Below are 54,877 nucleotides of genomic sequence, written 5' to 3'. Positions count from 1 at the left end.
GCTGATCAATAGACATCAGCCGATGTTTGGCCAAAATCGCTAATGTTTGACGGTCCTTGTCCGTCAGACTGATTTGGCTTCTCAGCCAGTCTAAACTCAAATCTCTTTTAGCTACACTCTTACGTCGATAGTAGTTTCGGCGAGTCGTTTTCGTTGCGGTTGACATACAATTTCTCCTTTCTGATGATGAATTCGATATATCTCAGACAACATTTTCTTCCTCTCTTGTTGGACCCACCGACGGGGTCGACCAAACTTATTTTTTGCTTTTCGAAAGTCATTCAGCGTGACTTCTTGATATACCGGAAACCGATATTCCGGTGGTTCCATCAACTTGGCAATAAAGATCCGGTCTTTTTGCCCTGCCGAAACTTTGAACAGAGCACAATACCGAAGTTTGGCCAGTTGGTGATAATCACTGAGATCGTATGGTGAAAACATTCGGCCCAGCTTTTTAAAAATATCGTCTCCACCTTTAAACAAGACGAGATTCGGTGCATTGTCCTCCAGTGAAGATTCGATCGCATGGTTCTGAATTGATGAAAAACCATGCATGGTGATCAAGTATCGGTATCGATACTTCCGCGGTTCCTTGAACAAGGGAACTAGGATATTCACCACACTCCGGTGATTCATGATCTGGTGGATCTCATCGACTACTACCAGAACCGGATTTCGTTTCTCTTCCTCAATCGAATCCCGGAGTTTCATAAGCTTCCAGAGTTTTACAAAGTAATGCGCAAACAGATAGTTATATGTGAGCTCCGGCATCGAACTCGGAATGTGAACCAATACCAGATAAGGACCCTCTTTATCCCCATTGGTCCACTTCCAAAAGTCTATCTCGGGATGCTTTTTTTGTCCGATGCAATCTAAAAGAGCTGTTTGCAATTTGATTTTTGCGAATCGATTTTCAATTGTCCGCAGAGTGGCTCCGCTTTTTTCTTGTAAGTCGTTTTCAAACTCAATCAACTCCGTTTTGACTTCGATATGATCGTCATCAATCATATTGAAGATCTTTTTTCGATAAGACGGATCTCTCAGGATCCGAACGGCATCCAAGATATTCCCCTCTCCGGCCAGGAGCGAGGCATGAAACGCATTGATGAGGTATCTTTCGATTGAGTTTGTGCTGGATGTATCCTTGATTGAGTCTAACAGGATCTGTGTTTCAATCTCGGCAATCTCGCTCTCATAACCCGAAATGTTTAACGTGCGTTTATTCAGTTCCAGCAAATCGTGAAAATTCACTGGAATTGGATGATCAAAATCGGCGTGGTTCAAGATAATCACCCGGTCTTGGAGCCAATCCGGGATATGAGAGAGAATCTTAGCAAAGATTTTCCCGTCTGCTACATCGAAGGCAACAACGGATTTAGCATGTTTTCTCCATTCCTCCCGGTTTTTGGCCCGTACACAGAAAGTCTCCAAAATCTGATTGACAAGAAAGGTAGACTTTCCGCCTCCCATTCCCCCGGTCAGTAAGGTGACCTTCACCCAGTCATCCCAATCATTAGGGGTTTTCGGCCGGGGAATGGAAATCAGTTCCTCGGTATCTATCCGGCGCGCAAACGGGAGGGATCCCAGCTCATTTGTTAGCATCAGAGATGGAATTTCTGTTTTGGATTTCCGCTCATGATACACCCCTTTTTCAAGAGGAGAAGGAATCCACAGAATTGGAAGAAGCTCTTTCCGGTACAAACAAAGAGAAGGACTATTTGCTAAATCGGTTTGAAGTTCCTTTACAAGAAGCTTTGTATCTCCTTGTAACATTTCGGCCCATTCTTCCAGGGCTTGACGGAACTGATGTTTTTTCTCTGATCTTGAAGTCCGAAGAAAAAACATCACTTTTACTGAAGCAAATGTTTGTGCTCTGGACTTCCTTCGCGTGAAAACCGGAAGTCCAGAATCCTGAGGTATTTCTTCCGGTTGAATCTCAATTATTTGCTCCTTTTCTTTTTTTTGAAAAAAACTTTCCTTGATGCTTTTATATCCCTCTTGAATCGAGCGAATCTTTTTCAAAATAGATTCTTTTTCTTGATCTGTGGTTAAGTTCTCCCATAACCACTGACTCGTTTTTTTCATCCCTTCTTTTAAGGACCGCTTCTGCTTCTGTTTAGGTACATCTTCTACTTTCTTTTCTTCTTCTTGTGAAGAAGAAAAGGGATGATCAAAGGTTCTCTCTATAGACAAACGATATAAAAGTTGTTCCTCTGGCCCAATCAACTGAAATAAATTTCGAAGATGATCGGGAAAAAGCTCGAGATTGAGTGCATTGTAGTCTTCTGATTCGATGGTGAATACATGGACCTCACCCTCGAAAAAACTTACATCATTCGACTCTATTTCTTTGATCCTGCACGCTCCAAGATCTTTCAAAAAAACTCTTTGGAGTTGCTCTTTAGAAACTTCACCATCAACAAAGATTTTTATCTTCCCCTCTCTTTTCATCACCTGATAACTCAATCCAGATGATGAAGAAAAAGCTGTTTTGATAAACTCCAATCCATTCTCCAATCCATCTTTTTGTTGGTCATCACTGTCTGACAGAATCGGAATCACTTGAAACATAAAAACCCCTCCTTTGAAAAGAAAGACTAACCGTTTTTTTGGTTAGCCTTCATTGGAATTTTTTATTTTTCATTACGAAATATATGACAAAAGGTACCGCAATTAAGATCCATTTAATGACTGTGATTAACATGAAAATCACCTCTAATAAATTGTTTCACTTCTTGTCTTTCTTTTGGGGACATGAACGTTAAAACTCCCCCGGAAAGCACCCCTAAGATCAGGATAGTGATTCCATAACATCCCAACCTTAGGAAGAATCTTCTGATTCCACCTCTCATCCCTTCAATGAGAAGGTGGATCAAACAAATAACAGAAAAAAGAAAAAGAGTTAAAACTAAAACTATATACAAAAATGACATTTTCTTTTCTCATCCTCCTTCAGCTCAAGGAGCTGATGATCGGATTGACGATCTTGTTCATCAACCCGATGACCGCCGGGCCGGCCTTCTGTCCAATGTTAAAGACCGCTTCATAAATGGCCACCTCAGACAGAATGCCAATAGTAAAAATAATGATAAAAGTGTCACGCGCAGATATCAGAAGTCCTTTGGGGTTACTCATGTAATCTTTGATCCCCCAAAGGAATCTAAATACTATGATCATTATGACAATAGTGGCCACAAGTCCGATTAATGGGCTTGCGGCCTTTATTAAGTTAAAAGCCACTCAAATCACTTCCTTTCATGAAGTTTCATGAACATTGTAACAAAAACTTCATGAAGGTTCAAGAAGTTTTTTTCATACTTACGGAAACTTCCGGAAAGTGTTATGATAAAACCGATATCAGTAAAAGGGAGGTTTTTAGATGACAAAAAGAAAATACGGATTAAAATACCGAAAAAAAATCTCGTCCACGATGGACCAAAATCTATATAATGCTATCTATGAAATAAGCCAAGAGTTTGATCGGCCCGTCTCCAGGCTTTTTGATGAAATGGCCGAGCTTTTACTGAAAAAGTACAATAAACCAATACCGAAGAGAAAAAAAGATGAGATTAAACAACAATGAAATAAAAGACGGAGGGGAAAGTATTAAAAAGAAAAAGACAGCGGTTCCTTTTCCGCTGCCTGTAAAAAAAATCACGTCCCTGGCGGATCGCCAACATATACGTTTCTGTTTTTGTTTTTCAACATACTTTCACCTCCTTCTAAGGTTATATGTGCTCGAAAGTAGTCTTGCGCAACATTTAAAAACTTCGGATCTTTTGCCAAAGCCAACGCCTTCCCTAATGATAGCAAAAGATCAATCATTTTTTCCTTAATTTCATATTTTTTTGCGGTGTTTACCGCATCTTGCAGAACGAGAATAGCTTGCTCCAAGTTTCCCTCTTCGAAGAAAACCCTCCCTAATCCTTCCAGCCCATCTAACTCTTGATACTTATCGTTATGCTTTTTGGCATAACGGACCGCTTCTTGGAATTCTTTCAAAGAACGTTGATGTTGGTGCTGTTTGAAATACAAATTCCCCAGCTGATTGTGCGCATACGATAACAGATGTTGTTGGGAGATCAGATCTTTAAGAGACAAAGCTGCATGAAAACAAATCTCTGCACGTCGAAACTCGTTCTCATGAACGTAAATCCCACCTAATGTAGTCCAGAGTTCAAAAGAACGATCATATGCACCGTTCACACGAGCCAGCTCAATCCCCCGCAATGCCACTTCGACCGACTTTGGATAAGGTGTCAGCCGAGCTTTCATTTCATAAGCATTCAGCGTTGCTTCGTGAGTGGATCCAATCAACATCGGCATCCATTCTCGGTGTTCCCACTGATGCAAAACCTTTTGTGCTTCCCCGACTTCCTTTCTCTTTTCGTGATAAATGATCAAGCTGATCATCGCCTGATCATACACATACTGCCGCTCTCCATCGGGGTCAAAAGAAGCAATTGCTTCTTTTGCACAATCAATTGCCGTCTGCAAACGGTTTTCATAGTACTCAATGACAGACAGTTCTTGAAAGCATGCACTGATCAGATTGGTTTTTTTGAGTCGAAACTGATCGGAAAGCTGAATGGCCCTATAAAAACAATCATACGCTTTTTGGAGTTTCCCCTGATACCTCAACGCCTTCCCTTTCAAATACTGCACTGTTGCCTCAAAGTGATCATTTTGAGCCAGCGGGAACTGTTGCAACTCTTTGAGTCCAGCCACCGGATCAACGAGTTGTATGTAGTTCTCGATTGCAATCATCTGCAGATATTTTTCTTGAATCCCTTCTTTCTCTAACCGTTTAAAACGATCCAATTCCTCGGGAGCGATCCCCAATTTTTTTGCATAGTAAACAATCTTATTCTGACTGACTCTCTGATTTCCCGATTCAATATGGGAAATCACTGTCTGAGATAGCTGATTATCAACAAAATCTTCCTGTCTTTTTTTCAACTGCTTTCTTCTTCGTTTCAGAAAAGTTCCTAGACTTTTCCGATCCAAAAGTTTTCTCTGCAAGATCGACGCCTCCCAAAATAATTTTTGAACTTTTTAAGTCCAAAACGGGATATTAACTCATTTATTCCCAATATTTTTGCTGGTTTTTGTTCTTACTTAAGATATATTTAGCATATTGTTTTGATAAATAGCGATATTCATATTATCACGTTGAATTTACTGAAAATATTTATTATTTGATCTATTTATGATCTTATTATAAGTTATAAGTGTCCCAACGACAAATCAATATTTGGCAATATTATCGGAGGACGTGACGATGTCAGTAGTACAAGTAGTTCTCCATCTCCGAGATAGAGATGGAGAGATCAAAATCCCTCTTCGCTTTGTGGAAGTCACAAAAGACGAGCAAGATGAGCATGTTCAACAAATCAAAGGGTGGTCTTACGACATCTTCTCATCACCAATTTCTTCATATCCTTCTTACACTTAACACTTAAAGCCCACTTGGGCTATTTTTTTTGTGTTGGTATGAGGGTTGTTGTTATTTTTGACAACCAGCTGAATTCGCCGATTTCGTGTGTATCAAAAATGATACACATAAGAATTTGAGGTGGTTTCCTTTTTTGACAACTAACAAAAAATGAGCTCTTATGCCCGGTAATCGCATAAGAGCTCAAATCTCCAAAAAAGGAGAGGATTATCTGAAGTATACTCCATCCCAGATGCTCTAGCAAATGTATGAAATGTATGAAATTTATTTCTTTCGGATGATAATCGTTTCAACATCCAAATCCATCGAATCAATATCCTTTTGTAATTCCCCATACTCTCCTTTTTCTTCTCGTTTTGGAACTGGAATGGTCCATGTATATCCTTTCTTCTCTACAAAACATTTTTCAATAGCAGAAGAGTTATCTTCATAGTCCAATTGATGAATGGGCACTTTGATTGTAGAGATACCAAGTCGTCGTACTACATATTCAAAACAGGTAAGAAGAGCTGTTCCTATTCCTTTTCCTTTAAATCGACCAATGTTCATGTAGTCTAACTCAATCACCGAATCTCCTTTTTTAAATTCTTTTGTTTCTAATGCCCGTCTTGAATGCAAACGCCCATCATATGTAAAATAACCAAAAATCTTTTCATCATCGTAATAAAACTTTTTATGGATGATGATAATCCCATATCGTTGACCTTGTTGATCATAATTATCAACGAACACATATTGATCATATTTATAGTCTGGTGCATATTCAGGAATCACAAAACCTTCCGCCTTTTCAACATTCCATCTCGACAAAGTATCAAGATCCGGCTGAGTATTGTATGCATTTAGTTGATGAAACACTCGCCGGATCCTTCGGGACTGTTCATCTTGTTGCTCAACAGCTTGCTTAATAATCTCTTCTAAGTTCTCAATCAGTGACAAATGCTGCTCGAAACTGGCAACTTTTACTTTTCCTTCAGTATCATCAGAAACCAACCGGGTAATAGTGCCTCCCGGCTCACCAATAAAATGATAATGTTCCCCATCAACCTCTACAACCAATTGTTTTACATGAGGATAACTCGGACTTGGTCGATGAACTTTGATCATGCCAAGGCCTTTTATATCAATAGAGACATACGGAGAAATGTTTTCCTCCAGGAGTTCAGCAATCTCCTGAACTTGCTTAATGACTTCCTGCTTTGCTTTCTCAAGTTCACCTTGCGCTTCTTGAAGTGAATGAAGAAAGAAATCTTTGCTATTTTTCTGTTGCTTGATTTGCCATTCTCTCTTTTGTTCTTCTCTTTTATATGCAATCCAACTTTCCAAAATATCTAACAGCTTACTCACGATATACCCACTCCTTTGAATATGCTCCCGCTTCTTCAAGATTCATAGCATGCTCCAAGAGTTCGTTAACGGTGTTATATCTTCGATTAAAGTACTTCAGACGATTGATTCGAAATGCTTTCATAACATCAACCAGATTTTCTAAAAGGATGATGTAATCTTCCACCGTTGCTGGCTGATACTTTTTATGAGTATAAACAAGCTTTAAAGGAAATCCAGTAGAATAATAAAAAACCCTTAGAATTTCCCCTTTTTTATCAACCACAGCTAGTACTTCTTCGACTCTTGATTTTTCGTAGCGTTCTTTTGTCATATATGGCGGTTCAATAGGAGGAACATTTTCTTTCTGTATACCAACCACTTCAATGGTGAAAGCTCCCGGAATCTCATATCGTGTTCCTTGTCCGGCATCAGTAAGTTGACAAGCGATATAATAACCAATCTCCACCAAAAAACTAGAATAAAACTCATGTTTTAATGTTGACTCACGTAATCGTCTTTCGATAACCGGTATCTTCATTGATTCTAACGGATAAGAAAACAATGTCTCCCACCTTCCTTTAAAGAAAATTATAATATACACATTTGTTTTGCGTTATAATAAAAACAACTTCGCATAACCTAAGCCAGGACAACGGAGTGTTGTCCTGGCTTTTCTTTGTGAAAAAAGATCAATTTTCACTTTTACTTTTGGGTGGTAAAACATCTAAATAAACTCGAATGTATTCAGAATTCCGATTCTGATAGGGAGGAGAAGTTTGAAGTACACGGAAAGATTGATCCAATAACTTCTTGGCATCATACACTTCTTCAGGTTTACCCATCAGCCTGATTTTTAACATGAATTATCGACCTCCTTGAAGAAGATTTACTAACTGTTGTTTTCGCTCCTCATCTTTGATGGATTGGATCTTTGTTGAAGCTTTATTTTTCTGATCATGCTGTATGTAAAACTGCACAATCACTTGTTGATCTTCCACAGACAACTTCTCAAACTCAACTTGATCAAAAAGCTGTATTGCTTTTTCCGTGTTTCCAGCCGTTGCAGCCTTCAGTCCGTTTAAATAACTCAACGACATGTCCGGACCTGAATGATTGCCCATCCCCATCAAAGGAATCGCAACAAGCAGGGCTAACACAAATACGGCTCCTCCGAGAAGAACCCATTTCCTTTCTTTGACACGGTTCAACAAGGATAAAGATTGTTTTTGATGTTCTCGATGAGCACTTTCTTCTTTTGAAAACAACTCCAATTCTTCTACAAAGAAGGCCTCCTCAATATCTGAAAAAGATTTAGCTTTAGTCAGTCGTTTAACAAACTCTTTATACTCGCTAAGTGCTGTTTTGTTTGCAACTTTATTTCCGTTTAAGAGCAACTCGTCATAGTGAGCAGTTGAAAAGATCATCAAAATCAACCGCTTTACTTGCTCTAAGATCGGTTCCTCATGATATCCCTCCGGAACAGGCATGTGATTTCGAATCCCCCGGTATAACACCCAAACATTTGCGTTGTTTTCAGAAATTGAAACTAAGAAGTTTGCGGGCCGAAAAAACGTCGTTAATTCTTCTTTATGATGCTCAAAATACTCTCCAATCTGAACCAACTTTCGCCCGATACCAAGCCGCGCCCAAGCCGATAACGGCTTGGCTCGAACTTGGTCAAACAAAATATGTTCACCTTTGATATCAAAGTTCATCACCAAGTGATTTCCTTCAAGTTGATACCGAAAAGAAAGCCCGATATCAGCGAGGTTTTTGATCTTTTTTTCAATCTCTTCCTCTGTGATGTTTACGTTTTTGACTTCCACAGCGACATCATCTTTTTCATAGATTAACGAGTGATATTGATCGATAGAGATCTTTTTCATGCGATCACTCCTTCTCCTTCGCTTAGCTTCTCAATTGGCTTTATGTCATCAAAGAACTTCATACTCTCCAATTCTCTGACTAGTTCTCCAATTGATTCAATCTCTTTGTCAATCTCTTCATCAAGAAAATCGTCTGAATCGCTGAGCTGATCATCAAAAGCTTCCTCTTCATGTTCTTCTTTTTGTGGAGTAGAAGAGATAAAGTCAAAGCGACTGGTTTTGTTCGACTCGTTCAAGATCCCTTTGAAAAACTTAAACTGATAAATTTTTCGCAATCGGATCGGATTGAGCCCGGTCACCAGCAAAATCGCTTGTTCCCGGTCCATCCTCATCAGTTCGTCCGGAGTAAAGAGGTTGCGGGCCGCATATTGTTCAGAGTTTGATGTACTTCCTGAGCCCCAATTCCCGTGGTTCTTCGATACAGACGATGAAGATGTCTGGATCGTGGTTTTTCCAATAAGCTCGGAAAAGTACTCCGCGGTCAGCTTGTCGTTTACTCCGAGTAAATAACGTAGAGAACAGTTGGCAAGGATCGCTTCAGCCTTTTCTTTATTGTACTTGTCAATCAACTGACCAAAAGACTGAACAATCGTGCTACAACTGATCCCATACGACCGACAAGTGGCCAAAATCTCCTCATACCCCGGAATGCGTCCCAGGTTTGGAAACTCATCCAAGAACAAGTTTACCGGAACCGGTAAACGGTTGAAGTTGTGATCCGCCACATCATACAACCGCTGAAACAACTGATTAAAAAACGTACTAATCAGCGGCTCCCAGGTCGGATCCGCGACCGGGAGGATAACATACAAGCAAATCTTCTTTTTACCGATGTCATCAAAGTGAAAATCGTTGGTTTGGGTGAACCAACGGACATCCGTACTATCAAACTTACTCAAGGTAATCCCCAGAGAAATAAAGATGGATGCCCGCGTTTTATCTTGAGCCATCCGAACAATCTCATATGCCCGGTACGCTGGATGATCCGGATCTAGTCGATCAAAAAACGCGTCCATTTTCTCCGGGGTTTCTCCATGGCGCGTCAAAATTTCTTTCACCTTTGCCATGGTTGGATCATCTGGACACTCGTACTTGACATAGAGAAGTAGCGTCTTGAGCAAAGCCACTTCAGCCCGCGTCCAGAAGTCCATCTCGGACTTGTTTCCCTGCTGAGAGTTCATGACGACAGTTGTGGCCACTTGCTCTGCGTCAATCTCTTTTTCCAGGTACTCGATCGGATTATACCGATCGGAATAACGCATCTCTTTGAAGTTGACGAGATGCACCTCGTACCCTTGTTGACGTTTGATTTGACTCGAAAGCTCATATAGTTCGCCTTTCGGGTCCGTGACCACAATCGAACGTTCCCGTTCGTGGAGTATGTTCGTCAGAACATACCCTTGTGTCTTAGCAGATCCGGGAGGACCCACCACAAACACGTTTCGGTTTGGAATCTTCGTGTCTTCCGGCAAGATCAAAGGTTGCTCTTTGATACCGTTTTTTAAAAGACCGAAGATGAGACCGTGCGGGTTTTCTAAGTTCTGACTAGGCGACTTGTTCCAAGTTCGTTTGCAAAACTGGACGTTGTCTAAAATCTCTTCCGGTTTGGCTTCATCACTTGTTCCATACGCACCATATCGTGCCGCCTTTTGATAAGTTTCGCCGCGCAATTGACGGAACAAGTAGTAACCCATCCAACCCGCTAAAGCAAGCACCCCAAGTTGTAGTGATCGAAAAATAGGATGTTGCATCGCCTCTTGGAGGACTTCAAAGGGATGATTGAAGATAACCTTGAACACTTTCCACAGCTCAGGAAAGGTTACGATCACCCCGGCCAAAAGAAGCTCTATGAGGCAAACTCCCAACAAGGTTAAAAGCACCGTCCCGATCACAGGCCGCATATTCAGTTTTGAATGTCCCACTTATCTATCACCTCAGTAAATCTCTACTTTTTTTCAATCATACCACGAGGTATGAAAAACAAATACTTAACATTTATCGACTCCGCTCCCTTCTAATACGACGCCATTTTTCTTGTTCGATCGCCTGATGGATGTTGTTCTTTTTGTTCTGATCATCAAACAGCAGATCTTCCACACTGCGATGAAGCTGATTGAGAAGTTCCAATCCATCCAAACTGTACTTCTCTTCATTGCCTTTTTTCGGATCAAAAGCGATGATTTCATCCAACCTGATAACTCGATTCTCCACTTCATTCAGCTTGAGAATTTTCTGCACTAGGTCCAGCCTCAACTGCGACAAGTCTTCATGCGGATATTGTTCTTGGATCTCTTGCCTCATCGCTTTTTCCAAAACGTGCATAGACGTTTTCAACTTTTTCATTCGTTCAGCAATCACTTTGCGCTCGTCATCGATTTTCTTCAACTGTGAAGCGGCTTCTTTAGGATCAATCTTCAACCGAGTGATTGCTTCGTTTTCCAGCCGATCCAATTTCCGCTTCCAGTTGATCAAGAATCGTTGATCTTTCTGAAGCTTTTCCCACTGTTGGGCAAGCGTGTAGGATTCAGTCGATGTCTTCTTGGCTTTGGCCAAAAAGTTATCGACTTGATCGACTGGCACAGTGTCACCGGTGGACCGGGCCTCTTCCAACAGAAGATAGGCATCCTCCGCTGTCAGATGACGAAGTTGGTCCACTTGAGATCCATAGACCACTTCTAACTCTTCCCAAGTAAAACGCTCTAGGATCCCAATGGCTTGATCGACTTTTTCCATTCCTTCCGCAAGGAAGGTTTTTTGTTTCGGAATGCGCTCAAGTTCTGCTTTCAGCCGCTGGACTTCTTGCATCACTTCATTCCGAAACTCCTCGACAGTAAATCCTTTTCTGGCCAGTTCCAAACGAATCTGATCCCGGTTAGCAGAATCGCTCTTTTGATATGCTTTGAAGAGTTGCTGAGCCTCTTGTAAAGTCTCATAGCTGTTTTTGAGTTTTTCCTCTTTTTTCTTGATCGAAACCGAGAAACGCTCCAAAGACTTTCGGCATTCTATAGCAAGAGGCAAGGTGGCACGATCCTTCATGCGACGCTGAACGAATTGAATAGCTACTTTTTCTTGAGGGGACAGTTTGTTCCACAAACCAATTTGTGATACACCGGCCCGTAATTCAGCTTTTCTTTTTTGAATCTCCTCTTGCAAAGAAATAACATTAGATTCCAAGCGCTTTGTTTTCTCGTTGATCGCTTGGATTTCCTGATTGAGCTGTCCAAGCCGGGTAACCGGGCGATACTCGACACCACGAACTCGGGCCGCTTTTCGTGCTTTTTCTTCTAAAGCATGAGAAGCCGTACCAAGATGTTGTGTCGGGATCTTGTCGATTCCTTGTTCCGCATAGCTTCTATGATCGATCCGTTCTTTGAACCCGGCTTTCTCCAGGGCCCGATTGGCATAGATAGCCCACTGCTTACGCCATTCCACGAGCAATTCCCGGTTATTCCACGCGCGATTTTTTCTTTTAGCAAATCCATCTGAATGGATCTCGCGCATGGTGAACATCACATGAAAGTGAGGGTTGTTGACATCATCCCGGTGAATGGCCACGTCAGCCACCATGCCACAGTCCACAAACTGATCCTGCACAAACGAAAGGACCAATTCAGTTTGTTGTTCTTTAGAGAGTTCTTTAGGTAAAGCTACATTGATTTCACGGGCGAGTTGAGCATCCACCCGTTTTTCTACTTGTTCTACTTGATTCCAAAGTTTTTCACGATCAAAAACCCAATTCGGGGCATCGGAAGGTGCAAGAATATAGGTTTCCGGTTTTACAAAACGTTTCCGGAAGCGGTGTGTTTTGTGATTGCGTTCATCGTACAAGTTCTCACCCGAACGATATGAAGCAGCTGCAATCGCGGATCTGCCATCAGCACGAGAGATGACTTGTACTGAAAAGTGATAGATCGCCATATTCAAGCACCTCCTTTTCATAATTAAGCCCCTGCGGGAAATACAAATTTGAAAAATGGAAAAGCGCGGATGCAGTTGTTCCATTTTTCAAACCAGCAATCTGTGATTGCTCGCACGGACATTGCTATGCAATGTATAAGTGCGCCCTACTCACATATTGCTCGTAGGGATATGATACCATAGGCGCTTCGCTCTGTCTAAAAAAATTGACTTTCTTTCAGGAGGTTTATAGCATTTTCTTGAAAGGGGTGTTTGGAAAAATTGAGTACAAAAAAATTGGAGAAGCTTGAAGAAAAGTTGAAAAAATTGAAGCAGGAAGAGCAAGAGCTCAAACAGCGAAGAAAAGAGATTCGTGCACAGCTAAATAAAGAAAAACGAAAACAGGAAACGAGGTTGAAGATCCAGATCGGAGCTATCTTTATGAAATACTTCGATATCTCCAGTTTGGAAGAAGCTGAATCGGTTGCTCGTCAGTTTGCTGCATATGTTCGGGAACATAAACACTACCAAAAAAATAAAGATGATAAATAATGTTAATGAACGAAGGTTCTATTCAAAATAGATCGAATTCTATTACTAAAAAGGAGGAGGGTTTAGGCTATGTCTAATGAGAAATGGATTGAAGAAATCTATCAAGCACAAAAGGAAGTTTGTGATATCGAACTCGAATATGGAAAAGTTATTGATCAAATCGCCAAAATTGAAGCAGATCTTTTTTTGAGTGGAAATTTGACGGGAAAAACATTGAAGGAGAAAGAAGCGGAAATACTTCAACACACTTACGAGCTTCATGAGAAGAAACGCAACTTGCGCTATCAATTTGGCCTTGCAAAAGCAAGGGTAAAAAGATTGGAAAGATTATATGAGAGTAAGGTAAAAACCGAACCAGAGACAATTTAAGACATTCATGCGATAATAAAATATTTGATAAAAGAAAAACAGTCGATAAAATATCGACTGTTTTTCTATGCAAAAGAGGTAAAAGGTTTTACATATCCCAATATACCTTCTAACTACACCTTCGTCAACTGTCCATCCTCCTCAGAGGATGACGTCTTTTTAACCAATCTGTTTCTTGACCTTGAACAAAAAAATGCATCTTGGGAACTCGTGAATAATCCTTTTTAACCAACTCCCAAATACGTTCCATTTCATCCCGGCGATATTGGTTTGTCGTAACCCAAAGCACAGGATGATTTACTTCTTGTGTTTCTTCATAGTGAGCTATGGCTCTTTGATATCCTTGATATTTTTGTATGAGTTGTCTTGATCTCTCAGTGTTGTTGTCAAATTCCACCCAATACGAAACATTATCTAAAATAAGCAACGCATCGGGCCGAATCATCTGACGTTTTTCCAGCCGAGCCAGTTGCTGATTCTGTTCCCATTCTTTCTTTCGGAGCAGTTCCCAGGCACTTATTAATATATCAGTTGCTTCATAACTTGAATACCATCCAAGGCGCTCTGTTCCAAACGTTTGGATTGTCCGTATCAATATCTTGTTTAAACCGTAGTAATGGTCGATTTGCCCCGACTTTATATCCCAATAACCTTGTTCATTCATTAGGGACCTACAATACTTAACTCCTTTGGGGCCCAACGAATACATCCTAGCCTTGGACCCTCTTTGTTCAGAAACTCGCCTGTGTGGTTTTGCCCATTGTCTTTTTTCTTCCTGAATTTTTTTCTTTAATATTTTGATCCTCTCTTTTTTCTCTTCTTGGGGGATCCGAGCTTCTTCAATCTCTTTGAATTGGCTCTTCAATCGGTCAATTTCTGGTTTTCCAAGATTTTGGATCTGTTGATACAAACGATACACTCTTTCTTGCTTGTATCCCATAACAATTGATAAATCTTCCAAGGTGGCCATGCCAAGCTCAAACATGACCATCATAAGTCGTTCCACCGGATTTAAACCGGTATGATTTATCCAGCGAGTTATCATCTGTCTACCTCCCAGAAAATATAACATCATGAGAGCGAATTTAAGGGGGTATACAGGGGTTTTAATATACCACCGATACATCTAAGCGGCGAATCCTGGCTGAAGTTATCTGAAGCCAAGACGAGCCGCCACAAGCTGAAGGGCACGGGAGTATGGTTATACCTTGATTGCAGGCCGAGGGAACCCCCGTGTTCTTTTTTGTTCTTTGACTATTAATTTCGGATCCGGGTAGATTCGTTTGGCTTTATAAACCAAACGAACCGGAAGCCCATTTTCGGTTTGGTCCAGGGTCTTCAAAAAGAAAACACCTATCCCAGGGATCCAATATTTCCGGAATTCCGGATTAGCTCCGACAAGAACTCCGTAGTTTCGGAGCCAATCGAGAAATTCCCTTTCGTCATAATAACCAAGCTTTCTCTCAACTTTTGAAGAAACATTCTTATCAACTCGAATAAAAGTCAGAAGGTAATCGGGCCTCCCTTTTGAACAGTCCAAGCAAGCCAAGTGAATATCACTTGGATTTGGATTATTTTTTATCTTTTTGCGTGGGAGCCAACGTGCTAAGCGCTTATCCATTGGACGTTTACAAACCTCGCAACGTCCGTCCTCTGCTTTCCAAACAGATAATAGTGTTTTTTCTCTTACAAGATGATATCTGGTCATCACATCAACTCCTTTGCTTTATCAGCATAACCCATTTTCAATAATCCTTCCTTGATACTCTGTAAATACTCATTATCAGAAGATGTTGTCTTTTCTTCGTTCATTTGTGCTTGTTCTTCAATTGTTTTTGGCAAGTGGGAGGTTTTTTGTTTCTCAATCTGTTTTTGTTGCTGAGATCCTCTTCTGACAAACTTGTTAATCTTTGTTCCTTGAAAATTTCTCCAACCGTCTGATAAAAACCATACAATTTGAGGCTTGGCATGATATCCATTATGACAAGCATTTATGTAGGATTTAGCTATATCTAACATTTCTTCAAACGAACCAATATGGTTTAGTGCTTCTTTGAATTTTGGGTAGTGCATATCATGCCTTTTGATGTCTTGACCTCCGTTCTGCGTGAACAGAATTCGGAGCGTTAGGTAATAGGGATCATCATCATAATTATTATTGATTTTAGATATATATAAATTAGTTATTGATAGTCCTTCTTTTTCAGGATCCTGTTTTTCAGGATTCTGAAAATCGGAAACCTGCTCAATCCCTTGATTTTTCTCTGGTTTGCCGTTTTGGGAAACCTGCTCAATCCCTTGATTTTTCTCTGGTTTGCCGTTTTGGGAAACCTGCTCACTCTTCATTTCTTCTTTCAATTTCTTTATTTCTTGAGCGGCTACAGTGATGTCAATAAATGCATTTTCGCCTTTACTTTTCTTGTACTTTTCCCAAAGGTCTTTGTCTATATGAAGGTCCTTTTTGGTGGGATATTTTACAGGCACTTCATAGACGAAGAATTCATAGTCGCATACTTTTCCATTTTTTCTAAACGCTACACGGACGATATATCCGTGTTCTTTTAACTCATTAATACCAGCCCGGACGGACTTTTCGCCGTCTGTTTTGGATTTGATAATATGATCCAGATTAAACTTCCATCCGTTGGGTTTGCTTACGAAATACGTAATCAACCCAGTTGCTTTCCAAGAAAGTCTTGTATCGTTAATTATCGTCTTATCTAATTGGATAAAAGGGTTTTCTCTTTTATATAAAGTGCCGTGATTAGCCAAAAAAATCCCCTCCCTAGTTTCTGACATTCTGGGAGAGGATTTGCACTCTAACTATTCAAAAACCGCAAAATTCTCCATTGTACCTCAATAACTACCAAAAAATATCTCTTGAAATTGAGAATCAAAATGGTACAATGAAATTGAATTTGAATTTGCGAGTTATAGGTTAATAGTTAGGTGCGGTACTCTCCCAGAGTGCCGCATTTATTTTTTACGTCTATTATTCTAACACCAAACGAAAAAATCGGCAATTGATTCATAATTTTTAAAAAGGCAAAAACCCCGGAACCTTTTAAAGGGCATGTTCCATCCACCTCGCTCTATCTTTGCCTCTCTGAATTTACCTCGAATATGTTTCGGATACTCGTTGATAGCTTGCATGATCCAAGTGGAACTTTTCCTACAAAAATATACTAAAGTACAGAAAATGCATATTAAAATATTTTTGTATATAAAAACGGTTGAAAAAATATTTTTGTGCAATTATAATGGTGATAGGAAAAAGAAAGATTGGTTCACGATTTTTTATTCCATTCGCTTTCATAACCCCCGTCTATTGCTTGTTTTTTTTAACACCCACCAAGAGGCTGGGTGATTTTTTTATTCAAAAAGGAGAAAGAAAGGAGAACAAAAGATGAAGAGTCTTAATAAAATCGATAAGAGATTAAATCATAAGTCAAACCTGTTGAAGGGAAAGCAGAAGTTTCAGGAAGTGCTGAATCATCCACTTATGCGATCATTCATCAAAAAAAATCCAAACATTCCTCGTGAACAATATATTGGTTCTGTTTCACAAATTTTCTTGTGCTTAAAAGAGCATGAAAACTGCAGAAAATGTCCAGGATTGCATGCATGCAAAAATATGATGCCCGGATATCGGGCAAAACTCGTCAATAATAATGGGTTTTTGGGCACAACTTCTCAAATGTGCCCAAAGTTAGAGCAGTATCAAAGAGAAAAGAAAAGAAAGGAGTTGATGCAAACATATTGTATTCCGAAAGATATACTCAGGGCCAATTTTCAGGATATTGATCTCGATCCGGCCCGGCTTCATGCCATCGATAAGGTGATTCGATATTGTAATCTATTCCAAAACAAAAATATTCCTTCATCGGGAATTTATTTGTACGGCGGTTTTGGTGTTGGCAAAAGTTATATCGCTGGCGCAATGATGAATCAGATTGCAAGATTTGGAATTGACACCTTTATGGTATACGTCCCGGAGTTTGTACAAAATATGTACAATTCAATTAGAGGTGGGACCACCAATGAAATCATCGAGGAAGTCAAAAAAACACAAGTATTAATCCTCGATGACATCGGGGCCGAAAACTTAAATCCTTGGATCCGAGATGAAGTTCTTGGATCCATTTTGCAGCATCGGATGGCGGAAAAACTTCCCACCATCTATACATCCAACCTTACGTTGGATGAATTAGAGCAACATTTTACATATACAGCCAAAGGAGGAGAGGAAAAGAAGAAAGCACTTCGGATCATGGAACGGATTAGATATTTTGTGCATCCTATATTAGTACTTGGAGAGAATAGAAGAACCACCTCTTTTTAAAAAGAGGTGGTTTTACTTTAAACCAAGAAATTTACTGCCGAGCTTTGTGAAAAGATGCTCATGAGTTTTTGCTTTGATCCAGGATCCCTTGGGTCCTTCTGTATTCAACCAACTCATTGTTGACTTCTCCTTTCAAACTAATCTATTCTAAAACAATATGTTTCTCTAGATGGTGTTTATTTTCCTTCACTAGTTTATTGTAAAAAGCGATATAATAATTGTTACGATGAAAAAGGGCGGTGAAATGCTATGGAGGATATCAGTCGTCTTTTTAGGCATGACAATCATAAAGATATAGAAAAACTCTTTGAAAAGGATGTGAGAGAAAAAAAACAGATCGCTCGGGGAGTTCATGGTCAAGCAAGTAAGCGGGGTTATGTTGGAAAGGTCATCTATCCCAGCGATCTACAAGATGGCAGAACCAAGGAAGGGAGGAAATACAAACAAAGCGGAAAGGTGGAAATGTGGAATATGTATGAGGAGATCATGTCGTATGACCAATTTTTGAATTTATCAAAAGAGCAACAAAAGGAGGTATTTGAAAAATATCAGCAGATTTTTCCGGTGAAGGAGATATGCGAAAAATGGGGGATCTCAAGCGCTCAATATTACAAACACAAAAGTGAACTGAATGTTTCAAATAGGAAAGGGAGAGCAAGAAGAAAGTCAAAAGAAGTAAAACAAGAGGCGGTTTTAACATCAAAAGAAGTTGAGGAAAATACGGGCCAAGAACCAAAGGAGAAATCGTTGAAAGCGTCCTTTTCTTTTGAGTTAGACGGATTGTATCAAGCTGATGAAGCGGCAAAATACATTGAAAAAATTGCCCTCCTATTAGCAGATATGGAGGGAAAAGAAGTAAAAATCCATTTTAAAGTAAATGATTGAATAGTAAGAAATAATTTTTCATAAGAAAAGGGGACTCAGTAAAGAGTCCCCTTTTCTTATGAAAAAAGGTTAGAGGATGTTTTCATCATAATAGATATTTATTTCTTTTACAACAGGATGTTTTAATCAGTCTTCCGGAGGTTTTGATGATATTTCTAACCTCCCACTCGATTCAGCAGAAGTATCTTAGCCGCGAATAATGTTTTCGCGGCTTATTTTTTGGGCCAAGAAGTTGTTATCGTGTGTTGGTCAAGGGCAGGGGAAAAAGTTTTGATAAAAAACTTTTTCATCCTGGCGAAAGCGAACCCTTGACCAACAGTGATGGATCCAAACGCTTTTGCTTTCCCCCGGTCCCATTCCTGGGCCGGGGACGCCTCGCGGCGAGCGTTCCCCCAAAGAGTGGGGGGGAGGGGGTTGAAAAAAGTTGGGTGTTCAGAGGGCGGTAGCCCTTTGACCGCCGGAGGCCTAAATAAAAAAAGAAAAAGGAAAGAGAAGAAAAAAGAAGGGGAAAAGAAAGTTCTCTAGGGCGAAATGAACTTTGTTTTAACATCCGAAACACTTGGAATATCAAGATTTTTTAGGGAGGTAATGAAAAGTGTTTCGCAAAAACGCGAAACACATGGTGAAACACATAAAAATCAATGGGAATTTTCTATTATTTCTTGACGTTGTGTTAACTTTTGTATACAATAGTTAACACAGGGGTTTTGAAGGAGGATTTATATGAACTACCCTACTCATATAAGAACGAAGAAAATTATTGAATTTATTTCTTTGTTGAATTCTAGAGTGACTCTCAAAAAGAGACAAAAAGAGGAAACAACAGAGGAGGTGTTTAGGTGGGAATTAGAGGGTCAGATAAGGGAACTGGAAATGATAATCTTAGAGTTAGAGAGCTTGGTCTTACCTAAAAAATAAAAAATAGCCTTGGCCGATGTGAGGGATCGACCATGGCCATTTTTCAAAAGGAGTTGATACTGATGCAACAATTATATCAAACACAAGACCCCTCATCTACAGTAACTATCAAAAGAAAACGGCGGCGGATTAATAACCGAATTAAAATTAATAATGATAATGAATTAGTTGATTTAAACAAAAAACAACTACATAAGGAACTGGAACCAGTAGAGAAAATAAAACCAAAGAAATCCTTAGTAGAAGAGGAACCAGTAGAGAAAATAAAATCAAAGAAATCCTTGGCAGAAGAGGAACCAGTAGAACAAAAGAAACGTATAGAAGAATTCAAAGAAGAGCCCAGTTGGGTTCGTAGAGGTCATACAAGAAAACCAAACGCAATTGTGCTTTTTTTGTATGCTGTTTTTGATTGGTTTTCAGATTTTGGTCCTATGTTTCGGGCTATAGGGTCCGGAATAGGAAAAACAGCAAAGGAAACATGGAAGATTCTTATTGTTACAGTGCTCATCGGAGTAAACATTCTGTTGCTGGCCGGATTGATATATGTATCCATTGGGCACTCGTACGATATGCTTTTAAGTACGGGGATGAGAGGCACGGCCGCAATAGTTTTTGTGGGAGTTTGGGAGATCGCGTTCATTTATTGCTCGGTGTTGATCGATATTAACTCCTATAAGGGAAAAAAATCTCCCTTGCCAGTATGGATTGGTTTTTTCATGGGGTTTGGATTCGTTCTAGTGTCCAATTACAGGGCTTGGAACGATAATCAACTCGGACAAATCATCGGGATTTGTACCCCGATCTACTTACTGGTTATGAAGAAAGTTTTACAGTCGCAATTCATTTCACCATCATCAAAAGATAAAGATAAAAAAGATAAACGAAAATGGAAATGGAAATGGAATTGGAGAAAATCCAAACGGACAAAACGAGATGAAATCTCCGGACAAGCGAGTGAGAATGGACAGAACGGACAAAGTTCCGGACAAGTGAGTGGGGATGGACAGAACGGACAAAGTTCCGGACAAGTGAGTGGGGATGGACAGAACGGACGAAGTTCCGGACAAGTGAGTGGGGATGGACAGAACGGACAAAGTTCCGGACAAGTGAGTGGGGATGGACAGAACGGACGAAGTTCCGGACAAGCGAGTGGGAATGGACGAAACGGACAAAGTTCCGGACAAGTGAGTGAGAATGGACAGAACGGACAAAGTTCCGGACAAGCGAGTGGGAATGGACAGAACGGACAAAGTTCCGGACAAGTGAGTGGGGATGGACAGAACGGACAAAGTTCCGGACAAGTGAGTGGAGATGGACGGAACGGACAAAGTTCCGGACAAGCGAGTGGGGATGGACGAAACGGACAAAGTTCCGGACAGGTGAGTGGGGGTGGACAGAACGGACAAAGTTCCGGACAAGTGAGTGAGAATGGACAAACTAGACAACGTAAACGAAAAAAATCTGGACAGAAAAAAAGTGGATCGGAACAAGTTATGGAAGTAATGAACGAGTTATTTAATACACAAGATCTTAAAGAAGCAGACATGGAGACAAGAATTCAAATGGCAAAACAATTTCTCATTAGATACCGTGAAAAGTTTGGTACCTTTCACAAAGTAAGAGATACTGCAGAAATTTTCGGATTAAAAAAACATCGAGTTGAAAAAATCAGAAAAGAACTGAAAGAACAATTTAAAGTCGAATCTTGAAAAAGGTTCGACTTTATTTTTTTGGACAAAGATGTATTTTGTATACAAAACACATACAAAAAAGTCTCGATAATGAGATCGAGAGATTTTATGTGTTGCTTTTGTATACAAAACACATATACTATAAAAAGAGAAGAAAATATTGGAAAGGAATGAGTGTGATGCAAGAAAACCAAGAAAAAGTGATCGATGTCGTTGCTGTTGATTTGGGCAACGGCTTTATCAAAAGCACGGATGATGGGGAAAACGTCAAAATCGAACCGGCAGTTTATTCCCCCTTTAAAAATCTGTTTCAACTTTCCTCCAAAAAAATCAACCCGATCTCCGTCAACGACGGGGAATCCGTTCTGATTGGCCAAGAAGCACTGGAATCCGGTTTCCCGTATAAAAGTGCTCTGGGGGAATCAGATTCCCGGAGATACTATTCCAAAGAGTACAAAGACTTGCTCTTTGGAACCATCGGGAAACACTTGGGCGAAAGCGGGGAAGTCCGCATGCTGGTGCTTGGACTTCCAAACAAACACTTTTTGGATCCAGAGATTAAAAAGGACTTGATTGAGATGGTCAAGGGCCGCAAGATTGTCAAAATTGGGGATGCGGAAATGGTGATCAATATCCAAGATGCTTTAGTGATTCCCCAGCCTGTGGGATCCTTGATCTATCTCCAGTCGGAAGGAAAAGAGTTTTTGGGCCGTGTGTTGGTTGTCGATGGTGGGTATGGGACCTTGGATCTTTCTGAGGTCAAGCAGCAGAATGTTGTGGATTACCAACAAAAAGACCTTGGCTTGAAACAAGCTTACAAATCCGTGGCCTCTTTATTAGAAAGAAAACTAGGGGATACGGAGTTTCACATCAATGAGATTCCCCATCTTTTAAAAAACGGAATCCCTGTTAACGGCCGGATCATTCACCCGTTGGAAGAGTTCCCGGAAGTTGGTGAGATCTTGAATCAACATTTTGAGGAGTTGTACTCCTTTGTAATCGACTGCTACGGGAGCTTGAGAAAGTTCGAATCCGTGGTTTGGACCGGAGGAGTGGCATTGGCTCATCATCAACGGATCTTGGAGAAACATCACCTGACTGATTCGCAAAATAGCATCATTTTGACCAATGGTCAGGTGGCCAATGCTCAAGGTTTTTATCAGTATGGCTTCGGGTGGTTACATGCGTGATTTGATCCAGTTTCGGGTCAGCAAACATGATGAATTGCTGGCTACGATCATTGAGGAATTGGAGAAGGATGGTGAAGAAAAAAAAGGATACGTAGGGAATCAACTCCGTCAGATGATCAAAAGCTTCTACCAGTTGGGGAAGCTGGTGGATGAGGATCCACTCAAAAACATTTCCCGAGTTGAGGAAAAACTCAAAGAACGGATTAGGGCCTTTGAAGTTTTAGCGGATCTGGCAGGTGAGGAGGACCCTTATCGAATTATCTTGAAGCTTTCTAAAAAAGAGGCCTCCTCTCCTTCTCCACGGCGACAAACAAAGAAAGTGATCAATGCCAAGCAGTGGAAATTTTGAATTAAGGTTTTATCAATAGGGATTCCCCTGTTCGCAATCGTTCTAGATGCCTTGCAAGTTCTACAGAAGCAAGAGTGGTTAGTTGAACGGGGGAATTCTTGATTTTTTCATACAATCGCTTTGGAAGAAGGGTGATGATCCGTTCTTGTCTTTGAGGATTCTTTGTGAGAAGAGGAGGGAATCCTTCTCTGGGTTCTCTGGGAAAGTCTTTTAAACAGTCGAAAAGTAACATTTGAAAGCTGAGGCGATATTTTTGGATGTGAGTCATGACCTCAGTATAAAGCGAATTCTCCAAGTAGATAGCAACTTGTTTGGTTTCGTTATTTAGATCTTTGCAAAAGCGTTCGATTTCATGAAGTTGATGTTGGATCAATGATCCAATGAAGTAATTCCGGTGATAGTGTATGTGGCCTTCTTCAGATAGTTGATTTCGAACACGATCAATTTCCCTCTTTACTTCGAGAGGAATATACACATTGATGTTTTTGGTTGAATGTTGATTGTGTTTGATTCTCCAGTAGTTAGCCAAAATCTTTGGTGTATATTTATTGTTCATGACCATTGAATAAATCAAGTAAATAACAAATTTGGAACGAGAAGAATGGAGTTGGCGTGCATAGTGGTCCAATTTTTCAAGATCTGATTGATTCAGTTTGTAGCTGATCAGGATTCCTTTGTTTTCTTTTCTGCGGCCCATGTGATCCCCCCCTTTACTTTAAGCTTTATCCATCAAAGTATATAATGATTCTAAATTAAAAGGAGGATAAAAAGATGAACAATGATATTTTGGTGAACAAAGTTTTGGAGGCAGGTCACGAGTTGACGGAAAATGTGCAAGAGGCAATTTTTCTTTTGAGTGATGGGCGAATGATTAGCGGTGAATTTGATTATGGGGCTAGAGGAGTGGATCACCGGATGATTGAGTGTGCGGTAGATTTCGATCGGTATGATCCGAATTTTTGGAGTAAAATTCATCATCTTTTCAACTTGGTGATGATGGTACCAGAGGCAAAACTAGCTTTGATCCAGGAAAATCAAAAATTAACTCCGGCTCAAAAAGAAAAAATAAAAGAGGCTGGGTATGAGGTGGAAGTGTATTGCAAAGATTTGCACTTATCCCAAGCATTCGAGGATAGAAAATTATTAACAAAGGAGTTAGTAAGTCGCTCTAGAAGTGAAGATTTAAGCAGATAAATTGTCTTGTTTCTCTTGAGAAAGTCTAGGAAAATAAAATATAAAAGAAAAAGGAGAGGTATAACATGGATTTTGAAAGATTTGTTTTAAACTATGGTTTTTTGATGGAGGAAAACGAAAATCGAAAAGTGTATGCAAAATATTTCGACGGTGCTTTTTGGGACCCGGATTTTTTGGATGAATTAGAGAGAGATTTGCCCGAGGGATTTGAAGAGAAGAAGGAATGGTCAGCTCAAGATTGCCGGGTGTGGATATCGAAAAAGCATCTGGCGGAGGTTGATTATGATGGGGGCGCTATCAAAATCTTTAAGTATAGAAACTTGGATATTTTTGAAGAAGCAATGGAAGTCAACCGGAGGTATTATGGTGATCGGGAAGATATGCACATTGCCAAGAAGATGGAATTTATTGATAGAATATATTATTACAGACATAAAATAGACAGATTCTGCCCGGTTGGTTCGATTAAGGTGCTTCGAATTGAACCGAAGGAACAAAGTGAGCGTAAGGAATATCTGAGGTTTTATGTCCTAGATAATAATAATCGGTATGAGATGGCGTTTTTGGATAAAGAAGAGGCCGTTGAATATATACACAACCAAGCAGAGGGTGAAAAAATTTATTCGCTGACAGAAGATGAGATGTATTTCGAAGACTTGCCGGATGGCAAGGAATGTTATTTTCACTTCCCGGAAGGCGGGGACCCTTTCTTAGTAGGCTCTATCAGAGAGATTGTGATTTAGGATGATCTTGATGTATTTAGAAAATATGTAGTACATGACGCTGAAGGGAAATTTATGACGTATACTTATGAAAAGGAGAAAGCAGTTGAATTTTTAGAAGAGCAAGCTGGGGTTGAGATCCGACGAGTTGAAGATAGTGCACTTCATCTGTTCGAGGCAAAAAATGAAAGAAAAGATCTGACACAAGAGATTTCAGCAGAAGTCGACCGATCCGATGAAATGAGTAGATAAAAAAGGGAGGGGATTAGATGGATAACTGGGACAAAATAAAAAATCAAGCGATTGATAGTGTTAATCAGGTTTTTGATAAGATGATCCGTCATTTTTTCGCTCAGATGGATGCAAAAAGAGCTCAGTTTGAACGCGAAGATGAAGAGGCATATCAGATTTTCCAAGAAGTTTTAGATCAAATTCAGAAGAAAGAACTGGAGCCACGGATTCAAAAAGAGTTGAGACAAGCAAACTGGAAAGCCAACACTCTTGAAAAGGTAGAAGAGGTTTTGGAGGGTCCGATTGATAAACAAGTAGAGATTCATAGTGATGTTGTCGATATAGAAGAATTTGATCGGCCCGGAATCGGGAAAAACACCCACATATACTTTAAAAATGGGTATGGGGCATCCATTCTCCCAGAGGTGGATGACAAAAACAAATATGAACTGGGAGTGCTTACACGATCAGCAGATGGATGGGAACTTACATCAGAGGATGTCATTCGAAACGCATCCAAAGAAGAGCTTTTGGAAAAGATCGATGAAGTTCGGAAACTGCCTGCAAAAGAGCATCAGCAGGTGAAAGAGCAGTTAGAACAAGAGGTATCCGAACGGGTAGAAAAAGAATCTCCCCATGTGGAGGTTGAGGGGAAAGAATTAACCTTTAAAGAAATAAGCGGTGAAGACTTGATTTTTTCAGATCAGCAAAATGCTCAATACCGGGTGGATCCCCGGAAGCTTCCCCTGTCGTTAGAGACACAAGGTTTGATCAGGGGATTGCATCAACTCCGACAGATGAGCAAAGAAGAGATCCGAAAAGCAATCCAGGAAGCGCAAAAAGAGGCGAAGAAAACAGGGCGTTCTACTCAAGAAGTGTTTTCTGAGAAGATCCGGACCAGGATCATGAAGGAAGTAAATCGGGATCGTAATCAACTCGTTTCAACGGCCAAAGAATTAAGCAAGAAGATCAAAACAGTTAATCAAGGTTTAGTGAAACAAAGAGCAGAGTTGCGGAAAGAGTTGGATGAGCTGAACAAAAACAAAGGGAACCTCAGCAAAGAACAATATGAGGCGAAGATTGAACAGATCAATGAAAAACGAGAGAAAATCAATGAAAAACAAGAAGAATTGGAAATCAAGGAACAACAAATGACAGACAAGTTAAAGCGTGAGATTCAAACCTTGTTTCCAGGACTCAAGGTTGATCACATGACGCTGGAAGATGCACTTCTGACCGCAGAGTGCGCATCAACTCGGGAATATAAGAATGTCCGGGAGTTCCTCAGTGACATAAAAGAAAGGGGACAACAAGCACTCTTTGATATGATCAGCCAAGGACTGGACAACAAAGAAAAAGAACGGGAAGAGATCGAAATCATTGAAGAGAGAATTACGATTGAGCGATAGAACTGATAACCAAAAAACCTTTGGGAATAAAGAAATCCCAAAGGTTTTTTTATCAAGACACAAAAAAAGCTCAGCAAAGCTGAACAGCAGAGAATTATATATTAAAATTCCTTCACAATTTCATTATACCTCTTGTCTAATACACTATCAATAAGTTCTTTTCCTTGTTTTTTGTGAAAAAAATGACACTTAATAAGTCTTATAGACTACGATTTATTGTTTACTTATAATATAAAAGATCAAAGACATAGAAAAAGGAGGATAAGTATAAATGAATCCATTTGAAAAATTAGGAAGCTTTCTCACCAACCAAGTGGTAGAAGGGCTTCTAAATTATATTGTCTTTCCTGTTTCTGCCATCGGGATGATTGTAACCGCAGTTTTAGCTCTTATACTCCCGGATGAGCATCAAAAAGAAAAGTTTAAAAAGGCGTTTTGGTTTACTATGGGGGCTACCATCATCTCCTATATGGCCAAAACTATTGTCGCTTGGTTAAAATCTTCCTTTATGTAAGGAGGTGTCATGCAGTTGCAAGAACGGAAACGTTTTAAGATTCCTCGACAGATTGACTCCAGTGTCCATCTGTGGAGATTTATTCGGGTTAAAGATTTGTTCATCATGATTCCTCCAATCCTTTTCTCCATCATGTTATTTCGTTGGATCATTCCTTTTTTGCCGTTTAATATTCGTTTCTTGATCAGCGCTCTTCCCTCGGTTTTGGTAGCTTGTTTGATTTTTGTCCGGCCGGTGAGGGAACGGCCGAATTTAAAATTGATTGATCTTTTGGTGATCCGCTGGAAGTTTAGTAAACGCCAAAAGATCTATTATTTTAAAAAGAAATCACTCTCAAGGGGGGAGAAACTTGGCTAAAAAACAACCAGAAAAAACAGAAAAAACCGTTCAAGATTTAATCCCGGTCCGGGATGTATATAACGGGATGATCGAAACCTTGGATCATCGCTTTATTAAAGTGTTGTCCGTTTCCTCCGTCAACACATATCTGATGAGTTATCAAGAGGAAAAAGAAGTCTTGGAGGGTTATGAAAACTTTCTTCGTTCATTAACAAAACCAATTCAGATCGCACGAGTTTCGGAACCTATCGATCTGAAAAAGTATATCAATGACCTGACGGATCGCTTAAAAAAAGAAGAAAATCCAAACAAGAAAAAGATGCTGAAAAGTTATATCGGGTATGCTCAGCATCTGCAAAAAGATAGAAGTTTAATCAAAAGAAACCGGTATATCATCATTGATGAACCTTTTTCCCCTCATTCCGCAGACAGTAAAGAAAAGGCCATGCAAGAACTGCGGCGGCGGGTGGATGATTTGCGTTTGAATCTGGAAGATATGCTATATCGATACAAGCTTGAAGTGCATGAGCTGGATGACTTAGAGCTCCGCAAGTATCTTCATATGTTTTTTGATTATGAAAACTCTCAGCTTTATATGTCGGAGGATATCAAGGAGTATGAATACATGATTGGGCGTCGAAATCTTTTGGCGGCCGCAGAACGGATCAAAAACAAAGAAGAATACTAAGGGGGAATCCGGATGTTTGGCTTTTTGAAAAAGAAAAAGCAAGATGTTTCAGAACCGACATTAGAAACGCAAGTCAATACGAGTTTGTTGGATTTGCTGTCGCCGGACAGTATTGAAGAAAAAGCAGACTATATCCGACTGGGAGGAAACTATTGCCGGACGCTTTGCGTGAGCTATTTTGCAAATGATGTTCAAGCGAATTTTCTCCAAAATCTTCATAACTTGCCGCACAACATTTCTATCATTCATCATATTGAACCGACCAACCCTGATGGCATGATCAAGTCTTTAAACCGGGCAGTAATCGAATATCGTTCCCGCTTGAATGAACCAGGATTGCGGCCTATGGATGAAATCCGCATCAATAATGACTTGAAAGATGCGGAAATTTTATTGGAAAATCTGACGAGTGGCCGGGCAGAAATGTTCAATGAACACATGTATATACACATCCAAGCCTCTAGCAAGCAACAACTTGATGAGATTACGAGGGTTGTCAAAGCCCATGTAAGCAAAAACTTAAAAGTCTTGGTTCCACATCATCAGATGCTCCCGGCGTTATATTGTGCGCTTCCCCTGCGGCGAAATGAACTCAAAGAGATGACTTTTCGGAACTTTGACACAGAAGCTTTGTCTTCACTGTTTCCCTTCGATGAGTGTGAGATTTTTTCAGAGCGGGGCATCATCAAGGGGAAAAACTTGAAAACAAACAGTGTGGTTGTTGTCGATCACGACAAGTTGTTGAACCGAAATGAGATTGTTATTGCAACGTCGGGTGGAGGGAAATCGACATACCTTTGGGGAGATATGATCCGGCGCTGGATCCAAGACACAGTGATTCGGGTGATTTGTCCAAAGGGCGAGTTTGGAAGCAAAGTGAAGCAATTAGGAGGCGAATGGGTGAAAATTTCACCGCTTAACGGAAACATCATGAATCCGTTTGAAGTCATGCATTCGCTCATTCCCTCGGATGACAGTGGGGAAAAAGTCGCTTCTTCTTTGCTTCATCAAAAGATTTCCCGCCTGAAAACCATGTTCACGTTGATGCATAAAGACTTGCGCAACAAGCAAGTGGAATTGGCCCTGCTGGAAAAGGTCTTGGTAGAACTTTATAGAGACAAAGGAATTCACTGGGAAACGGACTTTTCCAAGTTGAATCCAGAGGACTTCCCGACAATGCAAGATTTATATATCAAGCTGGAAGCGAAGATGGAAAAAGACGAAGAGTTTCGTTTGCTCAACGGGTTCTATCAAGTTTTGTATCCCTATGTTGAAGGCTCATATTCAAAATGCTTTAACGGTTATACCAATGTAGACTTGAACAGTGATTTTATTGTCTTTGATATCTCCGACTTGCGAGATGAAAGCGATCTGCAGCAAGTGGCCATGTTTAACATCCTTACCTTTTTACAAGATGATGCACTAAAAGACATGATCACCAAAACACAGATATATGTGGATGAAGCCCATGTTTTATCGGACCCAAACAATCCACTGGCCATGAAATTCTTGGCCAATATGTATAAGTTGATTCGTTCGTTCCAAGGGGGTGTCACCTCCGCTACCCAACAGATTGGGGACTTCCTCAGCGCCGTGGAAGGCAGTCGCAACTATGGGGAAGCTGTCATCTTGAACTCTATCTCTAAACTGTACCTCCCGATGCTTCGAGAAGAAATCAACGCCATTGAGGAAAAAACATCTGAAAGCTTCTCTGAAGAGGAAAAACGTTTGTTGGTAGTCAGCGAAGAAGAAAAAAGCAAAGCGGCCGGAAAAGGCATCTATTCGGTAGGATCCAAAAAAGTAAATATCTATGTGGAACTGACTCCGGAAGAGTTAAAAATTTGGGACCCGAAATGGTATCAGCAAAAGTACGGAAATGGTGAGATGCATGTCTAAAATCTTGCTTTACCGCGATTTAATCAAATATGGAATCTATGCTGGAATTGGACTGCTCTTTATCGTGATAGTGTCCATGATGGGAAGGCCTTCACAAGATCCGCCTCTGGATTCCTCAAAAGTTTTTTGCCGTCCGACTGGGGATTCCATCACTGCGGCAGAATTGAACGAAAAATTGAAGGGGAAAGGAGTCTTTGAAGGCAAAGGGAATGCCTTCATCACTTCCGGACAGCGACATGGAGTAGATCCGGTGTTGGTAGCGGCTATTGCCATGCACGAGACGGGTCATGGGAAAAGTAAGATGGTCCGCACCAAAAATAACCCAGGGGGATTATTTTTTCGGGGGGAATTTATGCGATTCCCGACCTTGGAAGCGGGGATCGAAAAAATGACACAAAATCTCGCTAAAAACTATGTGAGCAAAGGACTGAAAACACCCGAGCAGATTGGGCCAAAATATGCTCCAATTGGGGCGAAAAATGATCCCACCGGACTGAATCGTTTCTGGATCCCAACGGTCACCAAGTATGTGAACGAGTTGGGCGGACTTTCATACGATTGCAAAGCTGAGGATGTTCAAGATGTTGGAAAAGTTTCTGCCAGCGGATTTTTGCGACCATCCACGGGTCAAAGGACAAGTTCCTTCGGGCCTCGGTGGGGACGTATGCACCAAGGAATTGACTTCTCATGTCGCACTAAAGAGGAAAAAGTCATTAGAGCGGCCAAAAGTGGGAAAGTCGTTGTCTCCACGTTTGGACAGCGCGGTAAAGGATTTGGCGGGTATGGAAATGTCATTCTCATTGATCATGGTGGAGGCGTTCAGACACTGTATGGTCATTTGGCGCAACGCCATGTAAAGGTGGGCGATTACATAGCCCAAGGTCAGGAAATTGGTGTGTGCGGAGCCACGGGGCGGAGCACCGGACCGCACTTACATTTTGAAGTAAGAATTGCAGGGAAGAAAGTGAATCCAAGTAGGTATATAAACTGAAGTGAGGTGAATCGATTGAAAAAATATATTGTTTACATCGCCCTGTTATCAGTGGCATTAACAGTTTCCTTGATCGGAAACGGTTTTCTATATTCGGAAGTGAGAAAGTTGCGGTCCGACATACAGAAGTTAACTGAACAAGATCAAGCCACGGCTCGGGCCGAGGAATTTGTCAAGCTGTTGCTGGGGAATCCGAGCAAAGAATCAGAGAAAAAGATACGGAAGATCACCACCGAAAAGGCCCAGAAAAAGATTTTTTCTACTGAAGAACCACATGATGATTTAGAAGAGGGAATTTCCCAAAACCTAACCATCGATCAAACGTATTTTAATCGGGATTCCTTAGAGCAAGTACATGTGATCATAAAGGGACGGATCATGTACCAACTGGAGAATACATCTACCATGAGTGAATATGAGATGAAAGTTTACTTAGCAAGAGTTGATACGGGTGTCTGGAAAATAGATAACTTTGAACTGATTTCTATTGAGGAATAGGAGGGAGAGCATGACGCCTTATTGGAAGCGGGGAATCCTAGCCGGGATAATTTTATCTTTGTTTATTACTATGCTTCCATTTTCCGTGGCCAGTGCTAATGAAGGCGGTAGTGGAATTGAGTGCAAATTGTTGGATGCTATGGATCCAACTTGTTATGTAGAAAAATGGTTATCAGAAATCGCAGAGTCTGCATTAGAAAGCGGGTTGAAATTTATTGCCAAACTGGTTCAAGAACCCGACAAGCTGCTGAAAAATGAAAAGGTCAAAGAATTTCAAGGGTATTTTCAAAATGCCGTTTGGTCGTTTATTACCGTGTTTTTCACTTTTCAGTTGGTGAAGATCTTATCGATGTACTGGGTTGAAGAAGATTCTGTTCGGTTAAAACGGACGCTTACCAAGCTGATTGTGACGGTTGCGATGATTTCAGGATATATGTGGTCCTTCAATGAGTTAGTGAAGGTGGCCAATGAGACAACATCCGGTTTTGCTGATATAGGATTAGAACCACAGCGATTTTCAACGATTTTCGTGATCACGCCAAGTACTCCAGGATTTCTCATCTTGATGTTTTTGTTATTTGCGATTTTAGTTTTAATCGTGGCGTTTCAGGTGGCAATTCGTGCGGCGGAATTGGCTTTTTTGTTTATTACCGGTCCATTTGCCATCGCAACGAATATTAATGAAGAGTTTAATTTGTTCCCAGTGTGGTGGCGAAACTTTTTATCAATACTAATCACACAAGTAGTACAGATCATGTTGCTTGTACTAACCGTGAAACTGTTTTGGAACGTGAAGATTACTAATATATCCACTTTAGAAAATATCATCTGGGGACTGGGGATGATGATCATCACAATCAAAGGGCCTGCATATATCAAAGAGTATATGTACTCGACTGGCGCTGGACAAGCAGTCATCGGAGGGGCGATGAGAGCTGGCGGAGTTGTAGGAAGAGAAGTTGTTCGGAGAGTGATCCGAAAAGGATAACCACCCTGAAAAGGGTGGTTATTGTTGTTTTTGAAAGTTGCAACTATCAGATCCGTCTCTCATATTTAATATATTATCATTTATGGTTAATTCAAATGTGAGTGTTCCCCTTCCTTTTGAATCAAACAAATATTTATTTGATTCAATTTCTTCAAGTGTACCTGTAATGACCATGTTTCTTGCGCTGTGAAAAGTTACTATATTATCTGTTTCAAATGTAATACTTTTAGGACAACCACTATCCCCGTTTTTTAAAACCCATTTTCCTTCAAAGTTTTCCGATGAGCATGCACTAAGAAAAAGCAAAGAAAGAGCTAAGACAAACATTGATAATTTCACTTTCATAGGTACTCTCTCCTTTTTTTCATCGCATAGGCCCTGAAAAGCCATATGGATTTTGTTTGTAAGTTTCCGCTAAGTTTGGATCATACAAAAAAGCGTTCATGATGGTCAACGCATTATGAAAATTTACTTTTCCTTTTTCCATGATGAACTTTAAATCAACTCCTTCAACGTCAAAATTAGAAATGCTCCGATCCTTCATCCATTGATCCATGGCTTCCTGAAGCCGATCATCCAAGGTTTTTAGGTTTTCAATGATAAAGAATGTTTTTGATTCCTCAATTCCTTCTTCTTCAATCAGAATAGTTTTAAGTTGATTTTCATCAAAAATTAGCAAAGGTTTTTTCCCTCCTAGCTAACGTTCAAGGTCTTCGTTTAATTGATGGCTGGACAAACTTTCCCGATCTTGGAAGGCTTCCCTCAAGGCTTGAAAATCCTGTTTGATCCGTTCGAAAGCTACTTTATCATATTTTTTTATGATTTGTTCAGCTTTTTTACTTTGATGAAGCAAATGAATTTTGGCTTGATATAGATCTTCGATCGTACGATCGATTTTTTGGAGATAATTTTTTCCGAGTTGTTGTTCCGCCATGATGTGGTATGTTTTGTTGCGGTGTTGTATCTTTTCGATATAGTTCTGCAATCCTTTGCAAGGACCAAGTTCTTTTTCCAAGGAGTTGAATAGTTGCACAAACTTTTGGTCCGCAAAATCATAAGCATCTCGTTCAACCGGTTGGAACCGGTAATGCACACGAAGTTCATCTTGGTTAATGTATGTGTTCATGTTTTTATACCATAGTTCAACTGTTTTTTTCTCATCTTCGCGATGATAAATTGTTTTCCACTTTTGAATATGATGCCTTGTTTCGTGAATAGCGAAGTAGGCTAAGTCATAGTTGGAATCAGGTCGATCCAACTCAGAACGAGGCAGGACGATTTCTTCGGAATCAAACCGATACAAGCTGTAGGTCGGGGGTTCAAGATCAAGAAATTGTATTGGATTTTCGCGTTTGCACCCCAGATCTTGACAGATGTTTGTGACCAAGGATTCCAAGGCGATCATTTTCTCCAAGACATCTGCTTCGGGCCATTTCGAGTCATGAAAAAGTTCCAAAGTGTTGGACACAAGGAGCCTCCTTAATCATGATTTGAACTGAAAAGACAGCTTTTGTTTTTCATCAAGTACCAAGTATGCGTCAAAGTTGTTCCCTTTTTTTGATGTGAATCCTTTAACCAGGTTGGATTTCCCTTTTTCCAGCAACTTTTTCACATTGGTTTCCGTTAGTTTTTTGCCACAGAACTCTTTAGGAAGTGTGAACTTGCATCCCTCTTGGTATCCGGAGCAACCGTAAAACTTCTTTTTGTCAATGACTTGTTTTCCGCATCGAGGACACGGGCCAAAACCAGAGTTTGATGGGGTTGTGGTGGCTAATCCGTCAATATTCCATGTTTTTGCATGTTGTTTGGCGTCTTCAACCAACTTTGAAGCGAGTTCTTTTGACCGTTTGACAAAAGGAATATGAGACTTTTCCCCTTTCCCGATCTGATACAGATACTTTTCCCATTGAGCAGTCAGATCTGGTTTGGCCAAAGAAGTCCCTTCTACGGCTTTAACAAGAAGTTTCCCCTTTTCTGTGACTCGGACCACGTTCTTTTCTACAGTGATGTATTCACGATCTTTTAAGGTTTGGATGATTCCGGCCCGAGTTGCTTCTGTTCCTAAGCCGATTCCCTTCATCTCTTCTTGCAGTTCCTCATCTTCAATATGTTTTCCGGCAGTCTTCATGAGCTGAATCAACTGTCCTTCAGTGTAGGGCTTGGGTGGTTTTGTCATATCCTCGTGGATCCGAATATTAGCTTGAACGGATTCCGCTTCAGAAACATCAGGAAGAAGAACGGATTCCTCTTTAGATTCTTGATTTTCCTCCTCTTGAAAAACTTTTTTCCATCCGGACTTGAGTGGTTGTTTTCCCTTTGTTTCGAAGGGGATTCCGTTTACTTCGGTTAAGATGTTCGTCTCATTGTACTCATAATCCGCACAATGAGCAGCGATCAAGGACCGCGCGATTTCATCGTAGATGATTTTCTCATCCCTTCCAAGTTGTTCCGGATCCGGAACTTGATCGGTCGGAATGATCGCATAGTGATCGGATACTTTGGCAGGATCCACATAACGCATGTTGTTTTTGATTTCTTTGAGTTGATCCGGAACGGGGAAATAAGCACAAAGCTTTTCTAAAATCCCTGGAAATGTTGTTGCTTCGGCCGGAGTGACATATTGAGAGTCCGTCCGGGGATAGGAAACATACCCTTTCTCATATAGCGCTTGAACGATCTCTAAGACGCGGGAAGGAGAATATTTGAATCGTTTGTTCATTTTTGTTTGTAAAGTGCTCAGCGAATGAAGCTTTGGTGGTTTGGTTGCTTTTTTCTTGGTCTCTATTTTCGCGATGATTCCAGAATGATTATTGATTGTTTCAAGAAGTGCTTGGACTTCTTTTTGATCCTTGAACTTTTTGGAGTGTTTTCCGCGATATTGTTGCCCGGTAGAGGTTTTAAAGGTCCCGACAAGTTCCCAAAATGGCTCCGATTTGAATTGTTCAATCTCTTCTTCTCGATGGCGAATTAATGTTAATAAAGGGGTTTGAACTCTCCCAATGGAAAAGACCCCTCGAATCCCCTTGCGTTGTAATAAAAGAGTGTAGACACGGCTGCTATTGATACCGACGAGCCAATCACTCCAGGACCGGGCAAGTGCTTCATGATAAAAAGAAATCGTGGATTCGCCGGGGTGTAAATTTTTGAAGGCATTTTGAATGGCTGACTCCGTTAAGGATGAAGTCCATAGGCGTTTGATAGGCTTTTTCGAAGCCCCAGCCATTTGGATGATCAATCGGGCAATCAACTCCCCTTCTCGGGCCGGATCAGTCGCGATAATGATTTCGTCTGCATTGATAAGGTGTTTTTTTACTTCTTTGAAGTGTCCGGATTTTGACTTTATCACTTGGTATTTAAACTGTTCCGGGATCATCGGCAAGTGTTGAAGATCCCATTTTTCCCAGTCTGGATGATATACTTTGGGTTCAGCCAATTGAATCAAGTGGCCAATTGCCCATACGATGACCGCTCCAGACGGAAATGAATCGCATTTGTCAATTGCTATAAAGTTTTTCTCTTTTTTGTGAGGAAAGGGACTGGCCAGCTTTCTCGCTTGATCCGGTTTTTCGGCGAGAATAGCGATTTTTCTCATGTTTTTGTCACCTCCAACACTTTTTCATAATACTATAAAAAACTGTCAAAAAGGATGATAAACATTAAAAAATAAGAAAATAATCCAAACGATATGTATAATTAAAGAGGTAAATAAATGAGGAAACTGGACTTAGTTTCAAAACAGAGCATTGAGGGGGTAGCCGATGAGTTACAAAAAGATATTTCATGCTTCAAACTGGTTTAATGCAACGCCAGAGGAAAGATTAGAGGCGTTACAATCTTTAGAGAATGAATACGCTCGACTTCAAGGGCGTTCGCCAGCGATAGTAAGGATCCTGGAGGACCCTGAGGTTGAGAATGCTCAATTTATAAAAGGTACACCAGGATTCACAAGGGATATCATAGAGATTGAAAAAGAACTAATCGACTTCAGCATAGGTGGAAATAAAAAGTTTTCTTTTCGTGTAACCAATGTTTTTGCTTGTCACGCCCTTCTTCATGAGGGAAGACATGCTTATCAGCATTATGCGATTGATCATCCGGAGATTCATCCGGATAAGGAGCAAGTTCAAAAATGGAGAGAAAATAATGAGGTTTACTATTGTAGACCTAAGCATTATTACCATTTTCAACCTGTGGAATTGGATGCAGAAAAGTTTGCCAGAAATGAAATGAAGAAGATTTTCCGAGAGTTAGAAAAGGAGTTTGGAGAAGATTACGCTTTTCAAAGATATAAACAATATATTGAGGCCATGGATCGTTTTTATGAAAAACTGGCTGACGAGTTGGGCAAGGATGTTGAAAGTGTTATTCAATCAGTAGAAAGTCGAATACATCAAGTATACCAAGCACGTGAAAGAATAAATAAAGAACTCGAAGCACTGAACACTGCTACTCAAGAAAGAAAGGAGCTGATAAACTTAACAAATGAAAGAATCAATGAAATGGAACGTTAGGAGGTAAACAAATGCTGGAATTCAACAAGGAAAAATTAGTTAAAGTATTACAAAGAGAAGGATGGCGTGATCATGAGATTGAAGCGATGATATCTCTTTTAGGCAAGGTGACGAGTCGGCTTCAAAAGCCTTTTGATGAATGGATGGATCATCAAGTCGTTTCTGATGAACCACTGGTTGAAGGGTGGAGTATACAATCCATCATGAAGTTGCAGAAGTGTCATTTTTTGGATGCTTTGGCGATCATGGATGTCTACTTGGATCACCCCGACTTGGCGAAACAATATAAAAATCTTTATCAAAGGATAGAGATGAATGAATAAAGCGATATTTCATTCAAAGAATTGGTTTGATGCATCGATAGAAGAAAAACTGCAAGCTCTTCAAGAACTAGAGAATGAGTATGCTCAACGCCAAGGGCGTTCGCCTGCGAAAATAGAACTAAAAGAAGAAGCAGAAAAAGTGGAAGTCAACGGGGAGGTTTATGAAAAACTTGCTGGGCTTTCGAAAAGCGATAATACAATTGTGATAGGGCGGAAGTTACTGGAATATACGATAGAAGATTTGGAGCATCAACCGGACCTCATGATGAACAATGTGTTTGCTTGTCATGCCATTCTTCATGAGGGAAGGCATTCTTACCAATATTATGCAATTCACCATCCGGAGATTCACGCTGATCAAAAAGAAGTTCAAAAGTGGAAAGAAAATGAGAGGGTATACTATCAAGCGCCCGAGATTTACTACTTTTTTCAGCCGCTGGAGCGCGATGCTGAAAATTTTGCAGATCATGAAACAAAGAAGATCTTTCAAGAGTTAGAGAAAGAGTTTGGGAAAGATAAAAACTTTGAACTATATAAGATGAAACGAGAGATTGAACAAGGTGAGCTGAAGCTCATGTCTATGAAGTACTTCGAAAAAGATCTTGAAAGTACTATTCAAATTGTTGAGGAGAAAATCAGCCAAGAGTACCGAGAGGCTGAGAAAAGAAAAGCGGAGTTTAAAAAAGAGTTACAGGAAATGAAGGAGAAAGATCCGATCGAGGTGCTTAAAGGTTTAAGTACAGATGATCGGGATCGAAAAAGTTTGAACGAAGCTGTCCAAGAGAGAAGAGAGCTTTTTGAACAAGTGATATCAAAAGACCGGGATTATGGAATAGAGCGTTAGGAAGGAAGAAAAATGCTGATTTTTGATGAGCAAAAGCTGATTCAGACACTTCAAAAAGAAGGTTGGGCCAATCATGAAATCAGAGCAGTGATTGGGCACTTGGGGAAAGTATCCAGCCAACTCCAAAAAACGTTTGATGAGTGGTTGAATCATCAAATCATCTCCGATGAACCACTGGTTGAAGGACTCAGTATTCGAACGATGATGGATCTATATGGCTGCAACTTTTTAGATGGTTTATTCCATATGAATGTTTGTCTCGACTCGCCCGATTTAATAAAGAAATACAAGGATTTCTTGTTCACAAAGGAGGAATACTGATTAGTCCATCATATCGATATACTTTTCATACTTCTGGATGGTTAAGTGCTTCTGTAGAGGAAAGATTAAGGGCGCTTCAATTGCTGGAGTTTGAATATGCTGACCTTATGGATCGCCCACCAGCGTCCGTGAGGGTAGCGGATCTTCCGATTAACGAACGTGGCTTTTATGACAAAGAGAAACACGCAATCTTCATCAATCGAAAGTTTGTAGAGTTCACACGTGAAGATCAGATAAGAAACGATTTAATAGAAATAAGCAACGTGTTTGCTAGCCATATCATATTGCACGAAGGGAGGCATGCTTATCAATATTATGCGATTGACTGTCCGGAAGTCCACCATGATCAGGAGGAAGTTCAAAGGTGGAAGGAAAACATGGACATCTACTTTTTTTCCTTGCCTGAATATCATTTTCAGCCCGTCGAATGGGATGCCGAACAGTTCGCAATGAAGGAAACATCTAGATTTTTTCAAGAAATAAAGGACATGTATGGTTGGGATAAAAACTACGGAAAATACTATATATGGAAAACAGTGAGGAAACTTGACTTAGAAAAAATGGCGTACAAGTATTTTGACAGGGATATTGAGCATACTGTTCAGTTCGTACAAGATAAAATAAGTCGAGAGTATCAAGAAATGAAAGAACTTAAAGAGACAATCACGGATATTTTAACGGAAGCTGATCAAGAAAGAAGAGAGCTTGTACAACAAGAGATAACAAGAGAAAGCAATCAAGAGGAGAGAGAGTAAAAAGGTACTCATAATGAGTGCCTTTTTATTATGGACGCTTGAGAGATTACAGGGTCATAAAACAGGCCCCTGTCAGAAACTTGAGATGCTCTGAATGCTTCCTTGGTTGTTTTGTTATTTGTCATCTTCGTCATCACGATATTTTAGTAATATAAATTTGTATTATATTTATTAAAGTATTTACAAAGTTGATTTTATGTATTAAAGTAATAATTGAACAGGAGGTATTCCGAGCGATTTAAAAAAATATATGGGGGCGATAAGATGAAAATAAAGCGGGACGAGGTATACACCCCATGGGGTGTATTTCCAATGAGAGAAGGAGTTTATGAAGGAAATCAAAAGATGACGGACCTAGAAGTGTTGGAGAACCTATATGTTTTTGGCGATATGGTTGTCCCCGAACTTTTAACGGAAGCCATTTCCCGGGGATTAATCACCGGATTTGAAACAAAATCAGAGATTGATGCGTTTATCCACGAGATGAGGACCGGCCAAAAACCGCAACCCAAGAAACAAAGTATGATGGAACTAATAAAAAAAATGGGGGATGGAAATGAATAAAGTGTATAAAGTTTACGGAAAAATTGCAGGGATCGGTTTTTCCGATCCCGCTGTATTTGAAAGATGGGAACAGGTGGAGAAATTTATGTATTTTCAACGCTTCAACGCTACAAGTTTTATTGTCACGGATAAATCTGGGAAAATTATTGAAGAAGTAAAAAGTGAGGATTTAGCTTATGAGGATTAATAAGATGAAAAATTCTAAGGAAACAGGGAGGCTGTTCAAGAGAGAAGAGAGCTTTAATAAAAAGGCACTCATTTTAAGTGCCTTTTTATTGTGGCCGTGGTCATGGCTAGACCTTCTTTGATACTAGCTCCAAATCTAGGCTGAAGGATCGGAGCGTCTGCTATTTTTAGATTACACAAGAAAAAGCACTCATTTTATGAGTGCTTTTTTGCAGCTAAAAGTCAAGCAGCTAAAAGTCTTACAAGGCGTTTTTTGCAGACCCGAATTCGCGCTTTAATGAATTCGGGGAGGAATTCATATTCATGGTGATTATAGAAATCAAATTGGAACTCTTCTTGGGTGATGTGGTTTTTTACGTATACGTTGAATTGATCTTGAGAGGACGAGGTGGAAACTTTGACGATCCACTCCTCGTCGACACATGAAACTTGTTCCTTTGAATGGAAGTATTTTAACATATTATCACCTCGTTATTGTTTATCCGTTACGTCTTTCGTAACGATCTATTATCATTATATCTTGTTACGAAATTCGTGTCAATAGATTTTTTCAAATAAATTGCATGAAAAAAGACGCTCTTATCGAGCGTCATGATGATATTGCTTTAATAAATGTTTTTGGGCTTCTAGTAGTTTAGTTATTTCATGGCGGACTTTTTCTTTTTTGGTTTTTTCGTTACTATTCGCGAGTTCTATTTGTTTTTTTAGAATTTTCTCATGAATCTGTTGTAAATTCATCTTCATTTCTCCTTCTTTTCTTCTTTTGTTACTCTTATCGTAACGGTATATTATCATTATAATCTGTTACTAATTTCGTGTCAATATTTATTTGAGGATACATAGTAAAAAAAGGCACTCATCATGAGTGCCCTATCGTTTCATCCGTTCTGGAGATAAGCTATATCTCCGTTTTGGAGATCATATTCGGTTACATCTCCATCTTTAATCTCAGTGAAACAATGCAAGATGCCGTCTATTTCTTTATGCAGTTGTTCTGCATAATCATCTGATACAATTACAAATTCAGAACAAAAATATAATATATGTCTAAATCCTTGTTTTGAGTAATCGGATAGATCATCGTTTTCAATCCTTAAAACTTGATACACTTGATTTTGATTTTTTTCTTTATCTTTTTCTTCGATTTTATCGTTTATAACATGAGTGATAAAATGTAAAAATTCTGCAACCGATTTGTTAAATTCTCCTAGTATAACATGTTCGTTTTTATAATTATACGAAAACATGTTATTTTCCATTTCGAAAATGAATTCATATTCAATTGTATCATCATTGTCATAAAAGTGCATTGAGAGATGGAATTGAGGTTCATCTACGAAAAATTCAATGAATTCGCTATTAGATAATGTTGTATGTTTGGATTTGAATTCAAATGATTTGAATTCAAGCCATTTCGTGAATTTTTGAGATTGCTTTTTTAAAATCATATTTTTCATTTCAACCACTTCCTTCTTGTTTATTTGTTTATTTTTTGTTACGTTATACGTAACGTATATTATTATTATATATTGTTACTTATTTCGTGTCAACATTTATATAAGGAGAGATAAGCATGCGAAGGAAAAAGGTTAAATTAGCTCTGGATAAAATCTTGGAAGAAAGAGGGATTGGGCAAAGACAACTTGCCAGGATGATCACAGACGAATACAAAGAGGAATACCCCGATGTCTGGGTCGATCCCAATACTGGGGAACCCAGAGAAAAACCCGACTACAACAAGGGGTTCCGTTACACTGCCATCTATGAAATGGTAAACCACAAGTCAAAAGGTCCGCTCTTGGACACGTACTCAAAAATCTGTACAGTGTTAGATGTTGATATCTCTGATATTTTGGTTTGCGAAGAAGACGAAGAAGAAACGGGAGAATGATAAAAGGGATCCTGCTTTGTGGTCTGGAGGCCGGGGTTTGGGGCTGGCCCCAAGGATTGTTAGAGAGATGAGCGGTTCTTTCTTTTGGGCTGTTATCCTGTTGCTTCGACAGCGGAGATTTGTTCGGATTTCCTGCTTCGCGGCTGTCGGCGCTTTGACAGCAACAGCCCCAAAAGAATGAATGCAAGGTGGAGTTTGTGAAGTTTTCTGGAGCGATAGCGAAGGAAAAGTTCACAAAACTACCTTGCAAGCGGATCAAGGCTCCGTCCTGGCTGAGAAATCGAAGCCAAGACGGAGCCGTATGGATCTTTTGCTCTTGTTTGTAATAGTTAGTTGTTGAATTGTTTTTAATCAAAAATTATAATATGAATAAATTTGATGAACATTCGATATTATCGCTACCTATGTGATCTCTCATCAGTTCAGAAGCCCCCGCTTTGGGTGGCTTCTTTCATCTTTTGCTAATACAGAACTCTCCCCAGTTGAACTCCTTGATAAGAGGTCCATAATCTTCGTGTAGACATTGACATGTTTTTCTCCTCCTTTTATATTGATAATAGATTTACCTTCCTTTCTTTGCCCTCATCTAGTGACGCGGATGAGGGCATTATTATTTTTTCTTATCTTTTCTTTGAATATTTCCTTTCTTCTTATCATGCGATGAATTTATATTATAGTATAAATAAATACATTTTATCGGAAGGAGATCATCTATGGAAAGAGAGCGAGAGCTGTTGGAGGAGATTTTTGGAGAGCTAAAAGCGCTCCGGCCGCTGTTGATCAAGGGTATTTATAATGATGTTTTGAATGGAATCATATCGGAATATCAATTCTTTAAAAGCGGAGGAAAGGAAGGGGATCTTAATAAATTCCGCGATTCAGCCTCTGAATTGGTGGAAAAGTGGTTAAAGCAAAGTGGGGTTGAAGATCAGTCTCTGATTATTGATTCCTTGTCCAATCAAGTGGAAGAAAAGGACAAGGGAATGAAGGAAAAGGATCAAAAAATTGTAGAGCTGGAAAAGCAACTCAAAGAAAAAGATGCTCAGATAAAAAAATTGGCTTTGGTTTTAGAGCAGGCAAAGCGCCACATTGACGCTTCCAAAGACTCCTCTACTGCTTGGCGCGAATGGGCTGAGCAATTGGCCGATTATATGGTTAAAAACTATAGCAGGATCAAAAACAACGAGATCCTGTTAAAAGAGTACAGAAAGCAAAATCCTCCTCCAGCTAACAGCTGAATGGATAGGAGAATATATATGAATTATGATTATGAATTATTTCATTTTTCAAGATGGAAACATGCCGACTTTCAAGAGAAGTTAGGTGCACTACAGATTTTAGAATTTGATCAGGCCGAGAAACAAGGTCGGCCTGCCTGTAAAGTTGTCCCGGCAAGTTTAGATGATGAATTCGTCGTCCTACATGACGAAAAAACAATGGTGATCAATGAGAAACTACTACAAACATTCAATTGGGACGAGTTGTGGCTTGCTAGCGATCAAGAGTATAGATTGGCACATTCATCTCATTGTATCTCTGTGGATGGTGTGCTTCATACGGGGAGACACGCATATCAGTATCATGCTATGAAAAATGAACAACTTCATCCGGACCTACAGGAAGTTGAATTATGGAAGAAAAATTTGGATACTTATTACTCTAAGGTTTATGACGAATACTTCCTCCAGCCCCTTGAGCAAGATGCTTTTTCCTATGCTGAAAAAGAGATCAAGGAGATCTATAAAACGTTGGAAAGGGAACTTGGAAAGGATGAGCAGTTTCAACTTTATATATACCAACTCAATTACCGTAGAATAGAAGCTGAACTGACCAAACTCGTCTATGCTATTGAAGACTTCCTTGGAAACATCATAGATGCACAGAATGAGCGAGAAAATCTTACTTCTGTTGTAAGAGAACAACTAAACCGTGATGGCCGCGATGAGCAAGAAAGATAGAAAGGAGAATGAAGATGATTGATAAAAAGAAACTAAAAAGTATCTTAAAACAACAGGAGATGGCTGACCATGAAATAGATGTGGTAATTAGTCGACTGGAACGCATCCATCCTAAGTTGCAGAGAGTTTTAGAACAATGGGTGAAGGATCGAACCATCTCTGAAGAGGTCAATGTCAATGGAGTGACTATTGCTGAGATTATGAAAAGAAAGGAAGGGTTTCTGAATGCGCTTTTTACTTTGAATGTTCTTCTAGATCATCCCCAACTCGCAAGCATGTATCAGAAGCCACCTGTCATTTTGTATCAAGACAGAAACCCCTTTGCTTTTTTGAGAGGAGAGAATGGTTTTGAACATTGTTGAAAAGTTGTTTTTTCGAAAGACACTCGACTATTTCGAATGGCATGAAACGACTTATCTGCTTAAATATAAAGATAAAGAGGTTGAAATTTGGCTGGCGGCCGCTCCTTTTCCGGTTAACAGTCAGAATCCCACTGAATGCACTGTGGCGGATGAACTTTTCGTTCGCTACGGTGATGACAAGGACCTTATACAAGAGCTACCTGAGCTCATAGATCTCAAAGAGAAAGACAAGAAACTAACGATTGAACGGAAGTGTAGAGGTCAAAAAAGTCATTGTTATACCTGAAAAGCCACCCTTTGGGTGGCTTTAATCTTTGGATCTCAACTTTGAGATCAGTGTATCGGCTTTGGATCGGAAATAATTCTGATCAGAGTTTATTGTTATCTTTATGATACTACAGTATACCTTAGATGTAAAATTCCTAAATCCACATTGGACTGTTTTACTTCATTTTTGTCCTGATATGAAGATAAAACATCAATATCCTAAATATCTCCAGAAGGTTTTGGATTGTTTGGATTCACTGACAGTTTGGTCTATGATGCTGAGAACATACCTTAGGCTTTTTCCGTTGATTTGCGAACCTGTGAACCGCAACACTTTCCAACCATTTTTTTGAAGATATTGAGTTTTTTTTCGGTCATGAGCTTTTTGCTTTTTAGAAGAGTGATACGGACGGCCATCGGCTTCAATTGCGATCCGGTATCGTGGAAGAGCGATATCGATTCGGTACCTTCCGCAAGGAACTTGTGTTTTAACTTTGTACTTGTTTTTTAACGCATTGTAGAGCCTGCGCTCAATCGGACTTTGAGCTTTGGCATACTGATAATCCCATTGAATTTTTTCGTTCAATATCCAACACTCCAGAACCGTGAATAAAGCCCTGAAAAAGGATCTTGTTTTAGAGAACTCATAATCGATCTTTTGATATCTTCTTTTTCGGATACGAGTAATCATCGGTTTGATTTTATTCATACGCTACACCTTTCTATTTAGAAAATTCACGAAAGTACATTTCAATATAAATTATAGTATTTTCTATCCCAGAAAAGAACCGATAAAAAGGATCTAAAGGGTATAACCTGGAAGTTATATCTGATTGGAAAATCGGATATTATAAAGAAAGGAGATAAAGAAGTGCGGTTTAATGAATTTGGTTATCTTCCTCCAGGAGTGTATGAGCTTACCATTGAGGAACTGAGAGATTCTATCTTGGTGAAAGGAGATGAGTCCGTTTATCTTTGGAATGAGCCATGGCGTAGATATCTTGTAAGTAACTTGGAAGTGCTGATTTCTCCTCTTTGGAGGTTAGGATTTGATTCAGTCTATCTGGATGGATCTTTTTGCACGGACAAGGAAAAACCAGGAGATATCGATGGATATTTTGAATGGAATTTGGAGGTGGATCATCGTCACCAAGCCTTTGAGGAGATCATGAAATTGGCGAATGAGTTAAACTCGCTTTCCCCGGCCCCGGTGTGGAACTGGTGGGAACGACGGCCCAATGCGCAAGGCGAGCTTAAGTCGGAAATGTGGCATCACTTTCGTTGTGAAATATTCCCAAATACCTTCGGGATCTATGCCTTGCAAAATGAGCATGGAGAACGGATTAAGTTCGATCAATTGTTTCGTTTCGATGAAAATGGAATCGAAAAAGGGATCGTTAAAATTCGATTGAAAGGATGATGGTTGTGAAGATCAAATCGGAGGAACAGTATCAAAAACAAAAGGCCGCAGTCGAGGCCATGGAGCAAAAACGGGAGCAAACCCGCAGAGAATTAGAGGTAAAAGGAGCTGATGAAAAAACGATACAAGTGGCTTTATTTATGATAGGTGCGATGTATGAGCAAATGAAGTTTGAAGTGGAGGAATATGAAAGAGTTAAGCGAGGTGAATTTGATCATGAGACCGTGCCCATGCATGAACTTGGCTCTCATCTCGTCAAACTTCGCATTTGGAAAGGAATCACTCAAAGCGAATTGGCCAAACGGCTAGGGGTTTCTCAGCCACAAATTAGCAAAAATGAGCGGAATGAGTACCAAGGAATCAGCATTGCCAAAGCGAATCGCATCTTAGCCGCACTTGGAATCGAAAGGCTGACCATTATCCCGAGCGTGCAAGATGAGATGGCCGCAACACATTATAAAGCCATTTAGCTCTCAATAGAGGGCTTTTTTTATTGATATAGCCATGATCTTTTACTTAGACTCGTTTGCAACACAAACTTTATAACTGGAAAGGCCCTAGTTAAGTTCTTGACGAAATCTTCTTGAAAGACTCAAATAAGTATTAGATACTAGTTTGACTTTCAACTTCAGAAAGGAGAGACATGTTTGAATCCACGTATACGCCAACGGCGCAATGAAATTTTTTCCTTCCGGCGGTGGACTGGACTTGACTGGGGCCAAACTTTCAGCCGTAGAAAAAGAATGTGTAGAGCTATATTCGGGTGAACTAACTTACCTCGTGAAACCCAAAGAGTTGATATTCTTTTCTGTGAATAAGGATAACCCGGATTGGATGGGGTTCCGATTAGATCTAAACACACTTCGACCGAGTGGTGTATATGAAGAATACTCTGAAGATACAATCAGAGAAGAAGTGACTGTTGATAAGGTGGTTGGATAGGATGAAAAAAGAACGTGAACAATATGCATTATTATCTCTATACTGTTTATCTGAAAGCGAGGATCATAAGAAAGATCTGTATCCTCATCACTTAGAAAAGAAAGGTTTCACCGAAGCAGAAGCCAAATATCTGTTGGAACGGTTTGAAAAAATGGGTTTACTAGAAGAAGCCGGTTTTTTCTCAACCTACTATCGGATTAGTGAGCGCTTAAAAGATGAGATAGACAAGCTTTTTGCTGAGTTGCTGGAAGATTAGCCTATAACAAAACCGTCAAATCCTGTAATGGATTTGACGGTTTTGTTTGTCCTGAGCGTGCAAGTTAACAATTACTCATCCTATGACATATTCTTATACACCTTTACTTTAGTAAACTTTTTTATTTTACTTATACTATAATACAAAATACATTGAAATTCGTTTCGCTTATTGTATAATAGTAATAAACAACGGCTTTGGAGGTACGAAAATAATGTTAGCGCAACAACTAGAACTATTCGCTGAGCCAGAGAAGAAACCGAAACCGAAGCGTAGGCAAAAGAGAAAAGGCATTGTCTATAGATGTTTGAAATGTGATAAGTCAATCGAAATAGACATACCGGCTGTTGTCGTCATTTGTGGATGCGGTCGGAGAATGGAGAGGGAGGAAGAGAAATGAAGTTCAAAGCTTTATATTTGTTCGCGGGAATTGGAGGTGGAGCCCTTGGTTTTCAGCAGGCACAGGCACGGGACGAGTGGCGCGGAGTGTCCGGAACGATCGAAACCCTGGCCGGGATCGATTGCGATCCCGAAGCCTGTGAGGATTTTGAGTGGATCACCGGATCCCCAGCCATCCAGATGGACTTGTTCAGTCGGCAGCAGTACATCGATTTTCATGGGGAGGAGCCTCCAGAAGACTGGAAGGAAGTGACGCCATTCGATCTCTGGAAGGAAGTAGGTGAGTATCCCGATATTGTGTTCACATCAAGCCCATGCAAGGGGTTCAGCGGATTACTTGGCCAGAACAAGGCTAAGTCACCAAAATATCAAGCGTTGAATCTTTTGACAATTCGCGGGGTTCAGTTAGTACTTGAAGCGTTCGAGGAAGATTTGCCGTCACTGATTTTGTTTGAAAACGTTCCTCGGATCACAACTCGCGGCAAGCATCTGCTAGAATTTATCAAAAGCCTTCTGCGTCAGTATGGATACGCAGTTTCAGACGGGTATCATGATTGCGGCGTGATTGGAGGGTTGGCGCAACATCGGAAGCGATACCTCCTGATCGCTCGCCACGAAAAGAAAGTTCCGTCCTTTGTTTATCACCCGCCAGTGCGTCGGGTAAGATCAATCGGGGAAGTGATCGGTTCCCTGCCAATGCCGGACGATCCGGCTGGAGGAAAGATGCATCGGCTCCCACGATTACAAAAGAAAACGTGGGAGCGGCTTGCCCATATTCGTCCGGGCAAGGACTGGCGGGATCTGGAGGGGACAGAGTTGGAACTGGGCTGTAAACCCCGTTCCGGAACATATGGGGTGCTTCGATGGGATCAGGCCGCAAACACCGTGACCGGATCAGCAGATGTCCACTCGGGGACGGCTGCGGTTGCTGATCCACGATTCCAAGGAGGATGGCACAGACCGCTTACAACCTTGGAACTTGCCGCCCTCCAAGGGTTCCCTACAACAATCTACGGGAAACCCTTGGAACTCGCTGGAAACAGCGAGAAGAGGTGGCGGGAACGAATTGGAAATGCCGTCCCCCCTCAAGCGGCAAAAGCGATTGGAGAAACTATTCTTCGCTCGCTGATGGCCGCGAAAAATAACGAGTGGTTGATGGGAGGTGAACCTATCTGGGTCAAAGGAATATCAAACACAAATCTGTATTCATTTAGTTATAGTTAAGCGAAACGGGGATTTCCTCCCTGTCTGGCGGGGATGAGCTCCCCTCACTGAAGAGCTAGCTCGTAGGAGGTGATTTGAAATGATTATGATCGAAGATGACGAAGCGAAAAAAATGTTCAATTCGATGATGATCAAGTCGTTTGCTTCGACTTGGAAACCTTGGATTCTGAAATCATCGAAAAAAAGTGAAATGCCCCCCTCGGTCTGGCCACCAAGGAAGGGCAACGACCAAACCCCCGCGCAAAGGAGTTGGTCTATCATGATGATACAATGCGACTGGTGTCACGGGTCCAAAAAGATTTTACAGATTGTAGAACATCGCAACAGCTGGGTGTATAAACCCCGCCGTTGCGACAAGTGTAACGGGTTCGGAAAAATCAAAAAGGAGGAAGAACTAAAATGAAAGTTTTCAACGGTCAGGCGAAAATTCTTGTGCAGGGAGAGGTTGTGTATGACTTCCCTGTCATGTGCAAGGCACATGACAGGGAAGAAGCCGAAAAACAACTTGAAAAAGATATACGAAATCAGCTTAGGATTCGAGATGATTATGAGATCAAATTTGATCTCACGTCAAGTACGGGATTTGGATTAAGTCGTTGATAGGAGGGATTACAATGCCGAAAGATAAAAAACTTTGCGACAATTGCAAGAAAAATCCGCCCGAGTACACTTCAGGTAGTACACAGTTATGCAGAGAATGCGCCGAAGATGTCGGGTGGCTTGAGGTCCTGGAAGACCAATATTAATGAAGGATATCTTCGGCTTCACTTCAAAGCCCCCCTAAGAAACCTAGGGGGCTTTGATTATTTTGTTTTTTGCTTAATACTTTCAAACGCTTTTTCTATATCATATTCCGTTACATATTCGTCTTTTTTGTATATCGGCTTTTGCTGATATATATGCTTATAGACGATTCTTTCTAAGTCCCCATACACCGAAATCATTCGATTTTCAGAAAGGTCCTGGAGCACATATGAAATATCCTTTAGAACAGACTTTGAATTTCTGTCATAAGATGAGGCATGATATAAAACATCATGATACATATCAACTACCCAGGCAGGTGCATCTTTTCTAAGATATCCCCTTTCCTGATCAATCACTTGGCGGGCAATTTTTGCTTTACTTCTAAAATGTTGGCGGCACTCCACAAAGCACCAATCATCCTCCGGAATTCGTTCCCAGTCTGTGTTTGGCCATGAATAGGCCCGACTTTTCTCATGCCAAACCAACTTATCATCTGTCCAGCCATTCCAATCCAACACATTCCCTTGTACATCTATCCATCGGATATGTTTTTCTTCTAACATCCATTCATCTTTAAAGATGCTCGGGAAGAAACTGTTACGGACTTGGGTACATATATCCTCTACAAAATTTGCAAAGCCCCCACCAACCGGATCCGTAATCAAAACTGTCGCCAAGCGTCCTTCTTTTAAGTCTTCAATCCTGCCGACATGAATGTCCACCCAAATGTTATCGATTTTATAATGTCCACTTTCTTCCATTAATCGTTTTTCTTTCCGTTGATATTCATCTCGAATCCATTTCGGGATCCTTTCATCATCATGATCCGCATAAAAAGCATATTGCATAACTTCATCAATCTTTTGCTTTAGCTTCATACAACATCCCTCCATTCTCAAATCAAAAAGCAAGATATGGGCTTTGACAAGGAGGATCAAAACAAAACCCACACCTTGCTTTGTTTTTACTTTCGACACAGTGTTGCTAATTCCTATTTAATAATAAAAAAGACGATACCGTTTGTTTTTTATTTTCGTCCTCCTTTGATTACTATTAACCGAGGTTTAACCTTTTTTCGATCCCCGGCGGAATTCTTGCGAACGGGAGGAAATTGCATGTAGAACTCTTCAAGACGTTGCAAGCTGGTTTTGCCTGTGATCTTTGTCATAATCCATTCATAAATCTCCCAAATCAAGTATGCCACCACCTTTTACCTCCTTATTGTGGTCTGTTCTTTATTCAGACCTAGAAGTCCTTTCTTAACTTGTTGTCACATTGATATCCACATGTCCCATGAGTTCACCTACAAGGCCATCAAGGTGGAGTTTAATTATTACAAAAATGAAAGCGTTTGATTTTCGCCTCTAAGGCCATCTTTTTTCTCAACTAATGATTAACCTGGGTCTATAAGGGGTTTTTTTGATTATCCAAACACCCTCGACACTGCTTCTTCCAATTCCCTCTCCGTTGGCTTTGCATATCGCCGGGTCACGTTGATGTCTGCATGCCCCATGAGCTCCGCAACCGTGGCAATGTCGACTCCATTTGCGACCAACTCCCGGCCGTAAGTGTGGCGAAGCATGTGCGGATGAATGTTGTAGTTTTCCTTGAGCAGGTACTGAACGCTTCGCTCGCTGATCCGTTTTTTGTAGTTCGAGAGAAAGAGAGGGGCAAGATCGAGGGTTCCCTTTTCTTTCCGCTCCTCCAGGTATCGCTTCAAGTGATAACGGGCTTCAACAGGCAAGGGAACTTTTCTTGAGACATTCCCTTTCCCTTCCTGGACCAGGACGCTGCCGGATCGCTCCCCCATCGTCACATCTTCTTGATTGAGTGCGACAAGCTCCGATACCCGAAGTCCGGTATACAGAAGCAGATACACGATGGCAATGTTTCGTAGTTTCCCGTCTCGCTCAACTTCCCGCAAGACCCGGTTTCGTTCGTTGCGATCCAGCGACTTTGGTGCAATGTGGCGAACACGTCTAACCTCTGGCCGCCGTATCCCTTTCATCAACGCTCCTTTGCCCTGGAACCGCAAGAAGGAAGACAGACAGGAAAAGTGATTCTGGATGGTCGTCGGTTTCCTTCCTTCCTCTTCCAGATGATGGAGATAGAGAATGAGATCCCGGCGGGTGACTTTTTCTATGTCGCCATCGCTTTCATTCAGAAATTTTCCAAAACAGGAAAGGATGTTTCGGTACGTTCGAATCGTTTTTGAACTCGCTCCCTCTTGTTCAAGATGACGAAAAAAAGCATCCGTGATTTTTACGCAACTTTTTTTCACGCTTATTCCCTCCTGTTTACTGGCTTTTTACGTTATCCATTTATGTATAAATTGCGCAAAAGGTAAATTTTACGCAAGTTCTATCGCGAACAAAAAGAAGCGAAAAAACGCTTCTTCGTGATGATCATATGATACCAAGAATTCATTTCATCAGCAACTTTTCCATAAAAAAAGAGCAGCGGATCAATTTCCGCTACTCTTTATCTCCAACCTGCTTTGTATATTTCTTGCTACTTTTCATCTTTCTTTTCATCTCTAGAAATTTATCAAAAACATATGCAAATGCTAAGACATTTACTACAACAAAGCCCATTAAAATGTCTTCCATTATGTCTTCCATTTTGCCACCTCCTTAAAACGGAAGATCATCATCATAAACAGTATCCCTCCGTTTTTTCTGATTTCATTTTTTTAATAACTTCCTCACGGGCTTCATTCGTGCTCAATTCGTCCATTTTGATGTGAGCTTTTGCCACAATCTGTTGGACTGCCTTTGGATCTAGGCTGGCCTCCAACATGGCTAAAGCATAATAATAAGATATTTCGTAGTTTTTCATACTCAGTATCCCTCCGTATTCTGATATCTCATGTTATTTCCGAGTCGACAACGTCCTTCATATAAATAAATCCAACGATCCCCTTCCATTTCTGGTTCTGGAAAGAAATATCCAGTTTTCGGGTGGGCTTCGCAAGCCCGTGCTCGTGGAAAGAAAAGCCCTTTTATACAACGACGATCTTTTTCAGGTCTTTTTCTCAACCCCCAATCCCCATATTTCCGAGGGACCAGATACATGGGGATCGGCTCCCCTAACATCTTTTTTAGTTTCAAAAAGTTTTCCATCTTGATCACTCCTTTGTGTTTTTTTAGAAGATAGTTTGAATAGTTCCAACTGTTCGAATCCTTCTGGTAAACTCATAAATTTCTTCCTCCTTTCTTCGCTTTTTTCTCCGGTTCAAATTTATCTAGATCATTAAATATATTATCCACCTCGAATGCGAGGAACTTTCCGAACTCCCTTCTGGTAACAACCGGGTCCCAGGTCAGCTCGTCATTCTTTTTAAAATCTACAACCCAATCTTCCGAGGGTTGCATTTTTTCTTTGTAAAGTTCGTGGATTTCTTTTATTCTTTCTTTTACCATGAGTAGTTGTTTCTCATTTTTGAAAATAATCTCATATAAGAGGAATAGTTCCCCATCTTCATTTTGAGAAACAACCATTTTGTATTCGTTCATGTTTCATCACCTTTCCTTTCAGATTTTATTTATATTATAATACTCAAAATACCGAAAGTAAATACTATAATAAATAAAAACACAATAAAATGTATTAAATAAATATATGTCGCATTTTTTGTACTAAGAAAAGGAGAGAGAACAAGAGATATGTTGTATAATAGCAGTTAGCACATGTCTTTAAAGAGGATCAAATAAGGAGGATACGGCTATGAAGTACGCTATTGATATAAAAAAAAGAATTGCCTATCCTATTGATTATGGGATCCAAGCTCTTGTAGATGCGCAAGGTATCTACGATGGAGAAGAAGCGGAACAATTTGGGTTGTTGTTATTTTTGACAACCAGCTGAATTCGCCGATTTCGTATGTATCAAAAATGATACACATAAGAATTTGAGGTGGTTTCCATTTTTGACAACTAACAAAAAATGAGCTCTTATGCCCGGTAATCGCATAAGAGCTCAAATCTCCAAAAAAGGAGAGGATTAAAAAGGAGAGTATGGGGAATTACAAAAGGATGTTGATTAAACGCAGACATCTTTGTCGAAGCCAAGGAAATAAGAAAAAACATCATCCAAGCCAGCTGTAAATCGAGCGTTTTCGGAAGTTCTCCTGAATATAATTGGCCAATACCCGCTATAGTAGAAGATTTCATGATACACACATCCTCCGTTTCTTTATTTGTAATCAATTATAACAGCAAATAAAAAGAACCCAAATCTTGTTGGGTCCTACTGATATTCCTCCTTCGCAAATTCCAATGCTTGATTTTCTAGTGCAGCTTCGATTATTAAATCCGCACTGAACTTTTGGAGAATTTCTTCCTCCGAGTAACCCTGTTCAAAAAATTCCTCGGCTAAATAGGCCTTGTTTTCTTTGATATTAACCGCCCATTTTTTCGGTGGAATATATTCAATCACTTCTTCCACCTTTAAACCAAAGAACTGACACACACGGCCTATGGTGCTCGTGTGGACCTGTTCATCATTTAGAACTTTGTTAGCTGTTCGCGGATTCAGTCCTGCCGAGATTAAATCCTTCGGCAGTTTAATATTTGGATCCTTCGCGGCCCATTGCCGAAAGGGCCTAAAAGAAATTAAAAATGGATCTTTATGTTGTTTCCTCATTATTTCTCCTCCTTTTTTTACATTTTTAATATATAATAGCACCCTAAATACAAAAGTGCAATAAAACGCCTTATATATTACTTTTGTGTATTTTCGTACAATAAGCGATTCGGATAATACTAAGCGATATCTCTTTCCTCCTAGCTGACATTAATACATGTATTATAATGAAATGAATAACAGGAATTCTACGTTTCTTTACAAAAAATTAGAAACCATAAAACATTGTTGTTTACAGGTGATGCCTTTGAATGAATATGTAGCTTTTTTATCTCAAAAGAAACCAGCTTGCCTTTACAGCAAACGGGACAAAGATGACCGAGAATATGTAATTAGCCTCCTTTCAATGGATTATCCTCATTATGATATTTATCATTTGGTTTTGTTTTTCCAAAACGAACAACAAAAATCACAGTTTGTTGAACAATATCAAGGAATCGAATTTCGATCAGCGGAACATCATCGTCTCATTGGGTTAACTCTTGGTTATCCTCCGCTGGCCGTGGAACACTTTGTCCGCTCGTTCAAAGAGGGAAATTTTGAGGATTCAGTAGGGATATACTATCACGGATATACATTTAGCAGTCACAAAGAGGATGTCTACGCCATCGCCAATTGGCTTTGGACTCATATCCCTACTCGTCCGGAACCCGTTAAAGTGACTAAGTCAAACGGAAAATCGTTTTGGATTTACCCAAAAATCATGGTAAAATAAAAAATAGAGAGCTTATATAAGCTCTCTATTTCCTTTCCCGATATTCATTACCACATTTTTCGCAAGTTTTTCGATAACTTGCGGTGTCATGGCATACCGGACAATAATACGTTTTAAACCTAATTTTAAACACTTTTAATCAACTCCTTTGTTTTTATCCCTCCGCTGGAGGGATATTATTTTTGTGTCTCTATCCTAATTATACTTACGATAAT

The 54,877-nt window shown here is 40.1% G+C and carries 70 protein-coding genes (1 of these 70 cut by a window edge); 41 read left to right on the top strand and 29 right to left on the bottom strand.

Annotated elements, in window-relative coordinates:
- The 3 genes from NYE37_RS13935 to NYE37_RS13925 form a co-directional block, all read right to left on the bottom strand.
- On the bottom strand, positions 1-166 hold the beginning of the coding sequence (locus tag NYE37_RS13935) for a replication-relaxation family protein (RefSeq protein WP_340712156.1). 737 nt of this gene lie to the left of the window's left edge; only the first 166 of its 903 coding nucleotides appear in the window; its start codon is at positions 164-166; its stop codon lies off the left edge, out of view.
- Entirely contained in the window at positions 112-2,571 is a 2,460-nt protein-coding gene (locus NYE37_RS13930; protein ID WP_340712155.1) for a hypothetical protein, read from the bottom strand. The genes NYE37_RS13935 and NYE37_RS13930 overlap by 55 nt, the downstream gene beginning before the upstream one ends.
- 381 nt (positions 2,572-2,952) lie before the next feature.
- Positions 2,953-3,135 carry a hypothetical protein gene (locus NYE37_RS13925; protein ID WP_340712154.1) on the bottom strand — a complete coding sequence of 61 codons (183 nt, stop codon included), beginning with the start codon at positions 3,133-3,135 and terminating at the stop codon, positions 2,953-2,955.
- A gap of 244 nt (positions 3,136-3,379) precedes the next feature.
- Between NYE37_RS13925 and NYE37_RS13920 the strand changes: the two genes are divergently transcribed.
- Positions 3,380-3,583, top strand: coding sequence for a ribbon-helix-helix domain-containing protein (locus NYE37_RS13920; protein ID WP_340712153.1), 204 nt, complete (start codon positions 3,380-3,382; stop codon positions 3,581-3,583).
- Positions 3,584-3,654: 71 nt separating this feature from the next.
- Here NYE37_RS13920 and NYE37_RS13915 read toward each other — a convergent pair whose 3' ends face one another.
- Entirely contained in the window at positions 3,655-5,022 is a 1,368-nt protein-coding gene (locus tag NYE37_RS13915) for a tetratricopeptide repeat protein (RefSeq protein ID WP_340712152.1), read from the bottom strand.
- 259 nt (positions 5,023-5,281) lie between these two features.
- On the opposite strand from NYE37_RS13915, the gene NYE37_RS13910 reads away from it, so the two are divergent.
- Entirely contained in the window at positions 5,282-5,455 is a 174-nt protein-coding gene (locus tag NYE37_RS13910; protein ID WP_340712151.1) for a hypothetical protein, read from the top strand.
- 264 nt (positions 5,456-5,719) lie between these two features.
- On the opposite strand, the gene NYE37_RS13905 is transcribed toward NYE37_RS13910, so the two are convergent.
- From NYE37_RS13905 to mobQ, 6 genes are all read right to left on the bottom strand, one after another.
- Positions 5,720-6,802, bottom strand: coding sequence for a hypothetical protein (locus tag NYE37_RS13905; RefSeq protein ID WP_340712150.1), 1,083 nt, complete (start codon positions 6,800-6,802; stop codon positions 5,720-5,722).
- Complete coding sequence (locus NYE37_RS13900) at positions 6,795-7,346, bottom strand: hypothetical protein (protein WP_340712149.1); 552 nt, start codon at positions 7,344-7,346, stop codon at positions 6,795-6,797. Before NYE37_RS13900 ends, NYE37_RS13905 begins: the two co-directional genes overlap by 8 nt.
- Before the next feature lie 127 nt (positions 7,347-7,473).
- On the bottom strand, positions 7,474-7,644 hold the full coding sequence (locus NYE37_RS13895) for a DUF3970 family protein (protein ID WP_340712148.1): 171 nt from the start codon (positions 7,642-7,644) through the stop codon (positions 7,474-7,476).
- Positions 7,645-7,647: 3 nt separating this feature from the next.
- The gene (locus NYE37_RS13890; RefSeq protein WP_340712147.1) at positions 7,648-8,670 is read right to left on the bottom strand and encodes a hypothetical protein; all 1,023 of its coding nucleotides are present in this window, start codon (positions 8,668-8,670) and stop codon (positions 7,648-7,650) included.
- Positions 8,667-10,592, bottom strand: a complete 1,926-nt coding sequence (locus NYE37_RS13885) for a VirD4-like conjugal transfer protein, CD1115 family (RefSeq protein WP_340712146.1) — start codon at positions 10,590-10,592, stop codon at positions 8,667-8,669. The genes NYE37_RS13890 and NYE37_RS13885 overlap by 4 nt, the downstream gene beginning before the upstream one ends.
- 73 nt (positions 10,593-10,665) lie before the next feature.
- Positions 10,666-12,588 (bottom strand): MobQ family relaxase, encoded by a 1,923-nt coding sequence (gene mobQ, locus NYE37_RS13880; protein ID WP_340712145.1) that lies wholly within the window; start codon positions 12,586-12,588, stop codon positions 10,666-10,668.
- Positions 12,589-12,849: 261 nt separating this feature from the next.
- On the opposite strand from mobQ, the gene NYE37_RS13875 reads away from it, so the two are divergent.
- Both NYE37_RS13875 and NYE37_RS13870 read left to right on the top strand, forming a co-directional pair.
- Positions 12,850-13,119, top strand: coding sequence for a hypothetical protein (locus NYE37_RS13875; protein ID WP_340712144.1), 270 nt, complete (start codon positions 12,850-12,852; stop codon positions 13,117-13,119).
- 69 nt (positions 13,120-13,188) lie between these two features.
- Positions 13,189-13,488 carry a hypothetical protein gene (locus NYE37_RS13870; protein ID WP_340712143.1) on the top strand — a complete coding sequence of 100 codons (300 nt, stop codon included), beginning with the start codon at positions 13,189-13,191 and terminating at the stop codon, positions 13,486-13,488.
- Between the two features lie 124 nt (positions 13,489-13,612).
- Here NYE37_RS13870 and NYE37_RS13865 read toward each other — a convergent pair whose 3' ends face one another.
- The 3 genes from NYE37_RS13865 to NYE37_RS13855 form a co-directional block, all read right to left on the bottom strand.
- Complete coding sequence (locus tag NYE37_RS13865) at positions 13,613-14,533, bottom strand: replication-relaxation family protein (protein ID WP_340712142.1); 921 nt, start codon at positions 14,531-14,533, stop codon at positions 13,613-13,615.
- Between the two features lie 156 nt (positions 14,534-14,689).
- Complete coding sequence (locus NYE37_RS13860) at positions 14,690-15,196, bottom strand: hypothetical protein (RefSeq protein WP_340712141.1); 507 nt, start codon at positions 15,194-15,196, stop codon at positions 14,690-14,692.
- Positions 15,196-16,260, bottom strand: a complete 1,065-nt coding sequence (locus NYE37_RS13855) for a hypothetical protein (protein WP_340712140.1) — start codon at positions 16,258-16,260, stop codon at positions 15,196-15,198. The genes NYE37_RS13860 and NYE37_RS13855 overlap by 1 nt, the downstream gene beginning before the upstream one ends.
- Before the next feature lie 634 nt (positions 16,261-16,894).
- On the opposite strand from NYE37_RS13855, the gene dnaI reads away from it, so the two are divergent.
- The 6 genes from dnaI (at position 16,895) to NYE37_RS13825 (ending at position 22,863) form a co-directional block, all read left to right on the top strand.
- The gene (dnaI, locus tag NYE37_RS13850; protein WP_340712139.1) at positions 16,895-17,830 is read left to right on the top strand and encodes a primosomal protein DnaI; all 936 of its coding nucleotides are present in this window, start codon (positions 16,895-16,897) and stop codon (positions 17,828-17,830) included.
- 249 nt (positions 17,831-18,079) lie between these two features.
- Positions 18,080-18,715, top strand: coding sequence for a hypothetical protein (locus NYE37_RS13845; protein WP_340712138.1), 636 nt, complete (start codon positions 18,080-18,082; stop codon positions 18,713-18,715).
- Positions 18,716-19,438: 723 nt separating this feature from the next.
- A complete protein-coding gene (locus NYE37_RS13840) occupies positions 19,439-19,633 on the top strand; it encodes a hypothetical protein (RefSeq protein ID WP_340712137.1) in 195 nt (64 codons plus the stop codon).
- A 32-nt stretch (positions 19,634-19,665) separates the two neighbouring features.
- The gene (locus tag NYE37_RS13835; protein ID WP_340712136.1) at positions 19,666-21,342 is read left to right on the top strand and encodes a hypothetical protein; all 1,677 of its coding nucleotides are present in this window, start codon (positions 19,666-19,668) and stop codon (positions 21,340-21,342) included.
- 161 nt (positions 21,343-21,503) lie between these two features.
- Positions 21,504-22,514, top strand: a complete 1,011-nt coding sequence (locus NYE37_RS13830; RefSeq protein WP_340712135.1) for a ParM/StbA family protein — start codon at positions 21,504-21,506, stop codon at positions 22,512-22,514.
- Entirely contained in the window at positions 22,507-22,863 is a 357-nt protein-coding gene (locus NYE37_RS13825; protein ID WP_340712134.1) for a hypothetical protein, read from the top strand. Before NYE37_RS13830 ends, NYE37_RS13825 begins: the two co-directional genes overlap by 8 nt.
- A gap of 1 nt (position 22,864) precedes the next feature.
- Here NYE37_RS13825 and NYE37_RS13820 read toward each other — a convergent pair whose 3' ends face one another.
- The gene (locus tag NYE37_RS13820) at positions 22,865-23,560 is read right to left on the bottom strand and encodes a hypothetical protein (protein ID WP_340712133.1); all 696 of its coding nucleotides are present in this window, start codon (positions 23,558-23,560) and stop codon (positions 22,865-22,867) included.
- Positions 23,561-23,634: 74 nt separating this feature from the next.
- Between NYE37_RS13820 and NYE37_RS13815 the strand changes: the two genes are divergently transcribed.
- From NYE37_RS13815 to NYE37_RS13765, 11 genes are all read left to right on the top strand, one after another.
- Complete coding sequence (locus NYE37_RS13815) at positions 23,635-24,057, top strand: hypothetical protein (protein ID WP_340712132.1); 423 nt, start codon at positions 23,635-23,637, stop codon at positions 24,055-24,057.
- 65 nt (positions 24,058-24,122) lie between these two features.
- Positions 24,123-24,800 carry a hypothetical protein gene (locus tag NYE37_RS13810; RefSeq protein WP_340712131.1) on the top strand — a complete coding sequence of 226 codons (678 nt, stop codon included), beginning with the start codon at positions 24,123-24,125 and terminating at the stop codon, positions 24,798-24,800.
- Between the two features lie 54 nt (positions 24,801-24,854).
- Positions 24,855-25,031, top strand: a complete 177-nt coding sequence (locus tag NYE37_RS13805) for a hypothetical protein (RefSeq protein ID WP_340712130.1) — start codon at positions 24,855-24,857, stop codon at positions 25,029-25,031.
- A gap of 17 nt (positions 25,032-25,048) precedes the next feature.
- Positions 25,049-26,419 carry a hypothetical protein gene (locus NYE37_RS13800; RefSeq protein ID WP_340712129.1) on the top strand — a complete coding sequence of 457 codons (1,371 nt, stop codon included), beginning with the start codon at positions 25,049-25,051 and terminating at the stop codon, positions 26,417-26,419.
- Positions 26,420-26,690: 271 nt separating this feature from the next.
- Positions 26,691-26,933 (top strand): hypothetical protein, encoded by a 243-nt coding sequence (locus NYE37_RS13795; protein ID WP_340712128.1) that lies wholly within the window; start codon positions 26,691-26,693, stop codon positions 26,931-26,933.
- A 9-nt stretch (positions 26,934-26,942) separates the two neighbouring features.
- Positions 26,943-27,290: a hypothetical protein gene (locus NYE37_RS13790; RefSeq protein WP_340712127.1), complete on the top strand. Its 348-nt coding sequence runs from the start codon at positions 26,943-26,945 to the stop codon at positions 27,288-27,290.
- Positions 27,283-27,960: a hypothetical protein gene (locus tag NYE37_RS13785; protein ID WP_340712126.1), complete on the top strand. Its 678-nt coding sequence runs from the start codon at positions 27,283-27,285 to the stop codon at positions 27,958-27,960. Before NYE37_RS13790 ends, NYE37_RS13785 begins: the two co-directional genes overlap by 8 nt.
- Positions 27,961-27,972: 12 nt before the next feature.
- Entirely contained in the window at positions 27,973-29,856 is a 1,884-nt protein-coding gene (locus NYE37_RS13780; protein WP_340712125.1) for a VirB4 family type IV secretion system protein, read from the top strand.
- Complete coding sequence (locus NYE37_RS13775) at positions 29,849-30,847, top strand: M23 family metallopeptidase (RefSeq protein ID WP_340712124.1); 999 nt, start codon at positions 29,849-29,851, stop codon at positions 30,845-30,847. Before NYE37_RS13780 ends, NYE37_RS13775 begins: the two co-directional genes overlap by 8 nt.
- 15 nt (positions 30,848-30,862) lie before the next feature.
- Positions 30,863-31,345 (top strand): hypothetical protein, encoded by a 483-nt coding sequence (locus tag NYE37_RS13770; protein WP_340712123.1) that lies wholly within the window; start codon positions 30,863-30,865, stop codon positions 31,343-31,345.
- Between the two features lie 10 nt (positions 31,346-31,355).
- On the top strand, positions 31,356-32,333 hold the full coding sequence (locus tag NYE37_RS13765) for a conjugal transfer protein TrbL family protein (RefSeq protein WP_340712122.1): 978 nt from the start codon (positions 31,356-31,358) through the stop codon (positions 32,331-32,333).
- 18 nt (positions 32,334-32,351) lie between these two features.
- Here the strand turns inward: NYE37_RS13765 and NYE37_RS13760 are convergent, their stop codons facing one another.
- The 4 genes from NYE37_RS13760 to NYE37_RS13745 are packed head-to-tail and all read right to left on the bottom strand — an operon-like array spanning position 32,352 to position 35,925.
- Complete coding sequence (locus NYE37_RS13760) at positions 32,352-32,678, bottom strand: hypothetical protein (protein ID WP_340712121.1); 327 nt, start codon at positions 32,676-32,678, stop codon at positions 32,352-32,354.
- Between the two features lie 19 nt (positions 32,679-32,697).
- A complete protein-coding gene (locus NYE37_RS13755; protein WP_340712120.1) occupies positions 32,698-33,012 on the bottom strand; it encodes a hypothetical protein in 315 nt (104 codons plus the stop codon).
- Positions 33,013-33,030: 18 nt separating this feature from the next.
- A complete protein-coding gene (locus tag NYE37_RS13750; RefSeq protein WP_340712118.1) occupies positions 33,031-33,801 on the bottom strand; it encodes a hypothetical protein in 771 nt (256 codons plus the stop codon).
- A 15-nt stretch (positions 33,802-33,816) separates the two neighbouring features.
- Complete coding sequence (locus tag NYE37_RS13745) at positions 33,817-35,925, bottom strand: type IA DNA topoisomerase (RefSeq protein WP_340712117.1); 2,109 nt, start codon at positions 35,923-35,925, stop codon at positions 33,817-33,819.
- A 166-nt stretch (positions 35,926-36,091) separates the two neighbouring features.
- Between NYE37_RS13745 and NYE37_RS13740 the strand changes: the two genes are divergently transcribed.
- The 7 genes from NYE37_RS13740 to NYE37_RS13710 all read left to right on the top strand — a co-directional run bounded on the left by NYE37_RS13740 (position 36,092) and on the right by NYE37_RS13710 (position 39,838).
- Entirely contained in the window at positions 36,092-36,844 is a 753-nt protein-coding gene (locus NYE37_RS13740; protein WP_340712116.1) for a hypothetical protein, read from the top strand.
- An 11-nt stretch (positions 36,845-36,855) separates the two neighbouring features.
- Positions 36,856-37,167, top strand: a complete 312-nt coding sequence (locus NYE37_RS13735; RefSeq protein ID WP_340712115.1) for a hypothetical protein — start codon at positions 36,856-36,858, stop codon at positions 37,165-37,167.
- Entirely contained in the window at positions 37,160-38,011 is an 852-nt protein-coding gene (locus NYE37_RS13730; protein WP_340712114.1) for a hypothetical protein, read from the top strand. The genes NYE37_RS13735 and NYE37_RS13730 overlap by 8 nt, the downstream gene beginning before the upstream one ends.
- 12 nt (positions 38,012-38,023) lie before the next feature.
- A complete protein-coding gene (locus NYE37_RS13725) occupies positions 38,024-38,332 on the top strand; it encodes a hypothetical protein (protein WP_340712113.1) in 309 nt (102 codons plus the stop codon).
- 80 nt (positions 38,333-38,412) lie between these two features.
- Positions 38,413-39,087 carry a hypothetical protein gene (locus NYE37_RS13720; protein WP_340712112.1) on the top strand — a complete coding sequence of 225 codons (675 nt, stop codon included), beginning with the start codon at positions 38,413-38,415 and terminating at the stop codon, positions 39,085-39,087.
- 312 nt (positions 39,088-39,399) lie between these two features.
- A complete protein-coding gene (locus tag NYE37_RS13715) occupies positions 39,400-39,651 on the top strand; it encodes a hypothetical protein (RefSeq protein WP_340712111.1) in 252 nt (83 codons plus the stop codon).
- Positions 39,644-39,838 carry a hypothetical protein gene (locus NYE37_RS13710; RefSeq protein WP_340712110.1) on the top strand — a complete coding sequence of 65 codons (195 nt, stop codon included), beginning with the start codon at positions 39,644-39,646 and terminating at the stop codon, positions 39,836-39,838. The genes NYE37_RS13715 and NYE37_RS13710 overlap by 8 nt, the downstream gene beginning before the upstream one ends.
- Before the next feature lie 578 nt (positions 39,839-40,416).
- Here NYE37_RS13710 and NYE37_RS13705 read toward each other — a convergent pair.
- Positions 40,417-40,575 (bottom strand): hypothetical protein, encoded by a 159-nt coding sequence (locus NYE37_RS13705; protein ID WP_340712109.1) that lies wholly within the window; start codon positions 40,573-40,575, stop codon positions 40,417-40,419.
- A 140-nt stretch (positions 40,576-40,715) separates the two neighbouring features.
- Positions 40,716-41,294 carry a hypothetical protein gene (locus NYE37_RS13700; RefSeq protein WP_340712108.1) on the bottom strand — a complete coding sequence of 193 codons (579 nt, stop codon included), beginning with the start codon at positions 41,292-41,294 and terminating at the stop codon, positions 40,716-40,718.
- 116 nt (positions 41,295-41,410) lie between these two features.
- Between NYE37_RS13700 and NYE37_RS13695 the strand changes: the two genes are divergently transcribed.
- The 5 genes from NYE37_RS13695 (at position 41,411) to NYE37_RS13675 (ending at position 44,334) form a co-directional block, all read left to right on the top strand.
- Entirely contained in the window at positions 41,411-41,728 is a 318-nt protein-coding gene (locus NYE37_RS13695) for a helix-turn-helix domain-containing protein (RefSeq protein ID WP_340712107.1), read from the top strand.
- Positions 41,729-42,441: 713 nt separating this feature from the next.
- Positions 42,442-42,966, top strand: a complete 525-nt coding sequence (locus NYE37_RS13690; RefSeq protein ID WP_340712106.1) for a hypothetical protein — start codon at positions 42,442-42,444, stop codon at positions 42,964-42,966.
- 18 nt (positions 42,967-42,984) lie between these two features.
- Positions 42,985-43,686: a hypothetical protein gene (locus NYE37_RS13685; protein ID WP_340712105.1), complete on the top strand. Its 702-nt coding sequence runs from the start codon at positions 42,985-42,987 to the stop codon at positions 43,684-43,686.
- Between the two features lie 14 nt (positions 43,687-43,700).
- Positions 43,701-44,048 carry a hypothetical protein gene (locus tag NYE37_RS13680; protein ID WP_340712104.1) on the top strand — a complete coding sequence of 116 codons (348 nt, stop codon included), beginning with the start codon at positions 43,701-43,703 and terminating at the stop codon, positions 44,046-44,048.
- Entirely contained in the window at positions 44,035-44,334 is a 300-nt protein-coding gene (locus NYE37_RS13675; RefSeq protein ID WP_340712103.1) for a hypothetical protein, read from the top strand. The genes NYE37_RS13680 and NYE37_RS13675 overlap by 14 nt, the downstream gene beginning before the upstream one ends.
- Positions 44,335-44,526: 192 nt before the next feature.
- Here the strand turns inward: NYE37_RS13675 and NYE37_RS13670 are convergent, their stop codons facing one another.
- Entirely contained in the window at positions 44,527-45,024 is a 498-nt protein-coding gene (locus tag NYE37_RS13670) for an endonuclease domain-containing protein (RefSeq protein ID WP_340712102.1), read from the bottom strand.
- 162 nt (positions 45,025-45,186) lie between these two features.
- Between NYE37_RS13670 and NYE37_RS13665 the strand changes: the two genes are divergently transcribed.
- The 6 genes from NYE37_RS13665 to NYE37_RS13640 all read left to right on the top strand — a co-directional run bounded on the left by NYE37_RS13665 (position 45,187) and on the right by NYE37_RS13640 (position 49,156).
- Positions 45,187-45,735: a DUF6932 family protein gene (locus tag NYE37_RS13665; protein WP_340712101.1), complete on the top strand. Its 549-nt coding sequence runs from the start codon at positions 45,187-45,189 to the stop codon at positions 45,733-45,735.
- A gap of 5 nt (positions 45,736-45,740) precedes the next feature.
- The gene (locus NYE37_RS13660; protein ID WP_340712100.1) at positions 45,741-46,205 is read left to right on the top strand and encodes a helix-turn-helix domain-containing protein; all 465 of its coding nucleotides are present in this window, start codon (positions 45,741-45,743) and stop codon (positions 46,203-46,205) included.
- Positions 46,206-46,678: 473 nt separating this feature from the next.
- Positions 46,679-46,933 (top strand): hypothetical protein, encoded by a 255-nt coding sequence (locus NYE37_RS13655; protein WP_340712099.1) that lies wholly within the window; start codon positions 46,679-46,681, stop codon positions 46,931-46,933.
- A 396-nt stretch (positions 46,934-47,329) separates the two neighbouring features.
- Positions 47,330-48,556, top strand: a complete 1,227-nt coding sequence (locus tag NYE37_RS13650) for a DNA cytosine methyltransferase (protein ID WP_340712098.1) — start codon at positions 47,330-47,332, stop codon at positions 48,554-48,556.
- 259 nt (positions 48,557-48,815) lie between these two features.
- Positions 48,816-48,959 (top strand): hypothetical protein, encoded by a 144-nt coding sequence (locus tag NYE37_RS13645; RefSeq protein ID WP_340712097.1) that lies wholly within the window; start codon positions 48,816-48,818, stop codon positions 48,957-48,959.
- On the top strand, positions 48,956-49,156 hold the full coding sequence (locus tag NYE37_RS13640; protein ID WP_340712096.1) for a hypothetical protein: 201 nt from the start codon (positions 48,956-48,958) through the stop codon (positions 49,154-49,156). The genes NYE37_RS13645 and NYE37_RS13640 overlap by 4 nt, the downstream gene beginning before the upstream one ends.
- Before the next feature lie 203 nt (positions 49,157-49,359).
- Here the strand turns inward: NYE37_RS13640 and NYE37_RS13635 are convergent, their stop codons facing one another.
- From NYE37_RS13635 to NYE37_RS13605, 7 genes are all read right to left on the bottom strand, one after another.
- Complete coding sequence (locus NYE37_RS13635; RefSeq protein WP_340712095.1) at positions 49,360-50,181, bottom strand: hypothetical protein; 822 nt, start codon at positions 50,179-50,181, stop codon at positions 49,360-49,362.
- A gap of 149 nt (positions 50,182-50,330) precedes the next feature.
- A complete protein-coding gene (locus NYE37_RS13630; RefSeq protein WP_340712094.1) occupies positions 50,331-50,507 on the bottom strand; it encodes a hypothetical protein in 177 nt (58 codons plus the stop codon).
- Positions 50,508-50,726: 219 nt separating this feature from the next.
- Positions 50,727-51,584: a tyrosine-type recombinase/integrase gene (locus NYE37_RS13625; protein WP_340712093.1), complete on the bottom strand. Its 858-nt coding sequence runs from the start codon at positions 51,582-51,584 to the stop codon at positions 50,727-50,729.
- 193 nt (positions 51,585-51,777) lie between these two features.
- Positions 51,778-51,924 carry a hypothetical protein gene (locus NYE37_RS13620; RefSeq protein ID WP_340712092.1) on the bottom strand — a complete coding sequence of 49 codons (147 nt, stop codon included), beginning with the start codon at positions 51,922-51,924 and terminating at the stop codon, positions 51,778-51,780.
- A 31-nt stretch (positions 51,925-51,955) separates the two neighbouring features.
- Complete coding sequence (locus tag NYE37_RS13615) at positions 51,956-52,141, bottom strand: hypothetical protein (protein ID WP_340712091.1); 186 nt, start codon at positions 52,139-52,141, stop codon at positions 51,956-51,958.
- Between the two features lie 183 nt (positions 52,142-52,324).
- Positions 52,325-52,501, bottom strand: a complete 177-nt coding sequence (locus NYE37_RS13610; RefSeq protein WP_340712090.1) for a hypothetical protein — start codon at positions 52,499-52,501, stop codon at positions 52,325-52,327.
- Positions 52,498-52,818 (bottom strand): hypothetical protein, encoded by a 321-nt coding sequence (locus tag NYE37_RS13605; protein ID WP_340712089.1) that lies wholly within the window; start codon positions 52,816-52,818, stop codon positions 52,498-52,500. Before NYE37_RS13605 ends, NYE37_RS13610 begins: the two co-directional genes overlap by 4 nt.
- Before the next feature lie 211 nt (positions 52,819-53,029).
- On the opposite strand from NYE37_RS13605, the gene NYE37_RS13600 reads away from it, so the two are divergent.
- On the top strand, positions 53,030-53,170 hold the full coding sequence (locus NYE37_RS13600; RefSeq protein ID WP_340712088.1) for a hypothetical protein: 141 nt from the start codon (positions 53,030-53,032) through the stop codon (positions 53,168-53,170).
- Positions 53,171-53,551: 381 nt separating this feature from the next.
- Here the strand turns inward: NYE37_RS13600 and NYE37_RS13595 are convergent, their stop codons facing one another.
- Positions 53,552-53,947, bottom strand: a complete 396-nt coding sequence (locus NYE37_RS13595) for a helix-turn-helix domain-containing protein (RefSeq protein WP_340712087.1) — start codon at positions 53,945-53,947, stop codon at positions 53,552-53,554.
- 247 nt (positions 53,948-54,194) lie between these two features.
- Here NYE37_RS13595 and NYE37_RS13590 point away from each other — a divergent pair, with 247 nt between their 5' ends.
- On the top strand, positions 54,195-54,662 hold the full coding sequence (locus NYE37_RS13590; RefSeq protein ID WP_340712086.1) for a hypothetical protein: 468 nt from the start codon (positions 54,195-54,197) through the stop codon (positions 54,660-54,662).
- Positions 54,663-54,877: the final 215 nt, after the last annotated feature.

Source organism: Thermoactinomyces sp. FSL K6-2592, assembly GCF_038006465.1.
GTDB classification, from domain to species: Bacteria; Bacillota; Bacilli; order Thermoactinomycetales; family Thermoactinomycetaceae; genus Thermoactinomyces; species Thermoactinomyces vulgaris.
Note: the sequence above shows the minus strand (reverse complement) of the source record. Positions and strands in the feature narration are given on the sequence as shown.

Bases quoted from the DNA above. Each gene is read 5' to 3' on its own strand.
- NYE37_RS13930 (WP_340712155.1), bottom strand. From the start codon at position 2,571: ATGTTTCAAGTGATTCCGATTCTGTCAGACAGTGATGACCAACAAAAA.
- NYE37_RS13925 (WP_340712154.1), bottom strand. From the start codon at position 3,135: ATGAGTAACCCCAAAGGACTTCTGATATCTGCGCGTGACACTTTTATC.
- NYE37_RS13920 (WP_340712153.1), top strand. From the start codon at position 3,380: ATGACAAAAAGAAAATACGGATTAAAATACCGAAAAAAAATCTCGTCC.
- NYE37_RS13910 (WP_340712151.1), top strand. From the start codon at position 5,282: ATGTCAGTAGTACAAGTAGTTCTCCATCTCCGAGATAGAGATGGAGAG.
- NYE37_RS13895 (WP_340712148.1), bottom strand. From the start codon at position 7,644: ATGTTAAAAATCAGGCTGATGGGTAAACCTGAAGAAGTGTATGATGCC.
- NYE37_RS13890 (WP_340712147.1), bottom strand. From the start codon at position 8,670: ATGAAAAAGATCTCTATCGATCAATATCACTCGTTAATCTATGAAAAA.
- mobQ (WP_340712145.1), bottom strand. From the start codon at position 12,588: ATGGCGATCTATCACTTTTCAGTACAAGTCATCTCTCGTGCTGATGGC.
- NYE37_RS13870 (WP_340712143.1), top strand. From the start codon at position 13,189: ATGTCTAATGAGAAATGGATTGAAGAAATCTATCAAGCACAAAAGGAA.
- NYE37_RS13865 (WP_340712142.1), bottom strand. From the start codon at position 14,533: ATGATAACTCGCTGGATAAATCATACCGGTTTAAATCCGGTGGAACGA.
- NYE37_RS13860 (WP_340712141.1), bottom strand. From the start codon at position 15,196: ATGACCAGATATCATCTTGTAAGAGAAAAAACACTATTATCTGTTTGG.
- dnaI (WP_340712139.1), top strand. From the start codon at position 16,895: ATGAAGAGTCTTAATAAAATCGATAAGAGATTAAATCATAAGTCAAAC.
- NYE37_RS13845 (WP_340712138.1), top strand. From the start codon at position 18,080: ATGGAGGATATCAGTCGTCTTTTTAGGCATGACAATCATAAAGATATA.
- NYE37_RS13840 (WP_340712137.1), top strand. From the start codon at position 19,439: ATGAACTACCCTACTCATATAAGAACGAAGAAAATTATTGAATTTATT.
- NYE37_RS13835 (WP_340712136.1), top strand. From the start codon at position 19,666: ATGGCCATTTTTCAAAAGGAGTTGATACTGATGCAACAATTATATCAA.
- NYE37_RS13830 (WP_340712135.1), top strand. From the start codon at position 21,504: ATGCAAGAAAACCAAGAAAAAGTGATCGATGTCGTTGCTGTTGATTTG.
- NYE37_RS13825 (WP_340712134.1), top strand. From the start codon at position 22,507: ATGCGTGATTTGATCCAGTTTCGGGTCAGCAAACATGATGAATTGCTG.
- NYE37_RS13820 (WP_340712133.1), bottom strand. From the start codon at position 23,560: ATGGGCCGCAGAAAAGAAAACAAAGGAATCCTGATCAGCTACAAACTG.
- NYE37_RS13815 (WP_340712132.1), top strand. From the start codon at position 23,635: ATGAACAATGATATTTTGGTGAACAAAGTTTTGGAGGCAGGTCACGAG.
- NYE37_RS13810 (WP_340712131.1), top strand. From the start codon at position 24,123: ATGGATTTTGAAAGATTTGTTTTAAACTATGGTTTTTTGATGGAGGAA.
- NYE37_RS13805 (WP_340712130.1), top strand. From the start codon at position 24,855: ATGACGTATACTTATGAAAAGGAGAAAGCAGTTGAATTTTTAGAAGAG.
- NYE37_RS13800 (WP_340712129.1), top strand. From the start codon at position 25,049: ATGGATAACTGGGACAAAATAAAAAATCAAGCGATTGATAGTGTTAAT.
- NYE37_RS13795 (WP_340712128.1), top strand. From the start codon at position 26,691: ATGAATCCATTTGAAAAATTAGGAAGCTTTCTCACCAACCAAGTGGTA.
- NYE37_RS13790 (WP_340712127.1), top strand. From the start codon at position 26,943: ATGCAGTTGCAAGAACGGAAACGTTTTAAGATTCCTCGACAGATTGAC.
- NYE37_RS13780 (WP_340712125.1), top strand. From the start codon at position 27,973: ATGTTTGGCTTTTTGAAAAAGAAAAAGCAAGATGTTTCAGAACCGACA.
- NYE37_RS13775 (WP_340712124.1), top strand. From the start codon at position 29,849: ATGTCTAAAATCTTGCTTTACCGCGATTTAATCAAATATGGAATCTAT.
- NYE37_RS13765 (WP_340712122.1), top strand. From the start codon at position 31,356: ATGACGCCTTATTGGAAGCGGGGAATCCTAGCCGGGATAATTTTATCT.
- NYE37_RS13760 (WP_340712121.1), bottom strand. From the start codon at position 32,678: ATGAAAGTGAAATTATCAATGTTTGTCTTAGCTCTTTCTTTGCTTTTT.
- NYE37_RS13745 (WP_340712117.1), bottom strand. From the start codon at position 35,925: ATGAGAAAAATCGCTATTCTCGCCGAAAAACCGGATCAAGCGAGAAAG.
- NYE37_RS13740 (WP_340712116.1), top strand. From the start codon at position 36,092: ATGAGTTACAAAAAGATATTTCATGCTTCAAACTGGTTTAATGCAACG.
- NYE37_RS13735 (WP_340712115.1), top strand. From the start codon at position 36,856: ATGCTGGAATTCAACAAGGAAAAATTAGTTAAAGTATTACAAAGAGAA.
- NYE37_RS13730 (WP_340712114.1), top strand. From the start codon at position 37,160: ATGAATAAAGCGATATTTCATTCAAAGAATTGGTTTGATGCATCGATA.
- NYE37_RS13725 (WP_340712113.1), top strand. From the start codon at position 38,024: ATGCTGATTTTTGATGAGCAAAAGCTGATTCAGACACTTCAAAAAGAA.
- NYE37_RS13715 (WP_340712111.1), top strand. From the start codon at position 39,400: ATGAGAGAAGGAGTTTATGAAGGAAATCAAAAGATGACGGACCTAGAA.
- NYE37_RS13710 (WP_340712110.1), top strand. From the start codon at position 39,644: ATGAATAAAGTGTATAAAGTTTACGGAAAAATTGCAGGGATCGGTTTT.
- NYE37_RS13705 (WP_340712109.1), bottom strand. From the start codon at position 40,575: ATGAATTTACAACAGATTCATGAGAAAATTCTAAAAAAACAAATAGAA.
- NYE37_RS13700 (WP_340712108.1), bottom strand. From the start codon at position 41,294: ATGAAAAATATGATTTTAAAAAAGCAATCTCAAAAATTCACGAAATGG.
- NYE37_RS13695 (WP_340712107.1), top strand. From the start codon at position 41,411: ATGCGAAGGAAAAAGGTTAAATTAGCTCTGGATAAAATCTTGGAAGAA.
- NYE37_RS13690 (WP_340712106.1), top strand. From the start codon at position 42,442: ATGGAAAGAGAGCGAGAGCTGTTGGAGGAGATTTTTGGAGAGCTAAAA.
- NYE37_RS13685 (WP_340712105.1), top strand. From the start codon at position 42,985: ATGAATTATGATTATGAATTATTTCATTTTTCAAGATGGAAACATGCC.
- NYE37_RS13680 (WP_340712104.1), top strand. From the start codon at position 43,701: ATGATTGATAAAAAGAAACTAAAAAGTATCTTAAAACAACAGGAGATG.
- NYE37_RS13670 (WP_340712102.1), bottom strand. From the start codon at position 45,024: ATGAATAAAATCAAACCGATGATTACTCGTATCCGAAAAAGAAGATAT.
- NYE37_RS13655 (WP_340712099.1), top strand. From the start codon at position 46,679: ATGAAAAAAGAACGTGAACAATATGCATTATTATCTCTATACTGTTTA.
- NYE37_RS13650 (WP_340712098.1), top strand. From the start codon at position 47,330: ATGAAGTTCAAAGCTTTATATTTGTTCGCGGGAATTGGAGGTGGAGCC.
- NYE37_RS13645 (WP_340712097.1), top strand. From the start codon at position 48,816: ATGATGATACAATGCGACTGGTGTCACGGGTCCAAAAAGATTTTACAG.
- NYE37_RS13640 (WP_340712096.1), top strand. From the start codon at position 48,956: ATGAAAGTTTTCAACGGTCAGGCGAAAATTCTTGTGCAGGGAGAGGTT.
- NYE37_RS13635 (WP_340712095.1), bottom strand. From the start codon at position 50,181: ATGAAGCTAAAGCAAAAGATTGATGAAGTTATGCAATATGCTTTTTAT.
- NYE37_RS13620 (WP_340712092.1), bottom strand. From the start codon at position 51,924: ATGGAAGACATAATGGAAGACATTTTAATGGGCTTTGTTGTAGTAAAT.
- NYE37_RS13615 (WP_340712091.1), bottom strand. From the start codon at position 52,141: ATGAAAAACTACGAAATATCTTATTATTATGCTTTAGCCATGTTGGAG.
- NYE37_RS13610 (WP_340712090.1), bottom strand. From the start codon at position 52,501: ATGAGTTTACCAGAAGGATTCGAACAGTTGGAACTATTCAAACTATCT.
- NYE37_RS13605 (WP_340712089.1), bottom strand. From the start codon at position 52,818: ATGAACGAATACAAAATGGTTGTTTCTCAAAATGAAGATGGGGAACTA.
- NYE37_RS13600 (WP_340712088.1), top strand. From the start codon at position 53,030: ATGAAGTACGCTATTGATATAAAAAAAAGAATTGCCTATCCTATTGAT.
- NYE37_RS13595 (WP_340712087.1), bottom strand. From the start codon at position 53,947: ATGAGGAAACAACATAAAGATCCATTTTTAATTTCTTTTAGGCCCTTT.